This window comes from Paraburkholderia sp. SECH4, from assembly GCF_030511745.1.
GTDB lineage: Bacteria > Pseudomonadota > Gammaproteobacteria > Burkholderiales > Burkholderiaceae > Paraburkholderia > Paraburkholderia madseniana.
The window spans coordinates 57,116-106,679 of sequence record NZ_JALOCP010000031.1 but is presented as its reverse complement, the minus strand read 5'-3'; the positions used below and the strand labels follow the sequence as shown (position 1 = coordinate 106,679).

Genomic DNA, 49,564 nt, shown 5'->3' with positions numbered 1-49,564 from the left:
ACGGACCATTCAGGTACTGGATCGCCGCGCTATACGTCGAACCGGCATTGGTGCTGCCTGCCACGCCGCCCAGCGCATACGAACCGCTCACCGTCAGGCCATACATGCTCGGCGACGTGTACACCAGCGAGTTATTCACGCGGTACAGCGTATCCAGCGAATCGATATCGCCCGGGTGTGCGCCGTATGCGCCCGTCAGCCACGTGGTCGGGCTATAAGGCGACAGCAGCGTGTAGTACGACGTGTATTGACGGCCGGCCGTGAACGAGCCGTAGGTGGCGTTGGCCACGCCGACGTACGCTTGCCGGTTGAACGCCAGACCGGAGACGGCCTGTGCGCCGGTTGCACTGTTAAAGCCTTCTTCCAACTGGAAGATCGCCTTCGTGCCGCCGCCCAGATCTTCGGCACCCTTCAGGCCGAAACGGCTGCCTGCCCAGATGCCGTTCACCATCTTGATCACCGAGCGACCGCCACTCGTCGAACCAAGCGACGTCTGGCTGCTCTGATAACCGATCCCCGCATCGACGATCCCGTACAGCGTCACACTGCTCTGAGCGTGCGCGCCGAGGGCGACCAACCCAAGGGCCGAGGTTGCTATTACCTTTTTCATTTCTGCTCCTCTTTAAAAATCTTTTCTCAATCTCTAACACCCGTAATCGCCCCGCTAATCCAAGGTGTGCAGAGCTAGCCGGCTCAGCATGCCGGTGCAAATGCGAAGAGGGGTGAGCACTGAGTGACGCCTGGATCTCCAAACCAGCACGAAGTGTCGTTCAAACGCGATCCGATGTCTTTCGGGGTTTATACGCATTTGTACGATCTAGTTAGTTTTTTTCTGGTGCGATTTTGATTGAGTTAGCGCGGCCGGCCTGATCAGCCCGAGGTTCCGAACAACTGCACCACCAGACCACGCAGCCAACGGTTGCCCGCTTCGTGGTGATATCTGGCGTGCCAGTGCTGCCGAACGGCAAAACCATCCACAGGAACCGGACACGGATGGACCGCCAGATCATTGACCTTTGCCAGCGTCTCACCGATGTGTCGCGGCAGCGTGGCGATCAGGTCGGTACTCTTGATGATCGCCCCGAGCCCGAGGAAACCCGGTAACTCCAGCACCACGTCGCGATCGATATGCTCACGGACCAGCGCCTGTTCGAGCAGTTGCGCTCCCGTCCCCGCAGTGATCGCGACATGTCCCTCCGCGCGATAGTGCTTCAGGCCGAGTTTGGTGCCTAACCTCGGGTGACGGCGATTCGCCAGACAGACCCAGTCCTGCAGGTATAGCTGCTGCTGGTAAATCCCACCGCCAAGCCAGGGCACATGGCCGATCGCAAGGTCGGCCTCACCGGATTCCAGCGCCCGCTCCGTATTGCCGTCAATCCTCGTCGCTTCGAGGCGTAGACCCGGCGCCTGCGCGCGCACGTGCGCCAGCAATCGCGGAAGCAGCGTTATGTGGCTGGCGTCGGTCATGCAGATACGGAACCGCCGCTTCGCGGTGGCTGGATCGAACTCGATCTCCCAGGCAGCGAAGCGTCGCAGCGATTCGAGAATCTCCCGGCACGGGCCGATCAGCGCATCGGCTTGCGGTGTTGGCGCCATACCGCCCGATGTACGTATGAACAACGGGTCCTGCAGATGCTCCCGCAAACGCCCGAGCCAGATGCTAATCGTCGGCTGACTTTGTCCGAGCTGCTCGGCCACACGCGTGACGCTGCGGGCGTCGTACAGAAGGTCGAAAAGTTGTAGAAGTTTCAGATCAGGAAGTTCGGTCGAGTTCATAGGATTATTGCCCTCCGCAATGACGTCATTGTATTCATTGCATTGCCGATATGAGCGTCGGCCCGTATCGTGGTCTCCATGTTGAGGAGACGGCAGTGAAGATTGCGATTCTGGGTGCGGGGGCGCTGGGCTGCGCCATTGGCGCGGCGCTGACCGAAGGCGGCAACGAGGTCTGGTTGCTGAACCGTTCGGTGGTGCATGTGGAGGCGATGAGGTGTGACGGACTACAGGTGGACGATGCGGATGGTTCCCGTCGCGTGAAGGTCCGCGCGGCGACACAGGCGGCCGAGGCCGGTGTCGTCGATCTGGTCGTCGTGCTGGTCAAATCGTTTCACACCGATGCCGCGATGCGCGGCGCACTGGAGCTGATCGGACCCGAAACGCTGGTCCTGTCGTTACAGAACGGCCTGGGGCACGAAGATGTGCTCGCCGGCATCGTGGGGCGCGAACGCGTGCTGGCTGGCAAAACGTACGTTGGCGGCGTGATGCGCAACCCGGGCCACATCGAGTCAGGTGTCGCCGGCAAGGCCACCTACATCGGCGAACTCGACGGCCGGATTACCTCCCGCGCGACGGCGCTCGCCGCAACCTTCAACGCCGCCGGACTAGCCACCACGGTCAGCGACAACATCGTCGGCACGATGTGGGACAAGCTGCTGGTCAATGTCGCGACTGGCGCGCTGACCGGCATCACCGGCCTGACGTACGGCCAACTCTACGACGAAGCGCTTCTGAAGACGACCGCGCTCGCAGCGGTCGCCGAGGCGATGGCGGTCGCTCGCGCCGCCGGTGTGAAGCTCTCCACCACTAATCCCGAACGCCCGTGGACGCTCGCCGGAGAAGGACTCTCCCCTGCCTTCAAGACCTCGATGTTGCAAAGCCTCGAGAAGGGCTCCATCACCGAAATCGACTTTATCAACGGCGCGGTCGTGTGCTGGGGACAACGGCACGGCGTGCCGACCCCGGTCAACGCGACGCTGGTGGCCTGCATCAAGGGCATCGAGCGCGCCATGACCGACCGACAACATTGGGAGACAACCGTATGAACGGCAGCAAGGCCTATCTGGAGCACGTCGCCATCTGGGTAAAAGATATTCAGTGGCATATCCGTTTTTTCGAAGACGTGCTCGGCATGACGATGCGCGAGGTCGACGGCACTGTCGACGAACCCCGGCAGTACTGGACGCTCGGCGGTCTGCAATTCATCCATAACCCCAACCATGATGCGCCTGAAGGCCGGCTCGGCCATCTCGGCGTGATGTGCGAAGACATGGAGGCGGCGCTCGCCGCCGCGCATCGATACGACGTCAGCGAAATGCCGCAGGGACGCAACTGGTTGCGCTTGCCGGACGGACTCGCCGTCGAACTGATTCAGGCCAGGCCCGCATCGTGCGTGGCGCGGGCACTGGACATCAACCCGCGTGCGGAGGTGTGACATGACGATCGTCGATAAATACTGGGACGATGCCCGCGAAGGCGACGAATGCGTGAGCCCGACTTACACGGTGACCAAAGAGCGCATCCTGGCCTACGCCGATCTCACTGGCGATCACACGCCGGTCCACGTAGACGAGGCATACGCGAACGCGAGCCACTTCGGCTCGATCGTCGCACACGGCCTGTTTGGCTTGTCTATTGCCGATGGCCTCAAGACCCAAAGCACTTATCGCTTCCTGCCCGGCATGTCGCTCGGCTGGACGTGGGATTTCAACCTGCCGATCAAGGTCAACGATTTGCTGCACGTGAAATTCCGCGTGGGCGCGATGCGCGCGAGCAAAAGCCGTCCAGACTGGGGCATCGTCGTGCTGCCCTCCGATCTGATCAATCAGGATGGCCAGGTTGTCCAGCACGGCGAACATCGTCTGATGGTGCCGCGCCGACCGGGAGCGTTCTGATGCAAGCCCGTCCTCTCGAAGGTATTCGCGTCGTCGACTACAGCCACTTCCTGGCCGGCCCGTACGTCGGGCGCTGCCTCGCGGCGCTCGGCGCCGAAGTCATCAAGGTCGAACGTCCGGTCAGCGGCGACGCTGGACGTCAACACGCCACCGTGCTCGATGATGAGCAGAGCGGCTACTTCCTGCAGCTCAACATGGGAAAACGCGGTGTTAGCGTCAACATGAAGGACTCGCGCGGCAAGGAATTCATGCAGCGTCTGTGCGACTCGGCGGACGTGTTTGTCGAAAACTATCGGCCCGGCGCGCTGAACAAGCTCGGGCTCGGCTATGACGAGTTGTCCGCACGCAATCCGAGCCTCGTCTACTGCTCGATCTCGGCATATGGCCATACGGGGCCGGACGCGCATCGCGCCGGCTTCGGCCTGATTGCCGAAGCGAAGAGCGGGATCATGCAGATGATCGGTAGTCCCGGCGAGCCGCCGCCGCTGATGCGCATCTCGCTCGGCGACATGTACACCGGCATTCACGCGGTGGCGGCGATCAACGCAGCGCTACTCGGTCGCGCAAAGAGCGGCCGGGGCCAGCACATCGATATGGCGCTGTACGACACGCTGGTGTCGATGCACGAATACGCGGTGCAGTGCTACACGATGCAAGGCGTCGTCCCCGAACAGACCGGTCACGACATGCCGACGTCGACGCTCTACGGCGTGTTCCGTGCCGCTGATGGCGACCTTGTGATCGCCGCGCAAGTAGACGACGCATGGAAGCGTTTCGCAGCGCTGATCGAAGCGCATGGCGCCCCCGCTGGCTTCGGCACCGACACGCGTTTTCACACCCTCGCGGGGCGCAATACGAACCGGTTGGAGATTCTGTCCATCGTGAAACCCTGGGTGGCCAACCAGCCGGTCGCACAGGTGCTGGAGCTGCTCGATGGCATTGACGTGCCTTGTGCGAAGGTGCAACGCATCGACGAAGTGCTCACCGATCCGCAGATCGTCGCGCGAGGCATGGTAGTCGAGCAGGAGCACCCGCGTTACGGGAAGTTGCGTCTGCCGAACCTGCCGTTCCGGTTCTCCGACTGCGACACGACGATTCACGAGGTCGCGCCCGATCTCGGTCAGCACAACGCGGTAGTCGCGCAGTCGCTCGGCTTCGGTGCCGCCGAAATCGACGCAATGCAAACCGATGGTGTGCTGTATTCAAAGCTGAGGCCGTGATGACTGACCAGTACGCCGTGATCGGCAACCCAATCGGCCATACGAAATCTCCGCTGATCCACGGCCTCTTCGCGCAAGAGACACAGCAGGACATGTCCTATACGGCCATCGAGGGTCCAGTCGAGCCGCAGGATGCCTTCGCCGGGACCGTCCATGCGTTCGTCGCGGCGGGCGGCAAAGGCATGAACGTGACCGCGCCGTTCAAGCTGAAGGCGTTCGCGATCGCCGATGAGCGCAGCGAGCGCGCCGCACTGGCCGGCGCGGCCAACGCGCTGAGCTTCAAGGATGGCCGGATCGTTGCCGAGAACTTCGACGGTGTCGGCCTGGTGCGCGACATCGAAGTTAACCTGAGCCTGCCGATGGCCGGCAAGCGCGTGCTGGTTCTTGGCGCGGGGGGCGCAGTGCGTGGCGCATTGCTACCGTTCATTGCGGCGCGCCCTGGTGAACTGGTCATCGCAAACAGGGACGTCTCCAAGGTAAAGGCGCTGGTAGCGCAAGTCGCGGCCGGAAGTCCCCTGGTCGCCTGCGGCTACGGCGAGCTTGAAACGATGGGACGCTTCGACCTGGTGGTCAATGCGACATCGGCCAGCCTCACCGGCGAGTTGCCGCCGGTTCCGCCGAGCGTTTTCAGCCCATCGGGTGTGGCCTATGAACTCGCCTACGGCAAGCGACTGACGCCTTTCCTGAGGCTCGCACGCAATGCGGGCGTGGCGGGCGTCGCGGACGGTGTCGGCATGCTGGTGGAGCAAGCCGCGGAAGCATTCGCCTGGTGGCGCGGCGTACGGCCCCAGACGCATGCCGTAATCGACAGGCTTACCGTTCCGCTCGATTGAGCTTGAACCGACACCATATCGGGGAAAAGACGCGCCTATGAATTTTTTCTGTCGCCCAAGACAATTTTGTGGATATTAGCCGGATACACCCAGTCGCGGGCCTGCCGCTCGATAAGATCCATAAATGCTGGGGGGCCACTGCAGTAGATCTGAGTGTTCGCATGTGCCGGGCTCATCGCGTGCGAAGTGGTCTGCTCCAATCGGTCAGCATTCAAGCCAAAATGGTGATGGATCCCACCTTCCCTTTTAAGCGCGTCGAGTTCTTTCCGAAAGACTGCACGTTCAGGTGATCGAGCGAAGTTGTGCAGCTCGAATTTTTGACCTGCCAAGGCAAGCCGATTCGCGATTCCCGCTATCGATGCGGCGCCAACGCCTCCAGCAAAAAGAATAGATCGTGTGCTATCGTCTAAAACAACCGTAGGACTCCGTGGCGTTACGATGAACGCCTCGTCTCCTTGACTCAGTGAGATGTCAGCCGTTTCTGCGTCCGTATCGTCATCATCCTGTCGCACAGCGATCACATATGCGCTCGGCCGGGACGTAAAACAGCACAGCGGATATATTCTTTCCTTGCAGATGACGTTGTCCCGAACAAGGGTGATGCAAGCGCCATCGTCAAACGACGGAAGCTCCGATCGGGACCTGGCTTGAAGTTCAACGGCATGGTAACTCTCGGCAAGTTGCCATTTCCGTGTGATGATGACCGGGAGGAGGTTGTCGTGCATGTCTTCTCCAATAGGATCTTCGTCTTCCGAAATCGGGAGTTCGTCGATGTATGGATTGCATGAGATGGCCGGCCCAGGAAACTGTTCGAAGGACCGCTGAATGTCAGATTCAGGTTAGGGCGCGAGAAATCCACCAGCAAGGCGTTCAACGCGCATACCACGTATACAACCATGCGGATAAAGGTGGCCGTTGGCTGGTTTTCACCCTTCGCTTAGTTCAACCGCGCCTCAGGCGCCAAAGTGTGAGTGCACCGTGAACCTCGAATGCGGCCACACCTTCTCTTTCAGCCCCGACGGCGAACACTTCCTGCTCGACGGCGAGCCGTTCCAGATTCGCAGCGGCGAGATGCACCCGGCCCGCATCCCACGCGAGTATTGGCAGCATCGAATCAGGATGGCCAAGGCGATGGGGATGAACTGCATCGCCTTGTACATCATGTGGAATTACCACGAGACACGTCCGGGCGTGTTCGATTTCCGCAGCGGCAACCGCGATATCGAGGCCTTCATCCGGCTGTGCCAGTCCGAAGGAATGTGGGTGCTGCTGCGCCCCGGGCCCTACGTCTGCGCCGAATGGGATCTGGGAGGGCTCCCTTCCTACCTGTTGAGCGATCCGGACGTCCAGTTGAGGACCGACTCGGCCACCGATGCTCGTTACATGGCGGCGGTGGCTCGCTACATCGAGGAACTGGTCCCACGTATTAAGCCGTTGCTGACCCAAAACGGCGGACCGATCCTGATGATCCAGATCGAAAATGAATTCGGTTCGTATGCGAGCAATCCGGCATACCTCGAAGAGCTCAGGCAGCTTTGGCTCAAAGGAGGTGTAACCGGGCCGTTCTACACCGAAGATGGCCTCCTGCAACTCGAACGCAATCGCACCACGGTAAGCGGTGGTGCGATTGCGTTGAGCAATGGCGATGCGGCGCAAATCGCAACCGTCCGCCGGGAATTCCCCGCGGTGCCCGCGATGGCCGGTGAGGTGTACCCAGGGTGGCTCACTCATTGGGGTGAACCGGGTTTCGCAGGGTTGAACTACGACCTCTCGCACACCTTGACCGCGTTCATGCAGTCGAAACGGTCGTTCAATCTGTATGTCATTCACGGCGGTACGAGCTTTGGTTTCTATGCCGGCGCGAACGTGGATGATTCAGGCAACTATCAGCCCGACATCACCAGCTACGACTATTCGGCGCCGATCAACGAGCAGGGCGCGGCGACACCGAAGTATATGAAGTACCGCGACATCATCGGCGGCTACCTGCCTGCGCCGTTGCCCGATGTCCCTGGCGCCATCGCCACGCTCGAATGCACAGGCGTCGATGCTTTGATGCCAACCCTCTACGCGTCGATCTGGGACAACCTGCCCGCGGCGCTGCCGCGCGAACAGAGCATCGATCCACAGTCCTTCGAGAGTTATGGTCAGGCGTTTGGCTTCGTGCTGTACCGCAAGCAGTTGCAAGAGTACGCGAGTGGTGTGCTGGATATCAGCAGTGTTCATGACTATGCGACCGTTTTCGTCGGCGAACGCTACGCGGGCGGCGTGTCGAGGGCGCAAATACCGCCGGAGTACGCACAGCCGCTCCACGTGATGCATTGCGCGCCGCTCGCGCTACCTTCGACGTTGCCGGAGCACGAGTCGAACCCAGGCGGCCCGGTATCGTTAGCGATCCTCGTGCAGGGCATGGGGCGGGTCAACTTCGGCCCCGCGCTCGTCGATCGCAAAGGACTGCTCGACCCGGTCAGGATGAAAATCGCCGATGGGTCGCTCTCCGTGCTCAAGGGCTGGGAAGTCTTCCTGCTGCCGATGGATGAGACGTTTGTCGCCAACCTGAAAAGAAGCTGCGCGAACCCGCTGAAGCCCGGGCTGTTTTTCAAGGCAAGCTTGCGGCTGGATGAAGTCGGCGACACCTGGCTTGACATGAGCAACTGGACCAAGGGCGTCGTCTGGGTCAACGGGCACAATCTCGGACGCTACTGGAATATCGGTCCGCAAAGGCGCCTGTATTGCCCTGCGCCGTGGCTCGTGCGCGGTGACAACGAAGTGCTGATCTTCGACTTGCACCAGACCCAGGCGAAGCCGGTGGAACTGGCGGACACGTTGTCTTAGCGCGAGCGCCGCGGGTCGCTGCCGGGCAAGCGGCGAAAAAATGCGGCCACATGCACACCACTACTCCGCTTCAGCGATCGGCAACAGTTCCAGCGTAAGCACTTCGAACGGCGCGAGCTGGACTTCCTGCGGCACGTCAGCGTCTAGCAAAGCTGGAATATCGGAAACCCCTCCACGCCAAATGCTACGCGCACTGAAGCGCGCCGCCGCCGCGGCCGGCAACTCCAGGTGTCGCCGCAGATCCAGCGTGAAGCGTTGCGCGCGGCTGTCCGGATTGCGAAGCGTCACGATCGACTTGTGCTGCGCCCACGCTGCCCAACCGTAGACCGCTAGCTGGTCAGGTGCCCCGCCGATCCAGTGGCTGTCGCGCAGTACATCGCCGTTTTCGCGCGCCCATCTGGCGGCCTCCGCGAGCACATCCCAGTCGGACTCGGTGAGCAGCACCGGCGTAATGTATAGCTCCTGCAATTGCGTGCCGCTGCCGAAGTAGGAACGCACCTCGTTGGCGAAATCATCGCCTGCTGCCGTGTTCAGGCGCGGATTGCACTGCGCGTAGAGGATGCCGTGCAGCATCAGCGAATTGAGCGGGAAGAGCGGACTGCGCACCACGACGTTGTGGTACGTCTGCGCGTCGCGGTACGTAATCCAGCGCTCACGGTTAGTGCCGGTTCCGGCCAGATCGTCGTCCCTGCCACCGCGCCAGATGGAGTCCGCGTAACGCAACCAGAACGGCGACGGATGCGTCCCTGTAGTGAGATTGATGAAGGTATCCGGTTTGACCGCGCGGATGTGCTCGATGAGCTGGATCGCCGCGTCCCAATCGCTATCGAAGAGGCTGCCTGGAAACACCGTGTCGGCGTTGCCTGTCCCGTCGAACTTGAACTGGTTGACGCCGTCCTCATCAAGCAAGGCCATCACGACGTCGTGAAAGCGTCGATAGTAATTCGGCCCCGATAGCGCGAGTCCGTTATCGATGACCTCATAGCCAGCAGCACGGCCGCGCATCACGCGTTCCTGTTGCGGCGCACAGTAGCCACCCCACGGGGACACCCATACGCCGGGCGCGGCGCCGTATCGTGCTGCAGCGTCGCGCAGCGGAACGAAGCCATGCGGAAAATCCTTGCTGAAATGCCAGCCGCCGCTAAGGTCGTCCCAGCCATCGTCGAACAGAAACGAATCGATCTGCACCCCGCGCGCTTCATGCAACTCGCGGCCGATTGCTTCGATGCGCTCCAGCGCTTGCTGCTGTGTGTACGGCGTGAGGTAGCCGATGTCGCCCCAACTGTTGTAGTGCAGAAACGGGCGGTACGGGTGAGCCCGCTCCCGTTCCAGATAGGTGGCGAAGTCGCGCCGCAACTGGCCGTCGCGCACTACGCCGGCCACGGCGGAGTAGACCAGCGTCCTGTTCTTTTCCAGCGGCAATGCGCGTTGCAGAGTAAAGCTGACGCTGTCGCCGTCCACATGACTTTCCGCCAGCGGCAGCTCGAAGCCCAGATAGAAGTTGCCCGCGATGACAGGCGTGCCCTTCAGTTCGCTGCTAGCCTGTGCGTCAGCAGCACGCGTCTCCAGCAATGAAACGACGGCGATATTTTCGTCCCGAAGAAGCGCTGTAATCGCTAGCTGTTCGCGCAGGTATCGTGAGCCTTCGCGCTGCTCCACGCTCCACTCCACCTTTAGACGGCCCTGCGCGTCGACGAGGGTGGCGCTCACGCATCGGCCTGCGATTCGTTCGGCGAGGCGGGACGCGTGGGGGTTTGGTGCGAGCAGGGTTTCGTTCAGCGGCGCAAGGATCCTCAACTCGGCCACGCCAACGGACCTTCCGTCACCAAGCAATAGCGCGAATGGCGCGACGATGGGCAGCGTGCGTTCCCCCGCGAAATCCATCAGTGAGAAATCGGCTAGCCGTTCGTCCCTGACGATCCAGCGCAACGCGAGCGCGTCGTTACCGAATGAGCAGGCATCGCCCGTCGTCTGGAACACGGGCATGCCGGCTTGCGTGGGGAAAGCATCGTTGACGCGCATTGGGAGGCCTGTCTCGAGCAGGAGCAACGTCCATAGAGTACCGGCAACGGCCCAGCGCGTCCAAGCCCTCCCACGAACCCCGCTCCGCCCTAGTTCGCCAGAGCGTTCTGCTCGGGCGGCTCAACCATGTCGTCCTCGTCGACATCGCGCGTGACGCCGAGCAAGCCTTCCGACTTGGCCACCACCACGGTGGCGATGCTATTGCCGATCACGTTGGTCGCCGTGCGGCCCATGTCGAGAAACTGGTCGATGCCGAGGATCAGCAGAACGCCGGCCTCGGGCAGCTTGAACATCGGCAGAACGGCAGCCACCACGACGATGGACGCCCGCGGCACACCGGCGATGCCCTTGCTCGTGATCATCAGCACCAGCAGCATGGTGATCTGCTCCGTCAGGCTGAGCTGGATGTTGTAGGCCTGGGCGATGAACAGCGACGCGAAGGCGGAGTACATCATCGAGCCATCGAGGTTGAACGAATAGCCGAGCGGCAACACGAAGCCGGTGATCTTGTCGGGTACACCGAACTTCTTCAGTTGCTCCATGACCGAGGGATAGGCGGCCTCGCTGCTGGCGGTCGAGAAAGCCAGGATGGTTGGCTGCTTGACCAGCTTGAGCAGCGTAAATACGCGTGCGCCAAGGAACAGATAGCCCGCTCCGATCAATGCCGCCCACAGCACCAGCAGGGCCACGTAGAACTCGCCGATGAACCTGCCGTAGGTCACGAGCACGCCGATGCCCTGAACGGTGATCGCGGCGGCCACCGCCCCGAATACGCCGAGTGGGGCAAAGCGCATCACGTAGTCGGTAACGCGCAGCATCGTCTTGCCCAGGTCGTCGATCGGCGCGAGCAGATGCTGGCCGGCGCGGCCCTTGAACGACGCGATGGCGAAACCGAAGAACAGCGAGAAGACCAGAATCTGCAGCACCTCGTTCTGGGACATCGCCTCGAACACGCTCCTGGGGAAAACGTGGGTGACAAAGTCCTTCAGGTTCAGCGTGGAGGTCTGCAGATTGGTCGTGGCGGCGATGTCCGGCAGAGGCAGGTTAAGCGCGTGGCCCGGCTGCAGGACGTTCACGAACAGCATACCGAACAGCAGCGATACCACCGAGGCGGAGATGAACCACCCCATTGCCTTGGCGCCCATGCGACCGACGGCGGACGAGTCCCCCATGCTGGCGATGCCCCCCACCAGGGTCGCGAACACCAGCGGCGCGATGACCATTTTTATCAGACGCAGGAACACATCTGTGGCAATCGAGAAATAACCGGCGATCGCCTTGGCGGCCTTTGCGTCGGGTGCGTTGATGTTGCAAAGGTAACCCACAGCAACACCCAGAACCATGGCGACCATGATCCACGTCGTAAGCTTGTTCGTCTTCATGAATTCCTGTCTCCGGCAACTGCGCTAGATCGTGGGTTGAGCATCAATCAATTAGTACCTGGGCAACGCGTCGTCTCCCGGCTCGACACCGGGTGCTTCATACGGTCAGATCGCTTTTACTGCTTCGGCGGGATATGAAGCGGCGTGGGCTGCGTGAGTACCTCGGGCTTGAGGATCTCGTCGAGCTGTTGCTCGGACAACAGCCCCCTCGCGAGCACGATGTCGTAGACGCGTCCGCCCGTGGCATGTGCCTCCATCGCGACGGATGTCGCGTTGGCGTAGCCGATGTACGGATTGAGTGCCGTCACGATGCCGATCGAGTTCTCGACCGACGCGCGCAAGTGCGCCTCGTTGGCGGTAATGCCTTTGACACAGCGCTCGGCGAGTGTCAGGCAGCCGTTGCGCAGGTGGGTCACGCTCTTGAACAGGCTGTGCGCGATGATCGGCTCGAACGCATTCAACTGGAGCTGACCTGCCTCGGCCGCGAAACTCACGGTGACATCGTTGCCGATGACCTCGAACGCAATCTGGTTCACGACCTCGGGAATGACTGGGTTGACCTTCCCTGGCATGATGCTCGAGCCAGCCTGCATGGGCGGGAGATTGATTTCCCCAAGACCCGCACGGGGACCGCTGGAGAGCAGACGCAAGTCGTTGCAGGTTTTTGAGAGCTTGACTGCCACGCGCTTGAGCACGCCGGACAACTGAACGAAAGCGCCGCAGTCCTGCGTCGCTTCTATGAGGTTGGGTGCCGTGACAAGCGGAATGCCCGTAATTTCCTTGAGATGCTTCAGGATCAGCGGTGCGTAATCGGGATGCGCTGTAATGCCGGTACCGATCGCCGTCGCGCCCATGTTGATTTCACAGATCAGCAGCGCCGCCTCCCGAAGCCGCTCCTCATCCTCTCCGAGCATCACGGCGTAGGTGCTGAACTCCTGACCGAGCGTCATCGGCACCGCGTCCTGCAATTGCGTACGTCCCATTTTCAGAACGTCCTTGAACTCCAGCGACTTTGCTTCGAAGGCGCGGCGCAAAACGGCCATCGCGTCGATGAGACTCAGAATGCCGAACCATGTCGCGACTTTCAGGGCCGAAGGGTACACATCGTTGGTGCTCTGGCCAATGTTGACCTGCTCATTCGGGTGCAAATACTGGTATTCGCCTTTCTTCTTCCCCAACAGTTCGAGCGCGCGGTTGGCAATCACCTCGTTCGCATTCATGTTGGTCGATGTCCCGGCGCCGCCCTGAATGACGTCGACTACAAACTGATCATGCAACTTGCCTTCCAGCAATTCAGCGCAGGCACCGACGATGGCGTCACAACGCGTCGCGTCGAGCAGGCCCAGCTCATGATTCGCCTGTGCGGCGGCCTGTTTGATGCAAGCCAGTGCCTTGATCAACTCCGGGTATACCGAGATCGGCGAACCGGTAATCGGGAAATTTTCCAGCGCGCGTAGCGTGTGAACCCCATAGTAGACGTGAGCGGGAACGTCACGATCGCCAAGCAGATCATGTTCGGTTCTAAAGAAGATTTCAGCGGCCATAGACATGTTCCTCGCGCGGGATTGGGGTTGAAGACACCCTTGTACCTATATGGAGGAAACAAAAATCCAGCGCGACCGTCATGCTAATTTTTCATGACGCGCGCCAGTCCACGCATAGGTCAGCCGGGTTTGTCGGAAATTCCATGATGACGAAACCGAAATCAGGCAGAATTCGAACACGAATGCCGGTTTGTGACGCGGCCGGTGACATCCAGAACAGGTTTCCCGATCTTGAGGCAAGCGATGAGCACCCAGCAACCGACGATCATCTACACCCTGACCGATGAGGCCCCGCTGCTAGCGACCAGCGCCTTCCTGCCCGTCGTCCGCACATTCACCGCGGCGGCCGGCATCGACGTCACCACCAGCGACATCTCCCTGGCGGGCCGCATCCTGGGCGAGTTCCCCGAATTTCTGACCGAGGCGCAACGGGTGCCCGACAGCCTGTCCGAACTCGGCCGCCTCACCCTCCTGCCCGCCACCAATATCATCAAGCTGCCCAACATCAGCGCCTCAGTCCATCAACTGGTCGGCGCGATCAAGGAGCTGCAGGCCAAGGGCTACGCGGTGCCGGATTTCCCTGAGGAGCCGAAAACCGACGTTGAGAAAGCCATCCGCCAACGCTACTCCAGGTGCCTCGGCAGCGCTGTCAATCCCGTACTGCGCGAGGGCAACTCGGACCGCCGCGCGCCCGCCGCCGTAAAAAACTATGCCCGCAAGAACCCGCACAGCATGGGCGAGTGGAGCATGGCTTCGCGCACCCACGTGGCTCACATGAAACACGGCGACTTCTACCATGGCGAAAAGTCCTTGACGGTGGATCACGCCCGCGACGTGAAGATGGAATTGCTGACACAAAGCGGTAAAGCCATTGTGCTCAAGCCCAAGGTGTCGCTGCTGGACGGCGAGATCATCGACAGCATGTTCATGAGCAAGAAGGCGCTGTGCGACTTCTACGAAGAGCAGATGGAAGACGCCCGCAAGACTGGCGTCATGCTGTCGCTGCACGTCAAGGCGACGATGATGAAGGTTTCGCACCCCATTGTCTTCGGCCACGCGGTGAAGATTTTCTACAAGGAAGCCTTCGAGAAGCACGGCAAGCTGTTCGACGAACTGGGCGTGAACGTCAACAACGGCCTCGTCAATTTGTACGACAAGCTGGAAAGCCTGCCCAGTTCGAAGCGCGAAGAAATCATCCGCGATATGCACGCCTGCCACGAGCATCGCCCCGAACTGGCGATGGTGGACTCGGCCAAGGGTATCTCCAACCTGCATGCGCCTAACGACGTGATCGTGGACGCCTCGATGCCGGCCATGATCCGCATCGGCGGCAAGATGTGGGGCGCCGACGGCCGTCCGAAGGACACCAAGGCCGTGATCCCGGAGAGCACGTTCGCCCGCATCTACCAGGAGATCATCAACTTCTGCAAAACCAACGGCAACTTCGACCCCGTCACGATGGGCACGGTCCCCAATGTCGGGTTGATGGCCCAGCAGGCCGAGGAATACGGCTCGCACGACAAGACCTTTGAAGTTCCGGAAGCGGGCGAAGCGCGCATCGTCGACCTCGCCACCGGCGACGTGCTGCTCACGCAGAACGTTGAAGAAGGCGACATCTGGCGCATGTGCCAGGTCAAGGACGCGCCGATCCGCGACTGGGTCAAGCTGGCCGTCACGCGCGCCCGCAACTCCGGCACGCCGGCCATCTTCTGGCTGGACCCGTACCGCCCGCACGAAGCCGAGGTGATCAAGAAGGTCGAGGCCTACCTCAAGGACCACGACACCACGGGCCTGGACATTCAGATCATGTCGCAGGTGCGCGCCATGCGTTACACGCTGGAGCGCGTCATTCGCGGCCTCGATACCATCTCGGTCACGGGCAACATCCTGCGCGACTACCTCACCGACCTGTTCCCTATCATGGAGCTTGGCACGAGTGCAAAAATGCTATCCATCGTTCCCCTGATGGCAGGCGGCGGTTTGTACGAAACCGGTGCCGGCGGCTCGGCGCCCAAGCATGTCAAGCAACTCGTGGAAGAAAACCATCTGCGCTGGGATTCGTTGGGTGAATTCCTGGCACTCGCCGTGTCACTGGAAGAGTTGGGCATCAAGACCGACAACGACAAGGCGAGAATTCTGGCTAAAACGCTGGATGCGGCCACGGGCAAACTGCTGGACAACAACAAAAACCCGTCGCCCAAGACCGGTCAGTTGGACAACCGCGGCAGCCAGTTTTATCTCGCCCTGTACTGGGCTCAGGAATTGGCGGCGCAAACCGAAAGCGCCGCGCTTGCCGCACAGTTTGCACCGCTGGCCAAGCAACTGACTGACAACGAGCAGATCATCGTGGACGAATTGTCAGCCGTGCAAGGCAAGCCGGCGGACATCGGTGGCTATTACCGACCTGACGCCGAAATGCTGGCCGATGTAATGCGTCCGAGCAAGACGCTGAACGCTGCACTGGCGGCAACGCTGGCTTAAGAGGGTCCGGTCGCCCTGTCAATCAGGGCGACTCGACGGATAGATGTGCCGGTAACCCGGCGGACTATTTTCGACCGATCAACAAACCGATCAGCACGCCGACACCCAGGGCCACACCGGCCGTCGTCCACGGACGGTCATGCGCATAGTCGTTGGCAGCCCGAGCAGACTTGCGCCCCTTCTCGATGACGATGACCTGCGCATCGGCCGCCTTCTGTTTCGCGCGCTTAAGACGCGCGCGCACCTTGCCGGACACCGGCTCCGCGTCCACGCTGGAAGCGTGTGCGACGTCTTCCGACGAGCCATTGATGTCGCTCACTGCGCTACCGAAATTTGACATACTGCCTCCCTGCAAGCGTGGTTAAGAACATCTACGCATTCCTTATCAGCGCGACCGCTGATGAGGTGTTACATCGGTCTGTCAGCTTTGACTTTGACTCTGGACCGGCAAAACGCTCAGCTCGACAGTCAACGTCTCCGCACCCTGCCCGGTGCGAATACCGGATACGGGCATCGCGTCGCGATAGTCGAGGCCAGTGGCGATGCGCACATAGCGCTCATCCGGACACGTATTGTTGGCCGCATCGAAGCCGACCCAACCGAGTCCGTCGAGATACGCCTCCGCCCATGCGTGGCTCGCCGCCTGCATCGCGACACCGTCCATCAGCAGATAGCCCGAGACGTAGCGGGTCGGGATGTGGAGCGCTCGCGCCACGGCGATAAAAACGTGCGCGTGGTCCTGACAGACCCCGTGGTGGTTGAGCAAAGCCGTCTCTGCATCCGTACTCACGTCGGTCATGCCGGGCTGATATGCGATCCGGTCGTGGATCGTATTCATCAACGCATGCAGCGACTGGAGCGGCGCGTCTTCGGTGCGCAGGTCAGCGGCAAGCGCCTTGATTCGTTCGCCGGCCCGCGTCAGCGGTGTCTCCCGCTCGAAGACCCAGGACGGGGCAAGGCCATCGACCACGCCGAAGATCCCAGCCCGGTCCTCCGTGTCGATCGTTCCCTCCGCCACGATGACGATTTCGCGCTTGTTGCGCTCGTGCCGCACGAAATCGACATGGTTACCCAGGCCGTCCACGTAAGAGACGTTCGGCTCGACGCCGTCGACCGTGACCTGCCAGTCGATAACGGTCTGCCCAGGGCAAGACTGCGGACGCAACCTCAGACGTTGCAACGCATAAGGGACCGGCTGCTCGTACTGATAGTGCGAGGTGTGGCGAATAGCGATACGCATGGCCGGTCTCAATCGAAGTTGTAGGTTTCGGCGATTTCAAAACCAAGCCGGTTGTTCTGCCCGATGAAGCCCTCGAGAAACTCGTGCAGGCCCTGCGCGAAGATCTGCTTGACCGTATTGTCGCGGAGCGTGGCGAGCGTAATGTCGGCGGTCTTATGGCAGGCATGGGTGACGCCATAGTCTTGCGCCAGATACGCGAGGTTCTCGACGATGTTCAGGTAGCAGAAGTTCAGCGAGCGCGGCATGCGGCCGTTGAGGATCAGATAGTCGGCGATATTGGTCGGCTTGTACTGGACGTCGTACACCCAGCGGTAGGATCGATGCGCGTCGACCGAGCGCAGGATCGATTCCCACTGGTAGTTGTCGAGCGTCGTGCCCACATAGGACACCGCGGGCAGCAACAGGTGGTATTTGACGTCGAGAATGCGCGCCGTGTTGTCAGCGCGTTCGATGAACGTGCCGATGCGGGCGAAATCGAAAATCTCGTTTCTGAGCATCGTGCCGTGGAAGGTGCCGCGAATCAGTGCGGTCTGGCGCTTGATCTGATCGAGCACGACCGGCAGTTCGCTCGCCGCCACCGGCGTTGCGAGCACGCGCCTGACCACCATCCACGCTTCGTTCACGCTCTCCCACGCCTCGCGGGTGAGCGCCGTGCGCACCATGCGGGCATTCGAGCGCGCCGCTTCGATGCACGACAGGACGCTCGACGGATTGTGGCCGTCGCGCAGCAGATAGTCGGAAACGGTGGCGGCGCTATAGGCGTCGTGTTTCTCCCGGAAACCCTCTTCCGTGCCGGATGTCACCACCACGGACGACCAGGTTGCCTGCGCATCGGACGTTCGGGTCAGCGCCATACGCAGCCCGGCGTCGACTATCCGTGCGATGTTTTCCGCGCGTTCGATATAGCGGTGCATCCAGTAGAGTCCGCTTGCTGTGCGTCCGAGAAGCATGTCCTGTCCAACTCCAGTGTCTGTTCTTTTCCGTGTGCCAGTCCTGTATCAGGCTGGCGTTCTGTGAGGCTCGCCACCGGCCCTCAGTCGGCCCTCAGTCGGCCAGAACCCAGGTGTCCTTGGTGCCGCCGCCCTGGCTCGAATTGACCACCAGCGAGCCTTCTTTCAACGCGACGCGCGTCAGACCGCCCGGCGTGATGCGAATGCGGTCCGACACCAGCACAAAGGGCCGCAGATCCACGTGGCGCGGCGCGAGACCCTTTTCGGTCAGGATCGGTGTGGTCGACAGCGCCAGTGTTGGTTGCGCGATGTAGTTGTTCGGACGGGTTTTGAGCTTGGCTGCGAAATCTTCCCGCTCCTTCTTCGACGCGGCGGGCCCGACCAGCATGCCGTAACCACCCGACCCGTGGACTTCCTTCACCACCAGTTCTTCGAGATGATCCAGCACGTATTTCAGGCTGCCCGGCTCGGAACAGCGCCAGGTCGGCACGTTCTCCAGGATCGACTTGCGGCCCGTGTAGAACTCGACGATTTCCGGCATATAGGAATAGATCGCCTTGTCGTCGGCGATGCCGGTGCCCGGTGCGTTGGCGATCGTGATGTTGCCCGCGCGGTAAACGTCCATGATGCCGGCGACGCCAAGCACGGAATCGGGCCGGAAAGTCAGAGGATCGAGATAGGCGTCATCGAGCCGGCGATACAGTACGTCGATGGCGCGGAACCCTTCGGTTGTGCGCATTGCCACGCGGCCGTCCACGACCTGGAGATCGCTGCCCTCGACCAGATGAACCCCCATCTGGTCGGCGAGGAACGCATGCTCGTAGTACGCGGAGTTGTGGATGCCGGGCGTCAGCACCGCGATGGTCGGATCGTCCTGGTTGCCGCCGGGCGGACACACCGCGGCAAGCGACTCGCGCAGCAGTTGCGGATAGGCTTCGACCGGCCGCACCTTGACCTGTTGAAACAGCTCAGGGAAAAGCTGCATCATCGTCTCGCGGTTCTCCAACATGTAGGAGACACCGGAGGGTGTACGTGCATTGTCTTCCAGCACGTAGAACTGGTTTTCGGCGGTGCGCACGATGTCCACGCCGATGATGTGCGTGTAGACGTTCCCCGGCGGCCGGAAGCCGATCATCTCCGGCAGAAAGGCCTCGTTCTGGGCGATCAGTTCCTTCGGGATACGCCCGGCGCGCACGATCTCCTGACGATGATAGATATCGTCGAGAAAGGCGTTGAGGGCGATCACGCGCTGTTCGATGCCTTGCGAAAGGCGCGTCCATTCCGAACCGGAAATGATGCGCGGGATGATGTCGAACGGAATCAGACGCTCGGCGGCCTCTTCTTCGCCGTACACGGCAAACGTAATGCCCGTCTTGCGGAACACGCTTTCCGCGTCATCGGCTTTCTGCGCGAGATTCGCAGGATGCTGCGTATCGAGCCATTGCTTGAGCAGTTCATAAGGCGCGCGGACCCCGTTAGCGGACGTCAGCATCTCATCGAATGGCTTCACTTCGGTTCTCCGTCGTTATTGCTGTTGTTGCTGTTGTTACTGTTGTTGTCGATGCAACAGGGAGGCGCTGCGCGCCGCCGCATTAGCCCGCATTAGCCCGCATTAGCCCGCGTTGTCCTCGAGCACGCTCTGAGTCAGGGCGACCGACGGGATCGTCGGCTTCATCATCGCATGCGCGCGGCGGCGCACCCCGTACCAGCCGGCAACCAGGATCAGAGCCACGACCGGAATCGCGGCAACGGTCCACGTGCCGTTCGGATAGTCGAATGCCATCAGTACCAGCACCCCCACCAGAAACGCCAGTGTCAGCCAGGACGTCACCGGCGCGCCCGGCATTCTGAACGTCACCGGCTCAGCCTCACCACGGGCCACCGCCTGCCGGAGCTTCATCTGGCAAACCACGATGAATCCCCAGGTGCTGAGAATACCGAGCGAGGCCACGTTGAGCACGATTTCGAACACGCTCGACGGCACGAAATAGTTCAGCACGACACCCACGATATAGATCGCGACCGTGACCAGAATGCCGGCGTACGGCACCGACTGCGAGCTCATGCGGGACAGGAAATGCGGCGCGGACCCGCCCATCGACAGCGCGCGCAACACCCGCCCGGTCGAATACAGCCCCGAGTTCAGGCTCGACAGCGCCGCTGACAGCACGACGACATTCATGACCGAGCCGACACCCGGCACGCCGAGTGCGGCGAAGAACGTGACGAACGGGCTCTGCCCCGCCTTGTAGGCACTCCACGGCAACAGACAAACCAGCAATACCACGGCGCCCACATAGAACACGGCGATGCGCCAGATCACGCTGTTGATGGCGCGCGGCAGCACCTTGCGCGCGTCCTTGCATTCGCCCGCAGCCGTGCCGACCAGCTCGACGCCGGCGAACGCGAACACGACGCCCTGCACGAGCACCAGCGCAGGCAGCAAACCATGCGGGAACAGCCCACCGTTCTCGCTGATCAGATGCACCCCCGTGGTGTGCCCGCCGACGTGCGTCCCGGTACCCAGAATGATCGAGCCGATCACGAGGAACAGCGAGATCGCGGCAACCTTGATGAGCGCGAACCAGAACTCCATTTCGGCAAACCATTTCACGCCGATCAGGTTCATCGCCGCGACGATGCATAGCGCAATCAGTGCGAAGATCCATTGCGGCACGGACGAGAACGCCGCCCAGTAATGCATGTACAGCGCGACGGCCGTGATGTCGACGATGCCGGTCATCGCCCAGTTCAGGAAGTACATCCAGCCGGCGACATACGAAGCTTTTTCACCGAGGAACTCCCGGGCGTACGACACGAAGCTGCCACTGCTCGGCCGATGCATCACCAGTTCACCCAGCGCGCGCAGGATCAGAAACGAGAAGACGCCACAAACCAGATAGACGACGGCAAGCGAAGGACCCGCTATTTGCAGGCGCGCGCCCGCGCCGAGAAAGAGGCCCGTGCCGATCGCCCCGCCAATAGCAATCATCTGAACCTGACGATTACCCAACGTTTTGTGATATCCCGCTTCGTGCGACTCCAGCCAGCTTTTCTTATCTACGTCGCCAGTGGATGCCGGGGAATTTGGGTTGTGCAGTGTGGACATAATCAGTTCAATCCTTTTAATGCGGGCACTTGACTTCGCAATCCCGGAGACATATACGGAAGGATGTATGCGCGATGGCGCATCGATTAAGCTGCAAATCAACAACGTAAATTTTTGAACAGTCGTTCGTTTTTAGCGCCGGACCAAGGGCAGTTTGTATCGGGTCACCGAGGGCAGGCAGACAAAAGGTATGTAGCCCAATTTATGGGGGCAACGCTCATGCATATTTCGACTAACACCTATCGAAAAAAAACATCGGTATTCTTGCAATGAGGAACGGTAGGCTAGCGTTGCCGCGTCGCACAGACGCGGTTGTCGATTGACCCAACACAAGTGATCAATATGGAAGCAAAGTGGTTGGAAGACTTTCTTAGCCTTTCGGATACGAAGAGTTTCTCCCGGTCGGCGCGCAGCCGGCATCTCACCCAGTCAGCTTTCAGTAGACGGATCGTGGCGCTCGAAACGTGGATGGGCACGAAGCTCGTCGATCGCAGCGTCAATCCGATCACCCTCACGCCCGCCGGCCGGATGTTTCGCAGTCTCGCGGCGGACATCCTGCGCAGCATGCATGCGGCACGCAACCTGGTGGGCGGATATGAACAGTTCGCCGAAAACGACCATGTGGTTCATTTCGCGGTTGCCCATACACTCGTCTTTACGCTTTTTCCCGACTGGCTCAAGCGCCTGACCAGCGAGTTCGGCCACATCATGGCCCGGGTTCAGGCCGTCAACGTGCCCGAGGGTGTGCAACACCTCGTGGCAGGCGACTGCGACCTGCTGATTGGCTATCACCACCCGCAATTGCCGATCGCTCTCGACCCCAACCACTTTCCGTTCCTTACACTCGGTGTCGAGCGCATCGTGCCTGTCTCGGCAGCAGGCAGTGACGGCAAGCCTCTCTTCGAACTCCCTGGCAAGAGCAGCAGACCGCTGCCCCTGCTCGCCTATTCATCCGGTGCATTCCTTGGCAACGTTGTCGAAATGCTGTTGATGAACGCGACGGAACCGTACTCGCTGTTCCGCTGCTTTGAGACCCACATGTCAGAGGCGTTAAAAGGCATGGTTGTAGCCGGCCACGGAATCGGCTGGCTTCCGGAAAGCTGTATCGCCAAAGAGTTAAGCGAAGGAAATCTGGTTCGCGCAGGCTCGGACATCTGGGCGACTGAGTTGGAGATACGCCTGTACCGCCCGGTCAAGGAGCGGGGCCAGGCGGCAGAACAGCTTTGGGCTTTCATCAGCTCCCAGTTGATTGAGCCGCGGGTGGATCGGTTACCAGACATCCTGACCGCGGCGTGAGGCCAGTCGGTGCGCAGCTATAAGGCGAGCTTGGCCAATTCACCATAAGCGCGATGTAGCCACACTTTGACGCGTTGCCGCTCAAGCATGCCCAAGCCTGCGGCGGCGCGATCATGATGATTGATGGCTGCCCAAAAGCTTGCGCTTTGCCGATCGATCTTCTGCATCGTCGCGTCGGGCAGCCGGCGCAGCGTGATCACGCTCGCGCCGAGCGCTTCAGCACGCGCGAGTTCACCGGATGCGTCCAGGATCTCGAAGCGGTCACCGCGAAGTTCGTTCAATACGATCACCAGCTTGATTCGTCCACCAAACTGGTCGAGCCACTGTCGCAGCAGATCGACCGAATCGCGTCCTGCGTCCATGACGTGCCACCAGGTCAGCGTTAGACCGTGCTCTTCGACAAGACCGATGACGTCCGCATCGTCCAGCCATTCTCCGAGAGACTGCTGCGTTTGAGCGGCAAGATCGACCAGAACACGCCGCTGCGGATCTTCGAGTGCATGTTCGATAATGGGATCCAGGCTGTCGTGCTGATCGAGTACTGCCGGAGCTGCAAAATCGGCATAGAAGCGCAACAAGGCGCCATGTGATTTGTCGGTGTCAAAACCGACGAACTGAATACTCTCGTCGATAAAATACTGGGCCAAAACGCGGGCGACCAGCGATTTGCCGACGCCGCCCTTCTCGCCGCCAATAAAGTGGATGAAGCTCATCTGTGCAGATCCTTGGTTATGAAGCCGGCTGGGTTGAAAACAAAAAATACCAGATCTAAAAGGCGGAACTGCGACTTAGTCTACAGAGGATTTCCCATTTCCCCCTCCAAGGGAGTACCTCTTCGCGCCGCTTGCCCCACCGATATTGGCCGGTGAATGTCGCCAGAGTGACAACACCTCTGGAGAGCCGAACGTGAGTTCCGTAAATGATGCAGGTCAGGAGCTTCATCTTGCCGCGCCGATAGACGCAACAGGACTTCATAGAAAGATCGGCTGGGCAGGCGCATTCTGGGTAGCCAGCGGCGTACCGGCGCTGGTGCTGTTCTCGATCGGCTCGATTGCGGCGACCGTCGGCAAGCCGTCGTGGATCATCTGGGCGATTTCGATCTGTTTCGGCTTCATCCAGTCCTTTTCCTATGCTGAGATCGCCGGGCTGTTTCCGCACAAGTCCGGCGGCGCATCGGTGTATGGCGCGGTCGCCTGGGTGCGCTACAGCAAGCTGCTCGCTCCGCTCTCCGTGTGGTGCAACTGGTTCGCGTGGTCGCCGGTATTGGCGATCGGCTCGGGCCTGGGCGCAGGCTACGTGCTGAACATGTTGTTCCCGGCGACCGCCGCAATCAACACCTGGCAAATCACGCTGGTCGATCTGGGTTGGTTGTCGAGCGGCCTGAGTCTGCGAGTCAATGCCACTTTCGTGATCGGTGCCACGATTCTGCTGACAACCTTCGCGATCCAGCACCGCGGCATTCTTCAAGCCGCGCGGCTCCAGATGATTCTCGCGATCTCCGCACTGCTGCCGCTCCTGTTGGTTGGCGTCTACCCGCTGCTGACGGGCGATCTGCCAATGCACAACCTTTTCCCACTCTATCCGCTGGCAAAAGACGCCGGCGGCCGCGTGATAGACGGCACGTGGAATCTGAGCGGTATCGAACTGATGGCCGGCGGACTCTTTATCGCGGCCTGGTCCACCTACGGATTCGAAACGGCAGTCTGTTATACACGCGAATTCAAGGATCCGCGCCGCGACACGGTTAAGGCGATTGTCTATTCCGGACTCCTGTGTCTCGTGTTCTTCACGCTCGTCCCACTCGCGTTCCAAGGCGCCCTCGGTCTCGGCCAACTCGTCTCGCCCGAGGTCAAGGATGCCGCTGGCAATGTGACGCAACCCGCTGTCTATGACGGCATTCTTTCGCCTGGCATCTACAGCGGCATGGGTGTTTCCGAAGCGATGGCGAAAATCGTGCATGCCGGCAACTGGGGTGAATTCATTCTGAAGCCCATGCTGGTGTTCGCGCTCGTACTCGCCATCATGACCTCGATGGCGGGCTCGTCGCGCACGCTCTACCAGGCTTCCGTCGACGGCTGGCTGCCCAAATATCTTTCGCACGTCAATCACAACGGCGCACCGACCCGCGCGATGTGGACCGACCTCGTATTCAATCTCGTGCTGCTGCTGATGTCCGACTACGTCGTCATACTCGCGATGTCGAATGTCGGCTACATCATCTTCAACTTCCTGAATCTCAATGCCGCGTGGATCCATCGGCTCGACCGGCCAACCTGGGAGCGCCCTTTCAAAGCGCCAAAATGGGTACTCGGCGCCGGCGCCGTGTTGTCGTTCGTCAATCTCGCACTGATGGGACTGGGCGCGGATGTATGGGGCAAGGGCACGCTGATTTCGGGCATCGTCTTCTCGGCGCTGATCGTGCCGGTGTTCATCTGGCGCCACTACGTGACTGACAAAGGCCGCTTCCCGGAAGCGATGCTGGACGACATGGATCTTTCGAACGCCAGCATCAAACGGCGCGCGGGTTTCCTGCCGTATGCGGCGTTAGTGCTCGGCGTGGTAGTCGTCTTCGTGAGCCACTGGATCACGACCTGATTGCGCACGCTTCTCTGAAGACCGAACGCCCGTGTTGCGCGAATCTCCGCGCAACACGGGCGAAGTTCATCGCACGGCAAAGATCGCGCCTTCGATACCCAGCACCTCGCTGCTGGCCGAATAAATACCGATGCCGCGCTCCCATACGTTTCTCACATCGCCATTCGCGCCGCGAATGCGATAACGCAGTTCGAACGGCCTGCGATCCGCCAGTGCTTCCTGCACCCCACGCCAGACGTAATCGACGTCGTCCGGCACGATCAACTGGCTGTAGCTATGTTCGTGACTGTCGACAAACCAGGCGGCCGGATAGCCCGTCAACTCTTCGCAGCCGTCGCTGACGAATTCCATTGACCACGATGGATTGTTGCGGCCGCGATAAATCAATCCCGGTACGCCGTTCAGGAGTCCCATCGCACTACGCAACCTGGCTTCGATTGAAGTCTCCTGACGCTTTTGCGCCGTGGTGTCGAACGCGGAGATAAAGAAGGCGTCTTCGTGCCGGCGACATGCCACCTCCAACCAGCGAAGCTGACCGCGAGGATGAACGAAGCGTATCCGCTCGCGGCTACAGACGCCGGTTTCGTTACGCAGCCGCGCCAGCATCTCGCGCCAGATCAGGCGATCCTCCGGATGGACATATGCGGCCATCTCGACGCCCACGGCGCCTGCATCCATCAGTTCGGACCATGCAGCGTTAGCGCTGCGAATGCTGCCCTCGTTATCCACTTGAAGCAACGCGACCGGATAGGCATCGAGGTTCATCGCGGCTGCGGCGAATTCGCTTACAACAGCATTGTCTTGCATTCGTTTACGCCTTCATCATTGACGCGTAAGAGCATCGCGGTGAACCCACGCTGCCAGTTCGAGCCGGGAACGCAAATTCAGCTTGCGCAGCAGATTCTTTACATAGACCTTAACGGTGCCATCGCTGATGCCCAATTGCCGGGCGATCTGCTTGTTGCTCATGCCTTCCGAAATGAGCGCCAGTGTCTGCGCTTCACGCTCGGTCAGTTCGACCCGGCGAGCGCCTCCTTCACCTTCGGGACCATCGTCGTCTTTCGCAAGCAGGGTGACCAGACAATCGTCCAGCACGATCACGCCCTGCACGCAGTTGCGTATGTATAAGCGCAGATCGTCGGGCTCGGTTTCCTTCAGCATATAGCCGTCGGCACCGAGACGAAGCGCGCTCAATAACTCCTTGCGATCAAGCGAGGCGGTCAGCACGACTTTGCGGCTCTCGATCTCGAGCTGGCCCAATTCATCGAGCACATGCAAGCCGCCGAGTCCCGGCATGTGAAGATCGATCAGGATCAAGCCGGGTCGTAACTGCTCCGCGAGCGCAATGCCCTGCCGGCCGCTGGAAGCTTCGCCGACTACCTGAAACTCCCCGGTCGAGTTGAAGTACTCGGCGAGGCCACGCCTGAACAGCGGGTGGTCGTCAATCAGAAGCAACGTCGTCGGTCCCATCAAGGAACTCCTTTCTGGCATCGTCATTCGGGACAAGCAGGCGCACCCGCGTGCCATTCGGCTGCACATTCTCGATTGCAACTTGCGCGCCTATCGCACGCGCCCGCTCGCGCATGATCTCCAAGCCATAGTGATTTTCCTCCACCGATGCGGGCCGCAACCCGAGCCCGTCGTCAGTCACGGTCACACACAAAGCGCCTGCGGGGTCGTCTATCACTTCAATCCGCGCATGTCTTGCATGCGCGTGGCGGACCACATTCGACAACGCTTCGCGCACGATCTGCAATGCGTGCAGCGCTACGTCCGGCGCGAGTTCGATTTCCGGCATTCGGTTATCCAGTTCGAAGACCACGTTGCAGCGACGCGAAAATTCATCGACGGAATCAGCCAGCGCCTGGCGCCACGAGCGCCCTTCGAGCGTCAGGCGCGCACCGGTGATCAACTGGCGAACGTCGCGCTGCAGCCGCGTCATCGTGGTCCGCAACTCCGCGAGCAGCGGTTCGGCGGCCTCCGGATTACGCACCTGCTGTTGCACACGGCTGACGAGAAACGACATGAAGCCCAGTTGCTGTGCGACCGAATCGTGAAGCTCACGGATAAGCGCACGGGTGCCCCCGTCGCAATCGGCCTCATCGCCCCCATCCACCACTTGCGTGGATGCATCGCGCTGGATCAGGGTCCGGGTCACCGCCATCCAGGCCACCCCACGAGAAAAGCGATTTTAGAGGCAAGAAACGTGCCGTTTGCGGCACTACTCCTTTGGGCATACCTCGTTGTCAGGATTGAACGGTGTTTCCCTTTAAGAAACTATTTTGCTTGTGGGGAACGTCGCTTTTCGAGTGTTTTATCCGTCAGACCAGCGTCTTGCAACGCACTCGAATGGAGCACACGCCCCGTTTTAGTTCAGATGCAAATGCACACGTTTGAAGCGAAACGTGATCCACGTGCTTGACCCGCATCGACAGAACCGGCGACTAAAGACATGACATCGACGCACGACAGAACACCAAGCTCGCCTCCGAGCCTTCCGCGATATCAGGCGCTCCGGATATGTGAGGATGCGCGCCAACACGTTGTGGTCGTCCAAGCCGACGCACTTACAAAGGTCGAAGCTTTCATCGCGACGCTGCCGGTCGAGCCTGACGTGAGCACGCTGCTCGTTCAAGGCGACACGTCGGCAACGGCTCGCCGTGCATCGTTCTTCCCGACACACGACGCGCTCGATCGCCATCTTCTCGCGACCCTGGATCGCGCGGCAATCGGCTTACGGCTCTATGTATGCGGCGACGAAGCGTTCATCTGGCGCATCCGCCGCCTCGCCGGCGAAGCGGGCATGCTGCCGGAAGAAATCACCTCCGAGCTCGATGCCGCACCACGCGCCGTCTATTGCGTGCACTGCAGCGCTTCGCATGTGTACGAGGCGCTACCCGAAGTCGAATGTGCCGGTTGTGGAATCAACCTGAGTGTGCGCCAGCATTTCTCGCAGCGCGTCGGTGCCTATCTGGGCGTCTGCGCCGATCCGGATCGTCCTTACCTGGTGCGCCACGCATGAACACAATCGAGGTTCGAGTCGAAGCAACGCGGCTGCTGACGCCGGTGGTACGCGAGTTCACCCTGGTCGCGAGGCACGGTCGGCTGCCGAAGTTTTCCTCGGGCAGCCATATCCAGGTGCAGTTGCCACTGGATGACCGCCCATTGCGCAACGCCTATTCGTTGATTAGCGATCCGGCGGACGCATCCAGCTATCGCATTGCCGTACGCAAACAGGACGATTCGCGCGGCGGCTCGGTATTCATGCATGAGCAAATGCGTGAAGGTGCGGCATTGAAAATCACGCCGCCGGCCAATCTGTTTGCACTGCGTTCCAGCGCTCGCGCTCACATCCTGATCGCGGGGGGCATCGGCATCACACCGTTCGTCGCGCATGTCACCGCACTGGAGCGCGATGTTGCCGACTTCGAACTGCACTACGCCTACCGGCAAGGGCTCACGGATGCGTATCGCGCCGAGTTGAGCGAGCGCCTCGGCAGCCGCTTCCATGGATACGACGGTGAGCGCGCGCGCCTCGATGTCGAACGGGTGCTACGCGGTCGCCCGCTGGGCACGCATGTTTACGTGTGCGGTCCGCAAACCCTTCTGGACTCGGTACGAGACACGGCTCGTGCCCTCGGCTGGCCGGACGGCCGCGTGCACTGGGAAGCCTTTGCTGCGCCGCAGTCCGGCACGCCGTTCGTCGTGACACTCATGCGTAGTGGCTCGAGGTTGGAAGTGGCGGCAGACCAGAGCCTGCTGGAAGCGCTCGAAGCAAGCGGACTCGACATCCCGAACCTGTGCCGCGGCGGTGTCTGCGGTCGGTGTTCGACCCGTCACGTTACCGGCGAAGTCGACCACCGCGATCTGTTCCTTCACGAATCCGAGCGCGCCACGCACCTGATGCCGTGTGTCTCGCGCGCCCACAGCACCTCCCTTTTCCTGGATCTTTGAGGAACGCCCGCCATGAGCGTCATTCTGAAGCCCGCCGAAAGCTATCGTGAAACGTTTTCGTTTCGCAACAGCGAAGCCGCCATCGCCCGCTTCCCCTTCCCGTTTCCCGAAGACGCCTACATGTATTCGGTGAATATCGAGCCGGCCACGTCACGCGATCCAGGCTCGGTCTTCGAGCACTGGTTCGATATCGACGAGCACTACCGCTCCGAAGTCGCCGAACGCGCGATCGTGCTGCAAAACGACTCGCGCCGCTGCATGGTGATGCCGCACATGCAGAGAGCGTCGTGGGACGCGCTGGAAATGATCATGGAGCATCTCGCCCAGGATTATCCAAAACTGTTTTCACTTACCCGCGCAGGCGACAAGTGGTTGTGGCGCAATCGCGCGCTCGGCATCGAGCAGGCGTTTCGTTTCGGCAATGCCGAGACGCTGCCGTGCGAGCCGCTCGAATACATCATGCGGCAGACGCAAGGCGATATTGCGCTGCTCGATCAGCGTGACGGCGACCTCTTCATGGATGCCGGTGTCATCACCGGCCCTGCCGACTGGTCGCTCGCGTTCGATGCGGGAATGAGTTTCAAGCAATGGCATTCGCCGGTGCCCATGGCACACGACATGGGCATCTTCGATCGCGCGCTAAAGTATCTGCTGCATATCCAGGTAGACCGCCCGGTACGCCGTCTGAATTGGACACTCACGATCAACCCCCGCCTCGATACCGCACCCGAGAACTACCACCTGTGGGGCGCGGAGCGCGGTCAGGTCACGCCGGAGAACGTCGCGCAATGCGTGCATCTGCGCGTCGAACTGCAATTTATGGCGCGGCTGCCGCAGAGTAACGCGATGATGTTCAGCATCCGCACGTATCTCGCCAGCATGGCCGATCTCGTCACTCAGCCGGCGTGGGCGCGCCGTCTTCATCGGGTGCTGCGCGACCTGCCTGAACCGATTGCCGACTACAAGGGTATGACGCGTTACCGGAAGACTCTGGTCGACTGGTTGAGCCAGTTCGACAACGGCACCTGATGCCTTGTCGATTTCGTACACCAACACATCCTCACCTCTGGAGTAGCAGACATGGCTAATTCATGGCGCATTTCCGCGCTTGCGGACCGTCATCGCGCATTGGGCTCGAACCTCGAAGACTGGAACGGAATGGGCACCGCATGGACGTACTCCGGCGACCTCGCCGATCAGCACGAGGCGATTCGCACCAAGGCTGGTTTGATGGATGTATCCGGTCTGAAGAAGGTCCACTACGTCGGCCCACACGCGGAAAGCCTGCTCAACTGGGCAACCACGCGCGACGTCAGCAAGCTCTACCCCGGCAAGTCGGTTTATGCAGCGATGCTGAATGAAGACGGCAAGTTTATCGACGATTGCATCGTCTACCGAACCGGGCCGAATGCGTTCATGGTCGTGCATGGCTCCGGAACCGGTTATGAACGCCTCGTTCGCTCCGCGCAGGGCCGTCAGGTCGCCGTGCTGTTCGACGACGATCTGCATGATCTGTCTTTACAGGGTCCCGCCGCCGTGGACTTCCTCGCGGAACACGTGCCGGGTATTCGCGATCTGCCTTACTTCCATCACCTGCAAACGCGGCTTTTCGGCAAGCCGGTGATGATCTCTCGCACCGGCTATACGGGCGAACGCGGCTACGAAATCTTCTGCAAGGCCGCGGATGCACCCTTCATCTGGGACACCGTCCTCGACAAAGGCGCGGCGTCCGGCATCATCCCGTGCGCGTTCACGGCGCTCGACTGGTTACGCGTCGAAAGCTATCTGCTGTTCTTCCCCTACGACAACTCCGAGATGTACCCGTTCGCGAACGAAAAGGCGGGCGACACGCTGTGGGAACTCGGCCTCGACTTCACCGTATCGCCGGGAAAAACCGAGTTCTGTGGCGCGGGCGAACACTTCCGTCTGCAAGGCAAGGAGCGTTTCAAGATCTTCGGCGTGCTGGTGGACTCCACCGAAGCAGCCAACGGCGGCGACGCATTGTGGAACGACGGCAAGCAGGTCGGCGTCGTCACATGCGGCATGGTCTCGCGGTTGACCGGCCGCTCGATGGCGATCGCCCGCCTCGACGTGGACTACGCCCGCCCCGGTGCACCGCTCGAAGTGCGCGGCCGCATCAAGGCCCGTGCAAGCGCGGCCGAATTGCCGTTCGACGATCCGGAAAAGAAGAAACGCACCGCGATCGGCTGATCCGTCGACGGTCTCCCGTTACGTCTCTCACGAATTTTCAGGAGTGTCGCAGTGACCCAGAATTACATACTGACGATCAGTTGCCCGGCCACCTCCGGCATCGTCGCGGCCGTCTCGTCCTATCTCGCGCAATCGGGCTGCTATATCAGCGAGCTGGCGCAATTCGACGACGAATCCAACGGCACATTCTTCATGCGTGCGGTGTTCCGCTTCAACGACGCGAAGACCGGCAGCATCGACAAGCTACGCACCGACTTCGGCAGCATCGCAAACGACTTCGCGATGCAATGGAAGCTCTACAGCGCCGCGCAACCGATGAAGGTGCTGCTGATGGTCAGCAAGTTCGACCATTGCCTCTCCGACCTGCTGTACAGGTATCACAAAGGCCAGTTGCATATGCAGATCACCGCCGTCGTCTCCAACCATCTGGACCTGCGGCCGATGGCGGAGCGCGAAGGCATCCGTTTCATCTATCTGCCGGTGACACCGGAAACCAAGGATCAGCAGGAAGCCGAACTGTTGAAGATCGTCGCCGAGACGGAGACGGAACTCGTGGTGCTCGCGCGCTACATGCAGATTCTCTCCAACAACCTCTGCAAGCAGCTCGCCGGCCGGGCCATCAATATCCATCACTCGTTTCTGCCGGGATTCAAAGGCGCCAAGCCGTATCACCAGGCATTCGAACGCGGCGTCAAGCTGATCGGCGCCACCGCGCACTACGTCACGTCGGATCTCGACGAAGGACCGATCATCGAACAGGAAGTGCAGCGTGTCGATCATGTCCTGCAACCGGACGGGCTCGTAGCGATCGGGCGCGATACGGAAACAGTGGCGCTGTCGCGTGCGGTGAAATTCCATACCGAACATCGCGTCTTCCTCAATCGCGACCGCACCGTGATCTTCCGCTAACCCAGGCTCAACTCATCGGCGGCAAACTATGAAAAAACGCGTTGCAATCATCGGTGCGGGCCCTTCCGGGATGGCGCAATTGCGCGCTTTCCAGTCCGCGAGAGAAAAAGGCGCAGACATTCCCGATATCGTCTGCTTCGAGAAGCAGAAGGACTGGGGCGGCATGTGGAATTACACATGGCGCACGGGCACCGACGAGAACGGCGAGCCGGTGCACGGCAGCATGTATCGCTACCTGTGGTCCAACGGACCAAAGGAATGCCTGGAGTTCGCGGACTACACATTCGAGGAGCACTTCGGCAAACCGATCGCCTCGTATCCGCCGCGCGAGGTGCTGTGGGACTATATTCGCGGACGCGTCGAGAAAGCCGGTGTACGGCCTTATATTCGCTTCAATACGGCGGTCCGCCAGGTGAGCTTCGACGCCGCATCCAGGAAATTCACCGTCACTGCGCAAGACTATTCCGCCGGCACAACGACGTCGGAAGAGTTCGACTACGTCGTCAACGCGTGTGGCCACTTCTCGACACCGAATGCGCCAAGCTTCCCCGGTTTTGAGAGTTTTGGCGGCCGCATCCTGCATGCACACGATTTCCGCGACGCGCTGGAGTTCAAGGACAAGGATGTGTTGCTGGTCGGCAGCAGCTATTCGGCGGAAGACATCGGCTCCCAGTGCTACAAGTACGGTGCGAAGAGCATCACGAGTTGCTATCGCACGGCGCCGATGGGCTATCACTGGCCCGAAAACTGGGAAGAGAAACCGATATTGCAGCGCGTGCGCGGCAATATCGCTTACTTCGCCGACGACACGCACAAGCGCGTCGACGCGATCATCCTGTGCACCGGATATCAGCATCACTTCCCGTTTCTACCCGACGAACTGCGCCTGAAGACCGGCAATCGCCTGTGGCCTTTGAACCTCTATAAAGGTATTTTCTGGGAAGACAATCCAGGCCTGATCTACCTCGGCATGCAGGACCTCTGGTATTCGTTCAACATGTTCGACGCTCAGGCCTGGTATGCGCGCGATGTGATCCTCGGACGCATCACGCTGCCGCCGAAAGCGGAAATGACCGCGCATAGCCTCGCATGGCGTGCGAAAGAAGAAAAGCTCGCCACCCATCAGGAAATGTTCGAGTTTCAGGGCAGCTACATTCAGGAGCTGCTCGATGCGACCGACTACCCGAGTTTCGACATCGAAGGGGTGAACCGAACTTTCCTCGAATGGAAACACGACAAGCATGACGACATCATGGGCTATCGCAACAAGTCCTATCGCTCGCTGATGACTGGCACGCAATCCCCGCCTCATCACACGCCGTGGCTATCGGCACTCGATGACTCGATGGACGCGTATCTTGGCGAACCCGTTGCGGCGTTGAAAACCGCCGGCTAAGCGGCGCGAGCCAGGGAAGAACATGCTGATACGCACCCCCATAAGCTCGCGTCCCGCTGAGCCGGCGCTATTTGCTCGCGCGGCCGGATGCGAACGATATCGCGTGGCGGGCGGCGGCCTCACGGTCGTCGCGCTCACGCCCGGCGATACTTTGCAGATCGTGGATATCGAAGGCCTGCAGCCCTGCGAACTCATGGCCTTCGATGCGCACGGCGAAGCGGCGCTGGCCGCGCTCGATCTACAAGCGTCGGCGGGCGCTTCGTTCATGGCGAGTCTGTTGCATAACAGCGCGGCCTCGCACGTGCTGACCGGTCTGCTCAAGCGTGGCGTTCATGCGAGCGCATTGCAGTCCGCGGCGACTATCTGGAGCGGCGACACACCGGCGGGCTTTACGCGAAAACTCATTGCCTCCGAAGCGCTGCTCGTCATCGTCGCCGCGCCGGGTGCCGCAAGGGCAATCGATTCGCAGAACCCGCCCACCGGCTTGCGCCTCACGATCGATCGCGCGAATCCCGCGCTGCTCGCCGCGCCGCCGCTTCCCGCACCATTGGCCGACACGCTGAACGACTTCACGATCCAGCCCGGCACCGCCACCGCGTACACGGTGCGCGCGGGAGAATACATTCAGGTACTGGACGTCGCGGGTCGGCAATGTTCGGATTTCGTCGCCTTCGATCTCGCCGCGTTGGATGGAAACAAGGAACTCGACCTCGACCAGACCGTGACGAGAACGCTGAATGGCAATGCGTATCCCGCTCCCGGCCTGTTCTCGAAGTTCTTCAATCGAAACATGCAGCCCATGCTCGAAGTCGTACGCGACACGGTGGGCAGTCACGACTCATTTGCCCTGGCGTGCGCGGCGCGCTATTACGAAAGCCAGGGCTATTTCGGCCATAGCAACTGCAGCGACAACATGAGCCGCGCCCTCGCCGCTTTTAACGTGGCGCCACGCCCCGGCTGGCCCGCGATCAATTTCTTCTTCAATACCGGCATCAACGCCCATCAGCAAATGACGCTCGATGAACCGTGGTCGCGCCCGGGCGACTACGTGTTGATGCGCGCGCTGACCGACCTCGTGTGCGTGAGTTCGTCCTGTCCCGACGACATCGATCCCGCGAACGGCTGGAATCCGACCGATATCCAGATCCGCGTCTATCCGAACAAGGAACGCTTCTCCATTGCCATGGCTACCCGAACCACGCCCGATGCCGAACCGGTCCTGACCCGCGAGTCAGGCTTTCATGCAAAGACGTCGGCGCTCACCCGCCATTTCACCGACTATCGCGGCTGGTGGCTGCCCACGCACTACGAGGGCTTCGGCACCGTCGAAGAATACTTCGGCTGCCGGGAGCGCGTCGCCATGATGGATCTGTCCGCACTTCGTAAGTTCGAGATCATCGGTCCCGACGCGGAAGCCCTGTTGCAATACTGTCTGACGCGCGATGTCCGGCGGCTCGCCGTCGGCCAGGTCGTGTATTCGGCGATGTGCTATCCGCACGGCGGCATGCTCGACGACGGCACGCTGTTGCGCCTCGGCCCGGACAATTTCCGCTGGATTTGCGGCGAAGACTACGCCGGTGTCTGGCTGCGCGAGCAGGCGGCGGCGCTCGGCATGAAAGTGTGGATCAAATCGGCCTCGGATCAGATTCACAATCTGTCGATTCAGGGACCGCTGAGCCGCGAGTTGTTGAAGCAGATGGTGTGGACGCCGCCCACCCAGCCGGCACTCGATAAGCTCGGCTGGTTCCGCTTTCTGGTCGGCCGGCTCGACAATTACGAAGGCTGTCCGATCATGGTCTCGCGCACCGGCTACACCGGCGAACTCGGCTATGAAGTCTGGTGTCATCCGCAGGATGCCGAACGCGTGTGGGACCGTTTGTGGTTGGCTGGGCAACCGCTAGGCATGGTTCCGCTCGGACTGAACGCGCTCGATATGCTGCGCGTCGAAGCCGGCCTGATCTTCGCCGGCTACGAGTTCACCGACGAAACCGATCCGTTCGAAGCCGGCATCGGCTTCTCGGTACCGCTGAAAACCAAAGCGGACGACTTCATCGGCCGCGACGCATTGCTTGCCCGCAGCGCGCATCCGCGGCACAAGTTGGTCGGACTCGAACTCGACGGCAACGAACCCGCGCACCATGGAGATTGCGTGCACGGGCAACACAACGCGCGCGCGCAGATCGGCGTGGTCACGAGCGGCGTGCGTTCGCCGATCCTCGGCAAGAACATTGCGCTGTGCCGTATCGATATCGCCTATGCCGAACCGGGAACACGCTTGCAGGTCGGCAAGATCGACGGGCATCAGAAACGCATCGACGCTCAGGTCGTGGCGCCGATCTTCTACGATCCGGACAAGAGCCGTGTCCGCGCCTGAACGGCTGCAGCACGGGCCCCGGCTTGCGCCAGGTAGCGCGGCGGGGCTGCGCCACCAACCCCGCTCAATGCCGCATCAAGGACCACAACAGCAGCGCCAGCAACAGCACCACGACCACCTGCCAGAACAGCACCGGATCGCTCTCGAGCAAGGGCTTGCGCCGAATCGGCGCCATCGCGTCTCGACCGCTCGAAAAACGATCGAGATCAGCGCAGACTTCGAGCACGTCCTGATACCTGCGCGCCGGGTCGGTCTGCAGGGCTTTCTCCAGCACCAGGTCGAGCCATTGCGGCGCGTCCGGCCGGTACTGATAGAGCGGCACGCGTCCATTAAAACCGTAGGGCAGCTTGCCGCCGCTGAACAGCCGGTACAGGGTCACGCCAAACGCGAACACCTCGGAGCGCGCATCGCCCTGTGCGCCTTTCATCAACTCAGGCGCCATATAAGCGGGCGAGCCCGGCGCGGCGTCCGGGCCCGGCAACTGCATGCCCGGCATATAACCGAAACCGAGATCGAGCAGGCGCGTGCTATCGCCCCACATCACGAGCACGTTCTCGGGTTTGATATCGCGATGGAAGATATTGCGGCGATTCAGCACGTCGATCGAATGGCCTAGCTGTTGCGCGATCTTGAGCGCACGTGGCAGTGCCATGGGCTGAGGCGCCGCCAGCAGTTTTTCGAGCGTGACGCCTGCGCCGAGCGGCATCACCACATAGAGCCGGGTTTGCCGGTCGGCATCGATCGGCATCGGCGCGAGCACGCCGTCGTCGCCGATCTTGCCGGCCAGCCAGCGCTCGCGCACGATCGACTGCCGCACGTTCTCGTCCTGCTCGACACGCGGCTTGGGAAACTTGAGCGCCAGCGGCGTGTTCGGATCGGCCAGATCGTAGCCGGCGAAAATCCGCGAATAGAAGCCATCGCTCAACACGCTCTTGAGCAGATATCCGTCGACCACCTCGCCGGCGTCGGGAACAGCCGGAATAGGCAAAACGCCGACCACACGTTCGAGGTAACCGACATCGAGCGAAGGCAGGGCGCCCACATCGAGCACCGCGCTCGTCACGTCGTCCTGCGAGCCGCGCGTCAGCGCCAGCGCGCCCAGCCGCCGTGCCGTTTCGAGCGCACCGCCGCGCGCCGCCAGCACCGTCTGCAGTTCGCGCATCGGCACGCGGCGATAGAGTCCGTCGGAGCACATCAGCAGTCGGTCGCCCTCGCGCAGCTCAAGCGTTTCGATGCGCGTCACCAGCGTCGGAAGCATGCCGACCGCGTGAGCCACATAAGAACCGAAGGCGACCGGCACCACGTCGTCGTCACCGAGCTGGGTCAGTTGGCCATCGCGCAGCAGATAGAGCCGCACATCGCCGGCCGCGACCAGATACGCGGTAGCGCGGCGCACGATCAGCGCCGCAAAGGACGCGGACATCTGCTTCAGTGCTGGGTCGACGCGGCCGATCTGATGCAGCCAGCCGTGTATTGCCTCGAGCGCGCGCGCAGCGGCCACGCCGGGCTGCAAGGTGTCGGCGAGCCCGTAATAGGCATCGATAAAGGTCCGCACCGAGAGTTCGGCTGCGACCCGTCCGCCCTTGCTGCCGCTCACGCCATCGGCGAGAGCGATCACGCTGCCACGCGCGGCGCGCGCCGCCAGATCGCCGAGCATCACGCCGACGTAGTCTTCGTTGATGTGATCCTGCCCGCGGGCGCGGGCAGGGAAAGAAACACAACCGATCTCGAGCGCGGCGCACTCGCCGCGCTCCGGCCTCAATTGCAGATCGATTTCCTGGCCGCCCATTCCGCGACCGCTAGCAGGCCTTCCCTCTGGATCGTCTGGCACCTGGCTGGTGTTCGGTGCGGGCAAGCTATCCTGGGAGAAGGGTTCACTCATTTACTTTTTGCCGTGGGTCATCACGTCGCTGGTTTCCAGATCGTGCTCGATCTTCTCGAGCACCTGCGGCGAGCGCTTCTTGAGCATCAACAACCAGACTGCGCCAACCAGCATATACGCAACGAACAGATACGGCAGGATGTTATACGGATAATCGGGCACCGGATACACGCTGCCGATCACCGCGCCGACCATCGCCAGTGCGCCGAGCACGCCCCACACGACGTTGCTAGTCTTGAGCTCGCCCTGCTTCTTCAAATAAACCGGTGCCGCGATGGCGACCAGGAAATACACGACCAGGAAGCCAAAGGTCGCAAACGTACTGGTATAGCCGAAGGTGTTGAGCGGTCCCGTGCCGAGCATCGCGATACACACCACGAAAGTCACGATGGAGGAAAACGCAACGGCAATGTACGGTGTCTGATGCGTGCGGTGCACCATGCCCATCGAGCGATGCACGAACTGATAGCGGCCCATCGAATACAGAAGACGGCTGGACGAGTTGATGCACGCAAGCACGCACGAGAACGCGCTGACCGAGGCAATCAGATAAAACACCGGACCGAGCGGCGAGGCGCCGACGCTCGTGAGCAAGGTGCTGAGCACGGCCGAATCGCCGCCGAGCTTGGCTGCGTCGTCGTGGTAGGCGATCGTCATCGAATAGGCCACAAACATGAAGAACAGGCCCGACAGGATCACGCACCAGACCACCGCGCGCGGAATGACGCGCAGCGGGTTCCTGGTTTCCTGGCCGAGCGAGGCCGCGCTCTCGAAACCCACGTACGAGAAGATGCCGAGCACCATGCCCTGTGCCATGCCCTTACCGCTCACGCCCTGCAGCCCCAGTTGCGTATGGTCGATGATATGGTCCGGATGCAGCGCGAGCACATAGATCAGCACACCGCCCACGATCACCACCGAAGCGGCTTCGATTGCCAGCGACAGGCGCGAGGAGAGCTTCACGTCACGCGCCGAGAAGAACCAGGCCAGGCCGACAAAGATCGTGTAGACCGCCCACGACGGGATATTGACACCCCAGGCCGTAAAAGCGTTCTGCACGAACACTACGCCTGCGGCGCCAACCCCCATTGCAGTGCCCACGTAAGCTGCGATCAGACCCCAGCCGGCAATGCCGCCCGCCATCGGCCCAAGCGCGCGCGAGATATAGATAAAGAACGAGCCGGCCGACGCGATCCGGCTCGAGAGCGCGATGATGCTCATGCTCACCAGCAGCAGCCCGAGCGTCGAAAGACCATAAATCAACCATGTGCCCGCACCGGCCAGCGCCGCGATCGCGGTCACGTTGATCGACGGCGTGAAGGTCGGTGAAAGGTTCGCGATAGATTGGCCGATGACCTCGGGGAAACCTAACGTGCCGGCACGCAGACCGCCGGATGGTGCCGGCGCTGCTTGCGTGGTGCTTTGCGGAGTGCTCATGTCGGGCTCCTGATAGATTGGTGAATCAAGGTTGAATGCACTCAACTTTTCCACAGTCAAAAAACTCAAAACAATTCAATTCATTTGGTCCATCCGGGAATCCAGGAAGTACCCGCGAGCGGAATGCGCGCCATTGCCGCGGCCTCGACCGTCAGCGCAACCAGATCCTCCGGTTCGAGGTGATGGACGTTCTGCTTGCCGCACGCTCGCGCGATCGTCGTCAGTTCCATGTTTAGCGTCTTGAGGTAGTTGCGCACGCGGCGTGAGCCTTCATCGGGCTGCACACGCTGTTCGAGCACCGCGTCCTGGGTGGTCACGCCGACCGGGCACTTGCCCGTGTGACAGTGATGGCAGAAACCCGGCGACGTGTTCAGCGCCGCATAGTCCGCCGCCGCCGAATGCAGCGCGCCGTTCTGAAAGTACGTGTCGCTGTTGCAACCGAGCGCCATCAGCATGCCCTGCCCGATCGCCACCGCGTCCGCGCCGAGCGCCAATGCCTTCGCCACGTCAGCACCGGTGCGGATGCCGCCCGAGACGATCAGTTGCACCTGGCCTTTCATATTCAGGTCTTCGAGCGCGTCCACAGCCTGGCGAACCGCGGCCAGCGTCGGAATGCCGACGTTCTCGATGAAGCAGGTCTGCGTCGCCGCCGTGCCGCCCTGCATCCCGTCGATCACCACCACGTCCGCGCCCGCATGCACCGCGAGCTTGACGTCGTTGAACGTGCGGGTTGCGCCGACCTTCACGTAGATCGGTTTTTCCCAATCGGTGATTTCGCGCAGTTCCTGAATCTTGATCGCCAGATCGTCCGGGCCGGTCCAGTCAGGGTGACGGCTCGCCGAACGCTGATCGACGCCGGCCGGCAACGTGCGCATCGAGGCGACGCGCGGATTGACCTTCTGCCCGAGCAGCATGCCGCCGCCGCCCGGCTTCGCGCCCTGGCCGATCACGATTTCGATCGCATCGGCGCGGCGCACGTCGTCCGGATTGAAGCCGTAGCGCGACGGCAGGCACTGATAGACCAGCGTCTTCGACGAGCGGCGCTCTTCCTGCGTCATGCCGCCGTCGCCGGTGGTGGTCGAGGTGCCCATCGCGGTCGCGGCCTGGCCGAGCGCTTCTTTCACGTTCGCGGACAGCGCACCGAAGCTCATGCCGGCGATCGTGATCGGAATATCCAGCACCACCGGCTTTTTAGCGAAGCGCGTGCCGAGCACGGTCTGCGTCGCGCATTTCTCGCGATACCCTTCGAGCGGATAGCGCGACAGCGAGGCGCCGAGAAACAGCAGATCGTCGAAATGCGGCACACGGCGTTTCGCGCCCAGACCGCGAATTTCGTAGAGGCCGCGCTGCGCGGCGGCGTGGATATAGTCGATCGTCTTGCGGTCGTAGCCTTGCGACTCTTCCTGCTGCAAGCGGACGAATTGAACGGATTTGGCTTCCATGGGGGCCTTCTTAGAGAGCGTGTGTTCAATATTCCTGGTTCGCGTCGGCGTTCCAGTGATAGAGCGTGCGAGCGGAGGCGATGCGTTTGAACGACGCCGGGTCGTGGTCCATGCCAGCGGCGGTCAGCAGCGCGCGCACCGCGTCGATATCCGCCTGCGTCATCGGCTCGTACTGCGCGTCCGCGCCGAGCGATTTCACGTCGCCGCGCACGTACAGCACCGCTTCGTAAAGCGAGTCGCCGAGTGCATCACCCGCATTGCCACAGATCACCATGCGGCCCGCCTGCGCCATGAACGCCGAGAAGCTGCCCACCGAGCCGCCCACCACGATGTCGCCACCCTTGAGCGAAATACCGCAGCGCAGGCCCGCATCGCCGTCGATCACCAGCAGGCCGCCGTGCGCCGAAGCGCCCGCGCCGTTGGACGCGAAACCCTTCACATGCACCTTGCCGCTCATCATGTTTTCCGCGACGCCGGTTCCCGCGCTGCCGTCGATCTCGATCGTCGCGTGTTTGTTCATGCCGCCCGCGTAATAGCCGGCGTGACCGGCGATCGTCACTTGCACCGGCGCATCCACACCGACTGCGAGGTTATGCGCACCATTCGGCGCGACGACCGTCACCGCCTGGCCCTCCAGTTCGCTCGCCGGTTTGTGCAGGAACTGGTTCAGCTCACGGACCGTTGTGCGCGCCAGATCGAAAGTCAGGCTTTCCATACATACATCTCCTCAGGTGCGGGTTCGAAGACCCTGGCGTTCTTGATATCGGGCAGATGCGCGAGCGAACGGAACTCGGAAGCGATCGCGACGTAGTCGTCGTTTTCCGCGACCACCGCCGGCTTGCACGCGAACGGATCGCGAATCAGCGCGAGTTCGGTCGAAGTGCCCATCAGGAACGTGTAGAAGCCGTCGAGTTCTTCGAAACCCTTCTGCAAGGCGACCGGCAACGTGTCGCCTTCGCGCAGCCGCCATTCGAGAAAGCGGCAGGCGGCTTCGGTATCGTTGTCGGTATCGAAGTGAATGCCTTGCGGTTCGAGCTTGCGGCGCACACCATGCGCGTTCGAGAGCGAGCCGTTGTGAACGAGGCAGAAGTCGTCGCCGGCCGTGAACGGATGCGCGCGGTCGGGCGTCACCGCCGATTCGGTCGCCATGCGTGTGTGGCCGACCAGGTGCGAGCCTGTCAGGTTCGCAAAGTCATAGCGCTCGGCGACTTGCGACGGCGAGCCAATATCCTTGTACAGATCGATCGAGCGGCCGCTCGACAGCAGATACAGCTTCGGATAGCGCTCGCGCAACCACGTCTTCACGCGCTCGACATTACCTTGCACCGTCAGTACCGCATGATTGCCCTTCGCATCGGCACGGGCGGTCACGTCCATCGCCGCGTTCAATGCGTCCAGCAGCGGTTGCCATGCGAAGTCCGCGCCTTCGTCGGTGAAGCCCGCGTAGATGCTCAGCTTGCGCTGGCTCGCATCGACCTGTTTGCCGAACACCGCGAGGCCCGCCGAATCCGGTCCGCGCTCGGTCATGCCGATCAGCATCGGCACCATCAGTTCGCCGAGCCGTTCGCGCAATGCCGGCGTCTTGACCAGCAAGCCCACAATTCCGCACATGGTGCTTCTCCTTAGAAAAATTCGAGGTAGGTCTTCAGTTCCCAGTCCGAAACGTGGCGCATGTATTCGAGCCACTCCATCCGTTTGAGCTTGAGGAATTCATCGGCAACCGGGCCGAGCGCGTCGCAGATCACGCGGTCGCTTTCCAGCGCATCGAGCGCCTGCTCGAGGTTTTGCGGCAGCACGCCGATACCGTGTTCGGCTAGTTTCGCGGGCGACCACTCGTAGAGATTCTCGTTAGCCGGGTCGCCCGGTGACAGACCACGGTCGACGCCGTCCAGCCCCGCGGCAATCACGGCCGCCGTCGCGAGATACGGATTGCATGCGCCATCCGGCAAGCGCAGTTCGATGCGCTCGCCCGGCATGCGCACCATCGTCGAACGGTTGTTGTCGCCGTAGCTGATGTAGGCCGGCGCCCACGTTGCGCCTGTCAGCGAACGGCCAACAACGAGGCGCTTGTACGAGTTCACCGTCGGATTGCACAGCGCGGCCAGCGCCGGCGCGTGCGCGAGCAGGCCCGCCGTGAACTGGTAGCCCAGCTTGGAGAGGCCCATGCCGAGCCTGTCCGACGGGTCCGCGAACAGATTGCGTTCGCCGTCGCCGATCGACATATGCATGTGCATGCCATTGCCGGGACGGTTCGCGAACGGCTTCGGCATGAACGAGCAGATCATGCCGAGTTCATTGGCGATCTCGGAGGCTGCCATCTTGAAGAACACGTAGTGATCGCACGAGGTCAGGCAATCGGTGTACGTGTAGTTGATTTCGAACTGCCCGTTGGCGTCTTCGTGATCGATCTGATAGACGTCGATGCCGACCGCGCGCATCGATTCGGTGAGCTTTTCCAGGAAGACGCGCGTACGCGAGAGTCCCTTGTAGTCGTAGCACGGCTTGGCGAGCGTATCGCTCGGATCGCATGGCTCCAGCGTGCCGGACGCCGAACGGCGCAGCAGCGAGAATTCCGGCTCCAGACCTGTGAAGAGCGTCCAGTTGCGCTCGGTCATCCGTGCGACCTGCTTCTTCAAGGTCACGCGCGAATCGTATTGCCACGCTTCGCCATCCACATGACCGTCGCAGACGATCCGTGCGAGACCCGGCTGCCACGGCACCGGCGTGAGCGTCGCCAGATCGCCGACGGCCATATAGTCGGGGCCGTTCGGCTCGATACCGACTCCCCAGATCGCAAACCCCGCGAAACCGGCACCCGCTTTCAACACGCTCTTCAGATGACTGACCGGCACCGATTTCGCCTTGGCCACGCCGTGAATATCGACAAACTGCGCCAGCACGTACTTCACGCCCTGCTGCGTCAGATACGCTTGCGCCTCTTCCGCCGAGCCGAAACGGGGCACGCATCCGAGCTCGTTGACCGGCAGCTTGCTCGCATCGTTCAGGTTCATCGCCACTCCTTGCAACTGCATCTTTCGTGGTTTGGAAAAGCCACACACAACGCGTGTGACCGGGTTACGCAACACGCTCCCGAACGCCGGTTTTGGCGCGCTTCGAGCTTGTTTTCAATCGGCCGGATACTTTATTGGTGAGAAACAAAGATTCTTTTTGTGAAACTCTTTGCGCGTGACTTGGCGCGGCAATCTGCTACGCTTTCCTTTTACGTGAGGCTTACATGCAAATCGGTGAAGACAATAAAACGCCGCTTGAACGCTACCTCGGCAACACCATTCGCGAATTACGCCAACGCCACGGCCTGACCATTGCTCAGGTTTCCGCTCAGGCCGGCATCAGCCGCGGCATGCTCTCGAAGATCGAAAACGCGCAGACTTCCGCAGGTCTCGAGGTCCTCAACCGCATCGCCCAGGCACTCGGCGTTTCGCTCTCCATGCTGTTCCGCAATTTCGACGTGCCGCAAGGCGGTGCACAACTCGTCAAAAAAGGCAGCGGCATGGAAGTGGTGCGCAAGGGCACCAAAAGCGGCCACACCTATCACCTGCTTGCCTATGACCAAGGTCCGCATAAGCTTTTCGAACCCTTCCTGATCACGATGGAGGACGAAGCCGAACGCTTTCCCGTGTTTCAGCATCCGGGCACCGAATTCATTCACATGCTCAAGGGCGTGATCGAATACCGCCACGGTCAGCAAACCTACATTCTTCATCCTGGCGACACCCTCACCTTCCAGGGCGAGATACCGCACGGTCCGGAACGCCTGATCAAGACGCCCATTCAATTCCTGTCGATCTTCGTGTATCCGCAATCGAGTGCAACTGACTGATCGCTCGCTGCGGCCGTCTCAGTCGATGCCTCTATCAATGCAACGTTTGTGCCATGTTTATCTGAGTGAATCAAAGATTCCCACCAATAAACGCTTTGGGCGCCATGCGTCGTTCCTGATTTCGACGCTGAAAGGTTCATCAGCCTGACTGCGGTGCACATCGTCGCTGTGACTGGTGCGACTTTGCACAAAAACGAGGTGTGCGGTTAAGCAGCGTTAAAAGCAACACTTATACAAACGCGCGCTATCGCGCCTGAATCAGCGCAATGCATCGTCCGGCAGATCGGGCAGCGCCCGCGCGAGCGACGGTTGAATCGCGTTATCCAGCACGCCGCGCGTCAGCATGACGATGTCGCCGGCGAACTGTTCCCACTCGCCCTGGCGATGCAGCAGGAAAAAATCGCGCCGCCCGAGGCGGCTCGGCGGCAACGGCATCACCGCGATATCGTCCAGATAGTGCCGCGCCTGCCACAGACACAAAGGGGTCGAAATCGCGAATCCCACCCGCGCGGCCACCAGACTCAGCAGCGGATCGGTCGCGTCGAACTCGTAACGCCGCGGACTGTTGATACCCAGATGCCGCGCGAAACGCTCGATCTGCTGGCCGATGACCGAGCGCGCCGTGTAGCGGATCAGCGGCAGTTCGAGCGCGAGCGTGCGCCAGTCGATATTGCGGCGTCCGCTCAAGTGGCTGCGTGCAACCACCACCACGAATGCCTCGGAAAACAGCGGCACTTCGACGATCCGTGCGTCGCTCAGCGTGGTCTGCGTGCAGATCGCGATATCCAGTTCGCGGTCGTGCAACTGTTTGCTAAGCCCCGGCGTGAGACCGGACCACATCGAAATCTGCCGCTCTGAATTCGACACCGCACGAATCAATTCAGGCCCGACAGTGGCCGCGAACGAATCGACGCACCCCAGGCGTACCGGCATCTTGCCGGCCTGCGAGGCATCGCCGATGCGGGTGCTCACCATCTGCGCGTGTTCGATCAACGGCCCCGCCAACTCCAGCAACGCGCGCCCCGCTACGTTCGGGCGCGGCGGACGGCTCTCGCGATCGAACAGCGTCAGGCCCTGATCTCGCTCCAGCGCGGCAATCGACTGGCTGATGGCGCTCTGGCTCACGCCGAGCTGCTTCGCCGCGCCCGTCATCGAGCCGCTGTCGCAGACAGCCACAAAAGCCTGCAACGCGCGCAGATCGATCGGGGTCGGGGTTCGTCTCATGAAATGCTCCGCTCGCGTGGGTGACATGCCGGTCATCCTGTGCGACACGACAGCATGGTGCCGAGGTTCGCAGGATTGGTGCACAGGATGAGAAATTGCACTGGCTCGCCATAAGTTTGCCTAATACAAAATTGGCGCGGCCAACGTTTTCCTAGAATTCGCCTCATTGCCTACACAGAGGTCCACATGAGCCACTACGATTTCATCGTGATTGGCGCTGGCGTCATCGGCGCGTCGGTCGCCCATCATCTCGCCGTCCTGGGCGCGCAAAGCGTGCTGGTTATCGAACAGGGCACGATCGGCGCGGGCACCACGTCACAGTCGTCCGGCCTGTTGCGCACGCACTATTCGGTGCGCCAGAACGTCGAACTCGCGCGCTCTTCGTGGTGGGCATTCAATAATTTCGCTGACTATCTCGGCGACGACGAAGCGTCCTGTGGTCTCGTCAAATGCGGCTATCTGATCTGCGCGCCCGACGGCGACAAGCTGGAGCCGCTGCGCGCCTCGCTCGCCACGCAGCAGGAGATGGGCATCGAAGTGCAACTACTCGACAGGGCGCAAGCGCACGAGCGCCTGCCGATCGCGAACTTCGACGACGCCGCGCTGATCGGCTATGAACCGGAGGCGGGTTTTGCGGATGCCTATCTGGTGGCGACCGGCTTCGCCCGTTCGGCGCGCCGGCGCGGTGTCAAGATCATGGAAGGCGTGACGGTCACGGGCCTCGTCCGCGAAGGACGCCGGATCACCGGCGTCGCAACCAGCGCGGGCAACTTCAGTTGCGGCACTCTCATCAGCACGCAGAACATCTGGACGCCTGAACTCGCCGGCTGGATCGGTGTGCCGCTGCCGGTCAAGCCGGAGCGTCACACGGTGCTTGCGCTCGAATGCGACGGTGCCGCGTATTCGTTCAAGATGCCGGCGTTCAAGGACCTCGGCTCGGCCGGCATGCTCTATTACCGCAGCTATGGCGGCAGCCAGATGCTCGTGTCCGAAGGCGTGGTGGGCGAAACGCTGAACTCGCCGGAAACCGAACAGGGCGATATCTCGCTCGACTATGTCGCCGAAGTCGGCGCGCAGGTCGCCGAACGCTTCCCGGCTTATGAGGCCGCGGGTCTCGCTTCGTCATGGACCGGTGTGTACGACGTGACGCCCGACTGGAATCCGGTGTTGGGCAAGGTCGCCGATATCGAGGGTCTCGTTGTCGGCTTTGGCTTCTCCGGGCACGGCTTCAAGCTGTCGCCGGGCATCGGCAAGATCCTCGCGCAGCATGCGCTCGGCCAGCCCACGGATGTTTCTCTCGCACCCTATGCGCTCGACCGGTTCGCCAGTGGCGCGCTACTGGTGGGCAAGTATGGCTCGGGCGCGGTCTCCTGACTACTGGACGTAAATACAGGACGTAAAGGGTGCTCAAGTCATGACAATCAACATTCTGGTTCCAGTCAAGCGCGTGGTGGACGCCAACGTCCGCGTGAGGGTCTCGTCGAACGGTTCGATCGACACCACCGGCCTTAAGATGTCGCTCAACCCGTTCGACGAATGCGCGGTCGAAAAGGCATTGCAACTCAGGGAAGCCGGCGTTGCATCGAAGGTGACGGTGATCACGTGCGGCACGCAAGCCAGCCAGGACGTGTTGCGCACGGCGCTCGCGATGGGTGCCGACGATGCCGTGCTGATCGACACATCGGCGGCAACCGCCACGCTCGATTCGCTCGCGGTGGCGCGTCTGCTGAACGCTCATATGGCGAGTCGCGAGTACGGCCTCGTGCTATGCGGCAAGCAGGCGATCGACGGCGACATCGGTGGTGTCGCCGCCATGCTCGCCGCCCTGCTCGACTGGCCGCAGGCGTTGAACGCAGGCGCACTCTCGGCCGATGGCACAGGCTGGTCCATCATGTGCGACGACGACACCGGCACGGCGACGTGGCGGCTCGAAGGCGCGGCTGTCGTCAGTGCCGACCTTCGCCTCGCCGAGCCGCGCCGCGTGACCTTGCCGAGTATCGTCAAGGCGAAGCAGAAGCCGCTCGTGATCGTGGACGCCGCCACGCTGGCCGTCGAACTCGCGCCGCAGGCCCACATCGTCAAACTCAGCGATCCGCCGGTTCGCCAGCCGGGAATCAAGGTCGCCGATACCTCCGCGCTTATCGCAGCACTGGCCGAGCGGCACGTGTTCGATCAAACAGGAGTGTCGGCATGAGAAGCCTTGTCGTTGTGGAAACGGAAGGTGGACGGCTTGCCGATGCGACGCTTCGGGTCATCAGCGCTGCCATGCAGTACGGTCGGCCGGTTGACGTGTTATTGCCTGATGCCGCGCTTGCAGCCTCTGTCGAAAAGATCGCCGGCATTGAACGTGTGCTCGTGATGACCGACGAAGCGAATGAGCACGTCGTGCCTGAAACGCTCGCCGCGCAATTGCACGCAATCCACGAGGCGTATTCGCTGATCGCGGCGAGTCATCGCACTCTCGGTCGCAGTGCATTGCCGCGCGCCGCCGCGCTAGCCGGCGGCGCATTCATTCCGGACGTGGTCGCGGTTGATGGCGATAGCGGCTTCGTGCGCGGCCTTTATGCGGGAAGCGTCATCGCCAATGTGAACACGGCCAGCGCCGTGACGTTCGCGACATTTCGGGCGTCGTCGTTCGCGCCGGCGACCGACAGCGGCGGCAACGCGCAACGCGTGACGCTCGAACCGGCTGCGGGCTTTAGCCGGACGAAGCTCGTCGAGCGCCAGGCATCGGCACGGACTGGCCGCGAATTACCCGACGCGCGGATCGTCGTCGCGGGCGGGCGCGGTCTGGCATCGAAGGACAACATGGATCGTCTCGGCGAACTGGCGGAAAAGATGGGCGCGGCGCTCGGCGCATCGCGGGCCGCGGTGGATGCCGGCTACGCGCCGAATACCGCGCAGGTCGGGCAAACCGGCAAGATGGTCGCACCCGACGTCTACCTTGCATTCGGCATCTCCGGCGCGATTCAGCATCTGGCCGGGATGAAGGACTCGAAGACCATCGTCGCAATTAATAAAGATCCGGACGCGCCGATCTTTTCGGTCGCGGACATCGGGCTCGTCGGCGATCTGTTCGAGGTGGTGGGCGAGATCGAAGCGCATGTCGGTGCAGCAGGCACGAGCCGATGACGCTTCATCTGGCGGGCGCGATTGAACCGCTGGCGGACCGCTAAGAGAACCCTATGGCAAGCAACGCACTGATCGTCAAGGACCCGACCCAGAACATCGTCTGGGTCACGCCGGAAGGTGGTGATAGACCGAACTACGCGAACATGTGAGCGCCGTAAAAAAGGCGGCTTCGGAGTCGAAGCCGCCTTTCTTATGCATTCACGCATTTGCCATCAGCGATTGCACGGTGCCTTTTTCGACATCGCCGACATAGATGCCAAAGGCATCTTCGGTCCGCTCCTTCACGTAGCGGCGCAGCATCGACTGCACGGCCGGGTCGCGAATCTCGTTCCATGGTATCGCGTCGAGCGGCACATAGCGGACGTCCGCGACTGCCGGCGCGTCGTCGACCACGCGCCCGCGATAGTAGATGTGCGTGACGCCCTTCTCCTCGAACACCGCGAACAGAAAATCGAGGTTGACGTTCAGTTTCAGAGCGTCAAGCACGCCGCGCAAACTCGTAGCGTCCGCCGGCGGTTCGAGCCGCGTGCCGGTAGGCAACTGCAATCCGCTCGCGGTCCTGGTCAGCACGAGCCCTCTGGCAT

Annotated in this window: 44 protein-coding genes (1 of these 44 only partly in view); 21 read left to right on the top strand and 23 right to left on the bottom strand. The window is 61.4% G+C overall.

Going from position 1 to position 49,564, the window contains the following annotated elements; genetic code table 11:
* Both M0D67_RS31675 and M0D67_RS31670 read right to left on the bottom strand, forming a co-directional pair.
* Positions 1-610: porin (locus M0D67_RS31675; protein WP_266240937.1), on the bottom strand; the 610-nt coding region annotated here is incomplete at its 3' end.
* A 260-nt stretch (positions 611-870) separates the two neighbouring features.
* Entirely contained in the window at positions 871-1,776 is a 906-nt protein-coding gene (locus M0D67_RS31670) for a LysR family transcriptional regulator (protein WP_266240936.1), read from the bottom strand.
* A 95-nt stretch (positions 1,777-1,871) separates the two neighbouring features.
* Here M0D67_RS31670 and M0D67_RS31665 point away from each other — a divergent pair, with 95 nt between their 5' ends.
* From M0D67_RS31665 to aroE, 5 genes are read left to right on the top strand one after another with little or no spacing between them, the layout of a single operon-like run.
* Complete coding sequence (locus M0D67_RS31665; RefSeq protein ID WP_266240935.1) at positions 1,872-2,822, top strand: ketopantoate reductase family protein; 951 nt, start codon at positions 1,872-1,874, stop codon at positions 2,820-2,822.
* On the top strand, positions 2,819-3,211 hold the full coding sequence (locus M0D67_RS31660) for a VOC family protein (protein WP_266240934.1): 393 nt from the start codon (positions 2,819-2,821) through the stop codon (positions 3,209-3,211). Before M0D67_RS31665 ends, M0D67_RS31660 begins: the two co-directional genes overlap by 4 nt.
* A gap of 1 nt (position 3,212) precedes the next feature.
* On the top strand, positions 3,213-3,671 hold the full coding sequence (locus M0D67_RS31655) for a MaoC family dehydratase (protein WP_154563713.1): 459 nt from the start codon (positions 3,213-3,215) through the stop codon (positions 3,669-3,671).
* Positions 3,671-4,891 carry a CaiB/BaiF CoA-transferase family protein gene (locus tag M0D67_RS31650; protein WP_266240933.1) on the top strand — a complete coding sequence of 407 codons (1,221 nt, stop codon included), beginning with the start codon at positions 3,671-3,673 and terminating at the stop codon, positions 4,889-4,891. Before M0D67_RS31655 ends, M0D67_RS31650 begins: the two co-directional genes overlap by 1 nt.
* Entirely contained in the window at positions 4,891-5,724 is an 834-nt protein-coding gene (gene aroE, locus M0D67_RS31645) for a shikimate dehydrogenase (RefSeq protein ID WP_266240932.1), read from the top strand. Before M0D67_RS31650 ends, aroE begins: the two co-directional genes overlap by 1 nt.
* A gap of 35 nt (positions 5,725-5,759) precedes the next feature.
* Here the strand turns inward: aroE and M0D67_RS31640 are convergent, their stop codons facing one another.
* A complete protein-coding gene (locus M0D67_RS31640) occupies positions 5,760-6,449 on the bottom strand; it encodes an oxidoreductase (protein ID WP_266240931.1) in 690 nt (229 codons plus the stop codon).
* Positions 6,450-6,702: 253 nt separating this feature from the next.
* On the opposite strand from M0D67_RS31640, the gene M0D67_RS31635 reads away from it, so the two are divergent.
* Positions 6,703-8,559, top strand: a complete 1,857-nt coding sequence (locus M0D67_RS31635) for a beta-galactosidase (RefSeq protein WP_266240930.1) — start codon at positions 6,703-6,705, stop codon at positions 8,557-8,559.
* A gap of 60 nt (positions 8,560-8,619) precedes the next feature.
* Here the strand turns inward: M0D67_RS31635 and M0D67_RS31630 are convergent, their stop codons facing one another.
* From M0D67_RS31630 to aspA, 3 genes are all read right to left on the bottom strand, one after another.
* Positions 8,620-10,581: an enterotoxin gene (locus tag M0D67_RS31630; RefSeq protein WP_266240929.1), complete on the bottom strand. Its 1,962-nt coding sequence runs from the start codon at positions 10,579-10,581 to the stop codon at positions 8,620-8,622.
* 89 nt (positions 10,582-10,670) lie between these two features.
* On the bottom strand, positions 10,671-11,963 hold the full coding sequence (locus tag M0D67_RS31625; protein ID WP_266240928.1) for a dicarboxylate/amino acid:cation symporter: 1,293 nt from the start codon (positions 11,961-11,963) through the stop codon (positions 10,671-10,673).
* Between the two features lie 116 nt (positions 11,964-12,079).
* Positions 12,080-13,507, bottom strand: coding sequence for an aspartate ammonia-lyase (gene aspA / locus M0D67_RS31620; RefSeq protein ID WP_171929292.1), 1,428 nt, complete (start codon positions 13,505-13,507; stop codon positions 12,080-12,082).
* A 243-nt stretch (positions 13,508-13,750) separates the two neighbouring features.
* Between aspA and M0D67_RS31615 the strand changes: the two genes are divergently transcribed.
* Complete coding sequence (locus M0D67_RS31615) at positions 13,751-15,988, top strand: NADP-dependent isocitrate dehydrogenase (RefSeq protein WP_266240927.1); 2,238 nt, start codon at positions 13,751-13,753, stop codon at positions 15,986-15,988.
* A gap of 64 nt (positions 15,989-16,052) precedes the next feature.
* On the opposite strand, the gene M0D67_RS42155 is transcribed toward M0D67_RS31615, so the two are convergent.
* The 5 genes from M0D67_RS42155 to ansP all read right to left on the bottom strand — a co-directional run bounded on the left by M0D67_RS42155 (position 16,053) and on the right by ansP (position 21,287).
* The gene (locus M0D67_RS42155; protein ID WP_171929294.1) at positions 16,053-16,328 is read right to left on the bottom strand and encodes a YqjD family protein; all 276 of its coding nucleotides are present in this window, start codon (positions 16,326-16,328) and stop codon (positions 16,053-16,055) included.
* 81 nt (positions 16,329-16,409) lie between these two features.
* Entirely contained in the window at positions 16,410-17,228 is an 819-nt protein-coding gene (locus tag M0D67_RS31605; protein WP_266240926.1) for a transglutaminase family protein, read from the bottom strand.
* Between the two features lie 8 nt (positions 17,229-17,236).
* Positions 17,237-18,178: an alpha-E domain-containing protein gene (locus tag M0D67_RS31600; RefSeq protein WP_171929296.1), complete on the bottom strand. Its 942-nt coding sequence runs from the start codon at positions 18,176-18,178 to the stop codon at positions 17,237-17,239.
* Positions 18,179-18,272: 94 nt separating this feature from the next.
* Positions 18,273-19,688, bottom strand: a complete 1,416-nt coding sequence (locus M0D67_RS31595) for a circularly permuted type 2 ATP-grasp protein (protein ID WP_171929297.1) — start codon at positions 19,686-19,688, stop codon at positions 18,273-18,275.
* A gap of 102 nt (positions 19,689-19,790) precedes the next feature.
* A complete protein-coding gene (ansP, locus tag M0D67_RS31590) occupies positions 19,791-21,287 on the bottom strand; it encodes an L-asparagine permease (protein ID WP_266240925.1) in 1,497 nt (498 codons plus the stop codon).
* 342 nt (positions 21,288-21,629) lie between these two features.
* Here ansP and M0D67_RS31585 point away from each other — a divergent pair, with 342 nt between their 5' ends.
* The gene (locus M0D67_RS31585) at positions 21,630-22,583 is read left to right on the top strand and encodes a LysR substrate-binding domain-containing protein (RefSeq protein WP_154563687.1); all 954 of its coding nucleotides are present in this window, start codon (positions 21,630-21,632) and stop codon (positions 22,581-22,583) included.
* 17 nt (positions 22,584-22,600) lie between these two features.
* Here M0D67_RS31585 and M0D67_RS31580 read toward each other — a convergent pair whose 3' ends face one another.
* Positions 22,601-23,296, bottom strand: a complete 696-nt coding sequence (locus tag M0D67_RS31580; RefSeq protein ID WP_266240924.1) for a mobilization protein — start codon at positions 23,294-23,296, stop codon at positions 22,601-22,603.
* 241 nt (positions 23,297-23,537) lie between these two features.
* On the opposite strand from M0D67_RS31580, the gene M0D67_RS31575 reads away from it, so the two are divergent.
* Positions 23,538-25,178 (top strand): APC family permease, encoded by a 1,641-nt coding sequence (locus M0D67_RS31575; RefSeq protein WP_308112621.1) that lies wholly within the window; start codon positions 23,538-23,540, stop codon positions 25,176-25,178.
* Positions 25,179-25,244: 66 nt separating this feature from the next.
* Here the strand turns inward: M0D67_RS31575 and M0D67_RS31570 are convergent, their stop codons facing one another.
* From M0D67_RS31570 to M0D67_RS31560, 3 genes are read right to left on the bottom strand one after another with little or no spacing between them, the layout of a single operon-like run.
* Entirely contained in the window at positions 25,245-25,985 is a 741-nt protein-coding gene (locus M0D67_RS31570) for a PAS domain-containing protein (protein WP_154563681.1), read from the bottom strand.
* A gap of 15 nt (positions 25,986-26,000) precedes the next feature.
* Complete coding sequence (locus M0D67_RS31565) at positions 26,001-26,648, bottom strand: response regulator (RefSeq protein ID WP_154563679.1); 648 nt, start codon at positions 26,646-26,648, stop codon at positions 26,001-26,003.
* The gene (locus M0D67_RS31560; RefSeq protein ID WP_302273683.1) at positions 26,620-27,336 is read right to left on the bottom strand and encodes a sensor histidine kinase; all 717 of its coding nucleotides are present in this window, start codon (positions 27,334-27,336) and stop codon (positions 26,620-26,622) included. Before M0D67_RS31560 ends, M0D67_RS31565 begins: the two co-directional genes overlap by 29 nt.
* 456 nt (positions 27,337-27,792) lie before the next feature.
* Here M0D67_RS31560 and M0D67_RS31555 point away from each other — a divergent pair, with 456 nt between their 5' ends.
* From M0D67_RS31555 to M0D67_RS31525, 7 genes are read left to right on the top strand one after another with little or no spacing between them, the layout of a single operon-like run.
* Entirely contained in the window at positions 27,793-28,200 is a 408-nt protein-coding gene (locus M0D67_RS31555) for a dimethylamine monooxygenase subunit DmmA family protein (protein ID WP_266240922.1), read from the top strand.
* Positions 28,197-29,132, top strand: a complete 936-nt coding sequence (locus M0D67_RS31550) for a PDR/VanB family oxidoreductase (protein ID WP_266240921.1) — start codon at positions 28,197-28,199, stop codon at positions 29,130-29,132. Before M0D67_RS31555 ends, M0D67_RS31550 begins: the two co-directional genes overlap by 4 nt.
* A gap of 12 nt (positions 29,133-29,144) precedes the next feature.
* The gene (locus tag M0D67_RS31545; protein ID WP_266240920.1) at positions 29,145-30,161 is read left to right on the top strand and encodes a DUF3445 domain-containing protein; all 1,017 of its coding nucleotides are present in this window, start codon (positions 29,145-29,147) and stop codon (positions 30,159-30,161) included.
* Between the two features lie 51 nt (positions 30,162-30,212).
* Positions 30,213-31,343 (top strand): aminomethyltransferase family protein, encoded by a 1,131-nt coding sequence (locus tag M0D67_RS31540; RefSeq protein ID WP_266240919.1) that lies wholly within the window; start codon positions 30,213-30,215, stop codon positions 31,341-31,343.
* Between the two features lie 51 nt (positions 31,344-31,394).
* Positions 31,395-32,252: a formyltetrahydrofolate deformylase gene (gene purU / locus M0D67_RS31535; protein WP_054041202.1), complete on the top strand. Its 858-nt coding sequence runs from the start codon at positions 31,395-31,397 to the stop codon at positions 32,250-32,252.
* Positions 32,253-32,280: 28 nt separating this feature from the next.
* Positions 32,281-33,648 (top strand): NAD(P)/FAD-dependent oxidoreductase, encoded by a 1,368-nt coding sequence (locus M0D67_RS31530; protein ID WP_266240918.1) that lies wholly within the window; start codon positions 32,281-32,283, stop codon positions 33,646-33,648.
* 22 nt (positions 33,649-33,670) lie between these two features.
* On the top strand, positions 33,671-36,022 hold the full coding sequence (locus M0D67_RS31525; protein WP_266240917.1) for a DUF1989 domain-containing protein: 2,352 nt from the start codon (positions 33,671-33,673) through the stop codon (positions 36,020-36,022).
* 64 nt (positions 36,023-36,086) lie between these two features.
* On the opposite strand, the gene M0D67_RS31520 is transcribed toward M0D67_RS31525, so the two are convergent.
* The 6 genes from M0D67_RS31520 to glnT all read right to left on the bottom strand — a co-directional run bounded on the left by M0D67_RS31520 (position 36,087) and on the right by glnT (position 43,794).
* On the bottom strand, positions 36,087-37,904 hold the full coding sequence (locus M0D67_RS31520) for a bifunctional protein-serine/threonine kinase/phosphatase (protein ID WP_266240916.1): 1,818 nt from the start codon (positions 37,902-37,904) through the stop codon (positions 36,087-36,089).
* Positions 37,905-39,341 carry an APC family permease gene (locus M0D67_RS31515; protein ID WP_154563661.1) on the bottom strand — a complete coding sequence of 479 codons (1,437 nt, stop codon included), beginning with the start codon at positions 39,339-39,341 and terminating at the stop codon, positions 37,905-37,907.
* Between the two features lie 80 nt (positions 39,342-39,421).
* On the bottom strand, positions 39,422-40,783 hold the full coding sequence (locus tag M0D67_RS31510; protein ID WP_154563659.1) for an FMN-binding glutamate synthase family protein: 1,362 nt from the start codon (positions 40,781-40,783) through the stop codon (positions 39,422-39,424).
* Positions 40,784-40,808: 25 nt separating this feature from the next.
* Positions 40,809-41,498, bottom strand: a complete 690-nt coding sequence (locus tag M0D67_RS31505; RefSeq protein ID WP_266240915.1) for a protein glxC — start codon at positions 41,496-41,498, stop codon at positions 40,809-40,811.
* A complete protein-coding gene (locus M0D67_RS31500) occupies positions 41,486-42,394 on the bottom strand; it encodes a glutamine amidotransferase family protein (protein WP_266240914.1) in 909 nt (302 codons plus the stop codon). The genes M0D67_RS31505 and M0D67_RS31500 overlap by 13 nt, the downstream gene beginning before the upstream one ends.
* An 11-nt stretch (positions 42,395-42,405) precedes the next feature.
* Positions 42,406-43,794 carry a type III glutamate--ammonia ligase gene (glnT, locus tag M0D67_RS31495; protein ID WP_266240913.1) on the bottom strand — a complete coding sequence of 463 codons (1,389 nt, stop codon included), beginning with the start codon at positions 43,792-43,794 and terminating at the stop codon, positions 42,406-42,408.
* 224 nt (positions 43,795-44,018) lie between these two features.
* Between glnT and M0D67_RS31490 the strand changes: the two genes are divergently transcribed.
* Positions 44,019-44,624, top strand: coding sequence for a helix-turn-helix domain-containing protein (locus tag M0D67_RS31490; RefSeq protein WP_154563653.1), 606 nt, complete (start codon positions 44,019-44,021; stop codon positions 44,622-44,624).
* A 258-nt stretch (positions 44,625-44,882) separates the two neighbouring features.
* On the opposite strand, the gene M0D67_RS31485 is transcribed toward M0D67_RS31490, so the two are convergent.
* Positions 44,883-45,848 (bottom strand): LysR family transcriptional regulator, encoded by a 966-nt coding sequence (locus tag M0D67_RS31485; protein ID WP_266240912.1) that lies wholly within the window; start codon positions 45,846-45,848, stop codon positions 44,883-44,885.
* 186 nt (positions 45,849-46,034) lie between these two features.
* Here M0D67_RS31485 and M0D67_RS31480 point away from each other — a divergent pair, with 186 nt between their 5' ends.
* The 4 genes from M0D67_RS31480 to M0D67_RS31465 are packed head-to-tail and all read left to right on the top strand — an operon-like array spanning position 46,035 to position 49,129.
* A complete protein-coding gene (locus M0D67_RS31480; RefSeq protein WP_266240911.1) occupies positions 46,035-47,222 on the top strand; it encodes an FAD-binding oxidoreductase in 1,188 nt (395 codons plus the stop codon).
* Between the two features lie 46 nt (positions 47,223-47,268).
* Complete coding sequence (locus M0D67_RS31475) at positions 47,269-48,042, top strand: electron transfer flavoprotein subunit beta/FixA family protein (protein WP_266240941.1); 774 nt, start codon at positions 47,269-47,271, stop codon at positions 48,040-48,042.
* A complete protein-coding gene (locus M0D67_RS31470; RefSeq protein WP_301717697.1) occupies positions 48,039-48,980 on the top strand; it encodes an electron transfer flavoprotein subunit alpha/FixB family protein in 942 nt (313 codons plus the stop codon). The genes M0D67_RS31475 and M0D67_RS31470 overlap by 4 nt, the downstream gene beginning before the upstream one ends.
* 53 nt (positions 48,981-49,033) lie before the next feature.
* On the top strand, positions 49,034-49,129 hold the full coding sequence (locus M0D67_RS31465) for a 4Fe-4S dicluster domain-containing protein (RefSeq protein WP_266240910.1): 96 nt from the start codon (positions 49,034-49,036) through the stop codon (positions 49,127-49,129).
* 49 nt (positions 49,130-49,178) lie between these two features.
* Here the strand turns inward: M0D67_RS31465 and M0D67_RS31460 are convergent, their stop codons facing one another.
* Positions 49,179-49,564, bottom strand: the 3' end of a protein-coding gene (locus M0D67_RS31460) for a flavin reductase (protein WP_266240909.1). 541 nt of this gene lie beyond the right edge of the window; only the last 386 of its 927 coding nucleotides appear in the window; the start codon falls outside the window, past its right edge — the gene reads right to left on this strand; the stop codon is at positions 49,179-49,181.

Coding starts and splice junctions, on each gene's coding strand:
- M0D67_RS42155 (WP_171929294.1), bottom strand. CDS start 16,328: ATGTCAAATTTCGGTAGCGCAGTGAGCGACATCAATGGCTCGTCGGAA.
- aroE (WP_266240932.1), top strand. CDS start 4,891: ATGACTGACCAGTACGCCGTGATCGGCAACCCAATCGGCCATACGAAA.
- M0D67_RS31615 (WP_266240927.1), top strand. CDS start 13,751: ATGAGCACCCAGCAACCGACGATCATCTACACCCTGACCGATGAGGCC.
- M0D67_RS31485 (WP_266240912.1), bottom strand. CDS start 45,848: ATGAGACGAACCCCGACCCCGATCGATCTGCGCGCGTTGCAGGCTTTT.
- aspA (WP_171929292.1), bottom strand. CDS start 13,507: ATGGCCGCTGAAATCTTCTTTAGAACCGAACATGATCTGCTTGGCGAT.
- M0D67_RS31630 (WP_266240929.1), bottom strand. CDS start 10,581: ATGCGCGTCAACGATGCTTTCCCCACGCAAGCCGGCATGCCCGTGTTC.
- M0D67_RS31550 (WP_266240921.1), top strand. CDS start 28,197: ATGAACACAATCGAGGTTCGAGTCGAAGCAACGCGGCTGCTGACGCCG.
- M0D67_RS31540 (WP_266240919.1), top strand. CDS start 30,213: ATGGCTAATTCATGGCGCATTTCCGCGCTTGCGGACCGTCATCGCGCA.
- M0D67_RS31670 (WP_266240936.1), bottom strand. CDS start 1,776: ATGAACTCGACCGAACTTCCTGATCTGAAACTTCTACAACTTTTCGAC.
- M0D67_RS31465 (WP_266240910.1), top strand. CDS start 49,034: ATGGCAAGCAACGCACTGATCGTCAAGGACCCGACCCAGAACATCGTC.
- M0D67_RS31470 (WP_301717697.1), top strand. CDS start 48,039: ATGAGAAGCCTTGTCGTTGTGGAAACGGAAGGTGGACGGCTTGCCGAT.
- M0D67_RS31600 (WP_171929296.1), bottom strand. CDS start 18,178: ATGCTTCTCGGACGCACAGCAAGCGGACTCTACTGGATGCACCGCTAT.
- M0D67_RS31660 (WP_266240934.1), top strand. CDS start 2,819: ATGAACGGCAGCAAGGCCTATCTGGAGCACGTCGCCATCTGGGTAAAA.
- M0D67_RS31640 (WP_266240931.1), bottom strand. CDS start 6,449: ATGCACGACAACCTCCTCCCGGTCATCATCACACGGAAATGGCAACTT.
- M0D67_RS31655 (WP_154563713.1), top strand. CDS start 3,213: ATGACGATCGTCGATAAATACTGGGACGATGCCCGCGAAGGCGACGAA.
- M0D67_RS31520 (WP_266240916.1), bottom strand. CDS start 37,904: ATGAGTGAACCCTTCTCCCAGGATAGCTTGCCCGCACCGAACACCAGC.
- M0D67_RS31650 (WP_266240933.1), top strand. CDS start 3,671: ATGCAAGCCCGTCCTCTCGAAGGTATTCGCGTCGTCGACTACAGCCAC.
- M0D67_RS31570 (WP_154563681.1), bottom strand. CDS start 25,985: ATGCAAGACAATGCTGTTGTAAGCGAATTCGCCGCAGCCGCGATGAAC.
- M0D67_RS31565 (WP_154563679.1), bottom strand. CDS start 26,648: ATGGGACCGACGACGTTGCTTCTGATTGACGACCACCCGCTGTTCAGG.
- M0D67_RS31625 (WP_266240928.1), bottom strand. CDS start 11,963: ATGAAGACGAACAAGCTTACGACGTGGATCATGGTCGCCATGGTTCTG.
- M0D67_RS31515 (WP_154563661.1), bottom strand. CDS start 39,341: ATGAGCACTCCGCAAAGCACCACGCAAGCAGCGCCGGCACCATCCGGC.
- M0D67_RS31505 (WP_266240915.1), bottom strand. CDS start 41,498: ATGGAAAGCCTGACTTTCGATCTGGCGCGCACAACGGTCCGTGAGCTG.
- M0D67_RS31480 (WP_266240911.1), top strand. CDS start 46,035: ATGAGCCACTACGATTTCATCGTGATTGGCGCTGGCGTCATCGGCGCG.
- M0D67_RS31545 (WP_266240920.1), top strand. CDS start 29,145: ATGAGCGTCATTCTGAAGCCCGCCGAAAGCTATCGTGAAACGTTTTCG.
- M0D67_RS31530 (WP_266240918.1), top strand. CDS start 32,281: ATGAAAAAACGCGTTGCAATCATCGGTGCGGGCCCTTCCGGGATGGCG.
- M0D67_RS31525 (WP_266240917.1), top strand. CDS start 33,671: ATGCTGATACGCACCCCCATAAGCTCGCGTCCCGCTGAGCCGGCGCTA.
- glnT (WP_266240913.1), bottom strand. CDS start 43,794: ATGAACCTGAACGATGCGAGCAAGCTGCCGGTCAACGAGCTCGGATGC.
- M0D67_RS31500 (WP_266240914.1), bottom strand. CDS start 42,394: ATGTGCGGAATTGTGGGCTTGCTGGTCAAGACGCCGGCATTGCGCGAA.
- M0D67_RS31490 (WP_154563653.1), top strand. CDS start 44,019: ATGCAAATCGGTGAAGACAATAAAACGCCGCTTGAACGCTACCTCGGC.
- M0D67_RS31510 (WP_154563659.1), bottom strand. CDS start 40,783: ATGGAAGCCAAATCCGTTCAATTCGTCCGCTTGCAGCAGGAAGAGTCG.
- M0D67_RS31585 (WP_154563687.1), top strand. CDS start 21,630: ATGGAAGCAAAGTGGTTGGAAGACTTTCTTAGCCTTTCGGATACGAAG.
- M0D67_RS31605 (WP_266240926.1), bottom strand. CDS start 17,228: ATGCGTATCGCTATTCGCCACACCTCGCACTATCAGTACGAGCAGCCG.
- ansP (WP_266240925.1), bottom strand. CDS start 21,287: ATGTCCACACTGCACAACCCAAATTCCCCGGCATCCACTGGCGACGTA.
- M0D67_RS31580 (WP_266240924.1), bottom strand. CDS start 23,296: ATGAGCTTCATCCACTTTATTGGCGGCGAGAAGGGCGGCGTCGGCAAA.